This window comes from Cedecea colo (assembly GCF_011808225.1).
In the GTDB taxonomy this organism is placed as follows: domain Bacteria; phylum Pseudomonadota; class Gammaproteobacteria; order Enterobacterales; family Enterobacteriaceae; genus Dryocola; species Dryocola colo.
In genome coordinates this window covers 691,061-748,731 of sequence record NZ_SOYS01000001.1, presented here as the reverse complement: position 1 = coordinate 748,731, position 57,671 = coordinate 691,061, and the positions used below count along the sequence as shown (strand labels likewise).

Here is a 57,671-nt window from a genome sequence, read left to right as displayed (position 1 = left end):
GGAAAGATTTTGCTACCGCAGGCGGCACGCCTTCCGGCATACGGATAACCAGGTTGCGGTTATTGATAAAGCGATAAATTTCAGTGGAAAGCAGGGCGATAAGAATCGCGACGAACAGGCCCTGGCTACCAATCTGGCCCATTGGCAGCACGCCTTTAACCAGCTGTGCCGTGGACGCCGTCGCGGGAGTGAACATAATGTGCTGAGGAATAGTCATGATGAACGCCACCAGCGAGACGGCACCGGCGGTGAGCGGATCGATAGTGCGGTATTTTTCCGCCAGACGATAAGCGATGCCGAAGGCGGAGATAATCGCCATGATGTCGTAGGTAGCCTTCACCGGATACAGCACTTTTTCCTGCCACGCAGGGCCGAACAGACCGCTCATCATCTGCGCATAACCGGGCACCGGTAAATAAGCGAAGATGAGGAAAAATGAGCCGATCAGCATAAACGGCATATTAAGAATAATACCGTCACGTACGGATAAAACGTGCTTTTGCCCGGCGATTTTCAGCGCCGTAGGCAGCACGTATTTTTCAATGATGGATTTATTGACTGACACAGACACCCCCTACCCGCGGCAGAATCTGCCGACCGGGTATTATCATTTTTTGTGATTTACGCCCGTACCGACGGGCAGTGCGCCAGAATCACGATCGGCCGCTAAACTGCGGCAACCACGCTTGGTTAATGCTGAGTACTTCATCGACCAGCGTCGAGGCCAGATTCACATCCGCGACCAGCGGGTTGGCCACCAGCGCCAGCAGCGCCTTGCGTTTATCGCCATGAACGGCCGCTTCAATCGTCAGTCGTTCGAAATCTTTTACCTGTTGCGTCAGGCCGTTCATCAGCGGCGGCAGCTTGCCGAAGGCCAGAGGATGCGCGCCAAGCGCGTCGATCAGGCAGTTCGTTTCAATTACCGCATCGTCCGGCAGCCCCTGAATAGCGCCATTGTTGGCGGTATTGACGACCATTTCAACGCCGAGATTGTTATGCAGGGCATTAATAAGCTCAACCGCGACTTCCGAATAGAAGGAGCCGCCGCGCTGGCTGAGCTCATCCGGCTTTTTATCCAGATTTGGATCGGCATAAAGCTTAAATAACGCCTCTTCCACCTTCATGACCTGCTCTGCACGCGTTCCTTTACTGTCCGCATCGGCCAGCTCATCTTCAAGCATGGTGCGGGTTTGCCAGAAATAGCGGTGATAGGGGCAGGGAATAGCACGCAGCGCGCGCAGCAGATCTGCCGGCCAGGGGATGGCTTTAATGTTATTCATCGAAAGCTGTTCGCCGTCGCACAGCATCTCAAGCACCTCGTCGGTGGCGTCGCGACCATCGGCCAGCACCTTATGCACCCAAACCATATGGTTAAGACCCGCGAAGCGCAGGGTAACGGACGCGTGCGGTAATTTCAGCATGTCGGCAATGGTGTGATGCATGGTCACCGGCACGTTACACAGCCCGATAATTTTCGCCTTGCTGTAGCGCGAAACCGCTTCCGTCACGATACCGGCCGGATTGGTGAAATTGATAATCCATGCCTGTGGCGCCAGGCGTTCCACGCGACGTGCGATATCCAGCATCACCGGAATAGTGCGCAGCGCTTTGGCAAAGCCGCCAACGCCGGTTGTCTCCTGACCCAGCAGCTTGTGGCTTAAGCCAAGGCGTTCGTCAGCCGCGCGAGCGGGAAGCTGCCCGACGCGTAGCTGCGTAAGCACGAAGCTTGCGCCTTTGATTGCCTGGTCCGCATCAAAATGTACGGAGACATTAACCGCCTCCAGCCCGTTCCGATCCAGCATGCGTCGCGCAAGGCGGGCGATAATGTCGACTTTGTGGCGTCCTGCTTCCACATCGACCAGCGCCAGCTCCGCCATTGGCAGAGAAGCATGGCGCTGGATCAGGCCTTCTATCAGTTCCGGGGTATAGCTGCTTCCCCCGCCAATAACGGTAATTTTCATCGTGTTCTCCGTCCGCTTCAGGCCATCAGCGCGATGGCTTTATCCAGCACGCGATCGCCGCGCATGGTGCCGTAATCCATCATGTCGATAACCGCAACGGGCTTCCCAAGCGGTGCGGAAAGCTCGCTCAGGCGTTGCAGCTCAAACTGTACCTGCGGACCGAGCAGTACCACATCGGCGTGACCGAGCTGGCTTTCAATTTCCGCAACCGGGTAAGCATTGATTTCAACCTCCAGGGAGCGCTTTGCTGCTTCCGCTCGCATTTTTTGCACTAGCATACTGGTGGACATTCCCGCCGCGCAGCACAGCATAATCTTTTTCATCACAACTCCTCCCATTTTTGAAAACATATTTCATACATTAGCCGCTTTAAACAGCATGTATGAAAATTATTTTCATGAGTGTGATCGCGATTGGATTATCAGCAAAAGGTATGCCTTTGGCGGAATAATCAGTTCTCAACGAAGAAATAAAAAATTTTAGATTGTATGGCAGAGGAGACGAGGCAGGATAAGAGCATGGATTGAAAAATAATTTCAATGTTCTATGATGGTTTTAACGCGCTGTCGCTGCCATCGAAGGAACCAACCCGTTATGGATATCGTTTATCAACTGGTACAGGGCATGTCTGGCCTGCCTGCGCAAGAATCCCGCCTTGCACGCTTCTTCCTGGAAAATTTTGCGCAAATTCCTGAATCCTCGATGGAAGAAATCGCGCTTAAGGCAGGCGTGAGCCTGGCCACGCTGCAACGCTTCGCCCGCAGCATCGGCTGCGATGATATTAATGATTTTCTCGGTAAAGTACGTCATCAGCAACAGGACAGCAGCCCTCAGGCTCTGCCCGGCGCCACGACTATATTGGGCGATGCCACGTGGGTAGATCCGGGGACGCTGCAAAAGCTGGCCGCCCACGCCGGTATCGGCAGCGACGTTCTGCAAAGGTTCTCGCATTCCACCGGTAAAGAAAGCAGCGGCGATATTCTCAGCCAGATACGCGCGCGCCTGAATGATTTCAGCCAGCAGGAATCTCGCGTGGCACAAACCATTCTTGATGACGTGGGTTTTGCCGCGTCGGCAACTATCGATCGGCTGGCAACCGCTGCGGGAGTCAGCCCGGCGACCATTACCCGCTTTGCGCGAGCGGCAGGCTGTGACGATATTCGCGATCTGCGCATGAAGCTCGCCCAGTGCAGCTCTCCCGTATCGACCGGAACTCTGCCGGCGCCCTGGCAGGAAAAGCTTAACAGCGTACAGGGTTCGCTGAGCGCCCAACTGAGCGAGCTTTCTCCCGCGACGATTACCCGCGCCGTGGAGATGCTCAGTCAAGCCACGGCAACGCATATTTTCAGCGCCAGCGCGGCAGATACGCCTTTTGCCAGCCTGTTGCAGTACCGGCTGCTCACGCTTGGCTATCCGGCAAATCTTTGTCAGGACACCGCGCTGATGAGTATCACCGCGGCGATGCTTGGCGCAGGGCAGGTACTGGTAATTTTTGCGGGACATGCGCCAGAGAATGCCTTACTAGCGGCAATGCATCAGGCGCGGCGAAAAGGGGCCGCTATTATCGTTATCACCCATGATGAACGTACCTTTATGCAGCAGCACGATATTATATTACCGTTAATAAATAATGATTATGGATCGTTATTTATTATCGATTTGTTATGTGATGGATTAGCGTTGAAAGCTTAATGTTAGCATGCGATGTAATATTTCGGCACGCCGCTGAGATATTATCGGTGCCACGCGAGAATAATTTAAGCAGCTGATTAACTTGTAGTGCGGTAATGCCAGAGTTTAACGGTTAAGCGGTATTACCGCACGTTGCTATATGGTTTAGCCAAATCTTGTTTGCTATAACTAAATGGCTTACACGTAAATCACAGGGATTCAAAATGCGTAATTCCATTTTTTTTAAGGCAGCCTGTCTGTCCGGCCTGCTTGCACTTGCGGGCTGTTCCTCTTCCTTAACGGCCACGGACAAGTATTCTGGTTTTTTAAGAGATTACTCCGGGCTGCAGGAAACAACGTCTCCCACCGGTAAAGCTATTTTACGCTGGGTTGATCCCGATTTTAAAAGCAGCAACTACGATAAGCTTATCTATAACCCGCTTACTTATTACCCGGCGCCTAAGCCAACCACTCAACCTGGGGCGGAAACGCTGGATAAAATCCTGGCTTATGCTAACACCCGGTTAAAAGCAAGCGCCGGGCAGCGCATTCAATTGGTGAGCAAGCCCGGGCCGCGCACCCTGATTTTCCATGGCGCTATTACGGGCGTAGACAGCAGCAAACAGGGATTACAGTTCTACGAAGTGATCCCGGTAGCGATGATCGTTGCGGGCACAGAAGCTGCAACAGGGCACCGCACCATGGAAACGAATCTCTACTTTGAAGGCGAGCTTGTCGACGCTTCCAGCAATAAAGTGGTGATGAAAGTCGTGCGTAAAGGCGAAGGTAAAACGGTGAGCAATGAAAATACGCCGATTACCGTTGAGTCGCTGAAGCCCGTTATCGATGATATGGCTACCGATGCGGCCATGTTTGAAATTAAATAAACGGCAGGGAGCTTCTGTTTTCTTAATAATTTGTCAGAAGCCTTAATGCGTTAAAGATCCTTTCGCAATATTTTTAAAATTAAAAGATTATCTTTTCTGCTTTGCCTTAACTCCCCGAAAATCACGCTTTCCGGGGAGTTACTATCAAACTATTACGCGGTTCTTTTGCGCCAAATGTTAAACATTCCGGGTCTCGAGAACATCACCAGATTACCGGCCAGAATCATCGCCAGGCCTATTACCGCGTTGCTGTGCCAGACATAACCTTCGTATAGCGTTGAAAGGCTTAATGCCACCAGCGGGAAAAGTAACGTGCTGTAGGCCGCCTGGCTTGCGCCGATACGTCCCACCAGCGTGAAATAAGCGCCAAATGCGATGACCGATCCAAATATCGCCAGGTAGAAGAGCGAGCCGAGGTAGCGGACGGAAAGCTCCGGCATAAACGAATCCCCGCGAATCAGGGCAATAACGCCCATAATCGCCGTGCCATAGCACATGGCCCAGGTATTGGTCGATAGCGTTTCCAGCCCGCGGCGCTGATGGCGAGTGCTGATCATATTGCCAAGCGAGAAACCGAACGTCCCCAGCGCGCTAAGAGCAATCCCCAGCAGCAATGCCGGCGCTAACTGCGTTGCAATCAGATCATGCCAGAACAGGGCGACAACGCCCGCGATGCCGAGCGCCGCGGCTGGCAGCAGGTTAGCGTGCGGGCGCTGGCGGAAAAACAACATACTGTTAAAGGCGTTAAACAGCACGGCCATAGAGAAGATGACTGACTCAAGGCCTGAACTTATATAAGCCGCAGCATGATAAAAGCAGTAAAAATTAAAGCCAAACACGCAGGCGCCCTGCAGCAGGCAGAACAGATGATCGCGCAGGCTGAGACGGCGTAAACGCCCCAGCGCGAGCAGTACTACCAGCATCACAGCCGCCGCAACGGCAAAACGCCAGAAAATTGAAACGGGTACCGAAACCACGCCCTGCTGCATGTAAATAGCAATCCAGGTCGTTCCCCAGATAGCCACCACCAGAATATAAAGTACTGCGTTCATGTTGTTATCTCGCTGTCGGACAGAATCGACAGTGTGCAGATAACCTTCAACGCCCGCTTTCATCGCCTTGCTCGACTTGCATAATCTTGCGCATTTTTTTGTTGTCACGGGCTTAATGGCTGGTAACCCGCAGCGGCGCTACATACACTACTGTTCCGGTCCCTAAGCGATATTCAACTATGACTCAGTCGTACCATGCCTTTGAAAATCTCCGTAAGCACAACGCTCGTCTGAATGACAGCGTGCAGCTTGGCTCGGGTATTCAACTGGCGGCCTGGTCAAATCATAACGATCGCGTCACGCAGCTGAGCGATCACCATACGCTTAGCCTGTATATCAACAACGGGTATGAAACCTACCAGAAAACGTCGCGCGGCTGGAAAAACGGCGGCGGTCCGGACCGGTTTTGCCTGATGCCGCAGGACAGCGAAACAACCTGGGATATTCGTAACGATTTCTCGTTTGTACACCTGTACTGTACGGATGCGCACCTGCGCCATATCGCCGGGCAGGTCTGGGACCGCAGCCCGGCAAGCCTGCAAATAGATGAAAAGATCTTTGCCAGCGATCCGCGTATCACGCAGCTTTATCGTCATTTTTTGCTGAGCAGCAGCTGGCAGCAGAGCGCGAACCATATGACGTTAAGCACCGCCTCGACTCTGCTGCTTACCCATCTGGTGCAAAACTACAGCAGCGTGCAGTGGCGCTTGCCCGTAGTGCGCGGCGGGCTGGCTCCGGTAGTGTTGCGCAATATTCAGGCTTACATCGAACAGCATCTTGCTGACCCGTTAACGCTGGCCGAACTGGCGCTTGAGGCAGGGTTAAGCGAATTTCATTTCGCGAGGATGTTTAAACAATCTACGCAGTTGGCCCCGCACCAGTACGTAATGCAGCGGCGTATGGCGCGGGCGGAAACGCTTGTGCGTCATAGCGCACTGTCGTTAACGGATATTGCAATGGCCTGCGGCTTTAGCTCCGCCAGCCATTTCAGCAACCGCTTTAAAGCCACGCTTGGCGTCACGCCTTCGCAGCTACGCTCGGCGGGCTGAAAATACGCCGTAGCAAATTCCGCCCGCAATCAATCCCCAGAAAGCAGAACCTGTCCCCGCAAGCGTAAGCCCCGATGCCGTGACCAGAAAGGTAACGATCGCCGCATCGCGTTCCCGCTCATGGCTTAGCGCCTGATGCAAACTGCCTGCGAGGGTACTTAGTAAGGCAAGTCCGGCAAGGGTGTGAATAAAGGCCAGGGGCAGGGCGGTCAGCAATGCTGAAATCGAGCCGCCAAAAATCCCGGCCAGCAGATAAAACACGCCAGCCGCGGCGGCGGCCAACCATCTTTTAGCCGGGTCCGGGTGCGCTTGCGCTCCCTGACAAATTGCTGCCGTAATTGCCGCGATACAAATAGAAAACACGCCAAAAGGCGCGAGCAACAGGGCAATAACCGCGGTGACAACAATCAGCGGCGAAACCGGAACGTGGTAACCAGAGGCTTTAAGCGTCGCCACGCCGGGTGCATTTTGCGACGTCATGGTGACCAGAAAAAACGGCAGGCCCACGCTGAGTAAACTGCTAAGGGAAAAGTGCGGCGCGGTGAATACTGGCATCACGACATCCAGCGGTACACTTTCGGTTTTAAGCTCGCCGGTCGCCAGGCTAATGACTAAGCCTGCTACCAGCGCCGCAACAACCGCGTAGCGCGGGGCGCAGGCCTTTGCCAGCAGCCAGCTAATCAACATCGAGCCGCATAATAAAAAGTGACCCTGTAACGATACGAAGGCGTCCAGCCCAAAGCGCAGCAGGATCCCCGCCAGCATCGCCGCAGAAAGGGTATGGGGAATAAGACGCATCAGGCGAGCGAATAAGCCGGTGGCAGCGCAAATTAAAATGAGCGCTGAGGCAAAGATAAATACGCCAACGGCTTCGTTTAGCGTACTGCCATGTAAGCTGGTGGCCAGCAGTGCCGCACCGGGCGTGGACCAGGCGGTAAGGATGGGCGCGCGATACCACAGCGTCAGCGCCAGCGTGCTGATCCCCATGCCGATGCCGAGCATTGTCAGCCAGCCTGCGATTTGCTGTATATCCGCTCCGGCAGCCTCCGCCGCCTGCCAGATGATGGCCGCTGAGCTGGCGTAGCCCACCAGCACGGCAACAAATCCTGCAAGCACCGTAGGTAACGGAACCGGGAAGGCGCGCATAAAAACCTCGCTGTGCGTTATAACGTCCGACGGACTATAGCATCGTGCGTTATAGCGTACAAGGCGCTATAATCTGCCTGCTGATAAGGAGAGAAAGATGGATATTGCCGCCCACTTAAGCGCGAAACTGAAAGCACTGCGCCAGGCGCGAGGCTGGAGCCTGTCACTGGCCGCAGAAAAAACGGGCGTGTCAAAGGCCATGCTCGGCCAGATCGAACGTAACGAATCCAGCCCCACGGTGGCGACCTTATGGAAAATAGCCACCGGTCTGAACGTACCGTTTTCGGTATTTATCGCGTCGGGCGAGCTGCCGGAGCGTCCGGTATTCGATCCACAAAACAGCGATATGGTTGTGGTGCCGCTTTTTCCCTACGATGACCATCTGCGCTTTGACCTCTTTTCCATCACGCTCGCGCCGGGCGCGCTGAGCGAGTCATCCCCGCATGATACCGGCGTTATTGAGCATGTGACGGTGATTAGCGGCGCGCTGGATATGCAGGTTCAGGGAAAGTGGCAGACGCTACGGGCAGGTGAAGGTTTACGCTTCGCAGGGGATAAAGCGCACAGCTACCGCAACGGCGGACTTGCGCGGGTACATTTTCATTCGTTGATCCACTATCCGTAATTTCCCGCGTCCGCTAGGGCATCTTTTTATGAAAGTCCTCAACCTCGAAGCGGGCTCTGTTTTTACCCGTCCTTTCTGACTACAATAGCCGCCTTTCGCCTACAAACAGAAAAACGACGAACTATGCGCCTGCACGCTAATCATCTTGAACTACTCAGTCCCGCCCGTGATACCGACATCGCCCGTGAAGCTATTTTGCACGGCGCCGACGCCGTATATATCGGCGGCCCTGGTTTTGGCGCTCGCCACAATGCCGGTAACAGCCTGCGCGATCTTGCCGAACTGGTGCCTTTTGCCCATCGCTTCGGAGCTAAGATTTTTGTCACGCTGAATACCATTCTGCATGACAACGAGCTGGAACCCGCGCGGCTGATGATTCACGATCTTTACCAGGCAGGCGTTGATGCGCTGATTGTCCAGGATATGGGCGTGCTGGAAATGGATCTGCCGCCGATTGAGCTGCATGCCAGCACCCAGTGCGATATCCGCAGCGTGGAAAAGGCGAAGTTCCTCTCCGACGTTGGTTTCTCGCAGATAGTTCTGGCTCGCGAGCTGAATCTGGACCAGATCCGCGCCATTCATCAGAACGTTGACGCGACGATAGAATTCTTTATTCACGGCGCGCTGTGCGTGGCGTACTCCGGCCAGTGCAATATCTCGCATGCCCAGACGGGGCGCAGCGCCAACCGTGGCGATTGTTCTCAGGCCTGCCGTCTGCCGTATACCCTGAAAGACGAGCAGGGGCGCGTTGTCGCGTTTGAAAAACACCTGCTGTCGATGAAAGATAACGACCAGAGCGCGAACCTTGCGGCGCTGGTGGATGCGGGCGTGCGCTCCTTCAAAATCGAAGGACGTTATAAGGATATGAGCTATGTGAAGAATATCACCGCATATTATCGCCAGCTCCTTGATGAACTAATGGAAAATCGCACGGACCTGCGGCGCGCTTCCGCAGGCGTAACTTCGCATTTCTTTATCCCTTCGCCGGACAAAACCTTCCATCGCGGCAGCACGGACTACTTCGTTAACGAGCGCAAAATTGATATCGGCGCGTTCGATTCGCCTAAGTTTGTTGGCCTGCCGGTGGGCGAGGTGCTCAAAGTCGGCAAAGATCATCTGGACGTCGCCGTCACCGATGCCAACACGCTGACAAACGGCGATGGGCTGAACGTGCTGATCAAACGTGAAATCGTCGGCTTCCGCGCCAACACCGTGGAGAAAACCGGTAAAAATCAGTACCGCGTATGGCCAAACGAGATGCCGGACACGCTGAAAAATGTGCGGCCGCATCATCCGCTTAACCGCAACCTCGACCACAACTGGCAGCAGGCGTTGCTGAAAACCTCCAGCGAACGCCGTGTGGCGGTGGATATGGAACTGTCCGGTTGGGAAGAGCAGCTTGTCCTGACGCTGACGAGCGAAGAGGGTACAAGCGTAACGCACACGCTTGAGGGCCAGTTTGCAGCCGCTAACAACCCGCAGAAAGCCTATGACAGCCTGCGCGATGGCCTGACGAAACTGGGGCAGACTATGTATTCCGCCCGGGCGGTAAATATCACTTTGCCTGCGCCCTTATTCGTGCCGAACGGCCAGTTAAACCAGCTGCGACGTGACGCCGTGGATGCTTTGACGCAAGCGCGTTTGCAGCAGTATCAGCGTGGCTCGCGTAAAGCGGTCTCCGTTCCGGCTCCCGTTTATCCGGATGAGCATCTCACTTTCCTGGCCAACGTCTACAACCACAAAGCGCGCGAGTTCTACCAGCGTTACGGCGTGAAACTTATTGATGCCGCTTATGAAGCACATGAAGAGAAAGGCGATGTACCGGTGATGATCACCAAGCATTGCCTGCGCTTTGCCTTTAACCTCTGCCCAAAACAGGCGAAAGGCAATATCAAAAGCTGGCGCGCAACGCCGATGCAGCTGGTGCACGGGGATGAAGTGCTGACCCTGAAATTTGACTGCCGCCCCTGCGAGATGCACGTTATCGGCAAAATGAAAAATCACATCCTGAAGATGCCGTTGCCCGGCAGCATCGTGGCGACGATCAGTCCGGATGAACTGATGAAGACGCTGCCGAAAAAAGCAAAAAGCTAATTTCCCTGTTGGCACGCCCTGCGCCTGCGGGGCCGTTTCCTGTATAAAAAACCGATCTTACAGACGCTCATGGTGATGGGCGTTTTTTTCATCTCTTTTCAGCAAAATATATATAAATAATCTATCAATTTCGTCATCTGACCGATCAAGCTGTGGGAAATTGGCAGAGCAAAAAAATTACCGTGAATTGTTGCGAACAATATCTAAAGTTTGCGCATGCACGGCGGTAATCCACTGCTTTGCAACGCGATCTAAGGCGCCTTAGATCGTTTTCCCACCCTGAAACCCAGGATAAAAAGATGACTGTGATAAACCAACCAACCTGCAAATTGTTTACCGATACCGCACGCTTTACCCAGCTTTCGGGTTATTACGAAGAAGAACGCCGCACGGTATGGATGATGCTACGCGCACAGCCTCGTCCGTGCTTTAACCATGTGCTGATCGAAGAGATCATGAACATGAGTTATCTGGTACAACGCTCGGGATTTGCCGTCGATTTCTGGGTAACCGGTTCGCTGGTTCCGGGTATGTACAACACCGGCGGCGATCTGGGCTTTTTCGTTGAAACCATTAAGCAGGGACGGCGTGAAGCGTTGCGCGCGTATGCGCGAGCCTGCGTGGACTGTGTTCATGCGGCCTCCCGCGGTTTCGATAGCGGCGCTATTAGTCTTGCAATGGTGGAAGGCAGCGCCTTAGGCGGCGGCTTTGAGGCAGCTCTGGCACACCATTTTGTGCTGGCGCAACGCGATGCCCGTATGGGCTTTCCGGAAATAGCCTTTAACCTGTTTCCGGGAATGGGAGGATATTCACTGGTTGCCCGCCGTTCGGGAATGAAGCTCGCAGAGGAGTTGATTTATAAAGGAGAATCACACACCGCGGAATGGTACGAACAGCACGGCCTTGTCGATCTCTTGTTTGAACCAGATCAGGGCTATCTGGCAACCCGCACCTTTATCGACACGCTCCAGCCTAAGCTGAATGGCGTCCGTGCCATGCTGCGCGCCCGGCAGCGCGTGCTGCAACTGCCGCGTGCTGAGCTGATGGATATTACGGAAGACTGGGTGGATGCTGCGTTCAGCCTGCAACCTAAGGATATCGCCTATATGGAAAGGCTGGTACAACTGCAAAACCGCCATATCTCGACGGCTTTGCGTAAAGCCAGTTAACGTCCCGTTCTCACCAGATAACGCTTTAGCCAACGCTCGAATACGGCAGCGGGCATAGGCTTGGCAAACAGATATCCCTGCCGTTCGTTGACGCCGTTCTTGGTAAGGAAGGCGTCTTCTTTCTTGCTTTCAACCCCTTCCGCAATTACCTGTAAATTCAGCGCCTGCGCGACGGCGACGATCGCGCGTACCAGCGACTGCGAGACGGACTGCTTATGGATATCGCGCACAAACGCCTGGTCGAGCTTAATCGCATCGATAGGGAAGCGTGCCAGCTGTGACAGCGACGAGTAACCCGTGCCGAAGTCGTCCAGGTGAACCTGTGCCCCCAGCTTGCTGAACTGCTGGATAACGGACAGCGCCAGCTCTTCGTTTTCTATCAGACAGCTTTCGGTGAGTTCGACATCGACAGGGCAATATTCAAAATCTAAATCTTTTAGCGCCTGTTTGAGATCGCTAAAAATAGTCTGATCGGCCAGCTGACGGGCAGAAACGTTCACCGCCACGCGCAGATTGATGCCTTTATCGCGCCATTTCGCCACCTGCTGCACCACGCTTAACATTACCCAACGGCCAAGCGGCACGATAAGCCCGGACTCTTCCGCATAGGAGATAAAATTCAGCGGCGGGATCAGGCCCCGCTCCGGAGACTGCCAGCGCACCAGCGCTTCCAGACTGCGCACTTCACCGCGCCAGGTTATTTTCGGCTGATAATGGATAACCAGCTGATCGTTTTCCAGCGCCTTACGCAGGTTGGTATCAAGCCACAGATATTCAAAGACGCGCTGGTTCATTTCCGGTGAGAAGACGCAGAATTTACCACGGCCGCTCTCTTTAGCGGTATACATGGCGGTATCCGCGTTACGAATAACGCTTTCCCGGTCTTCGCCATGCTGCGGGGCGAGAGAAATACCCAGCGAGCAGCCGGAATAGACTTCAATTAAGCCAATGCGGAAGGGCAGTTTTAAGCGGGTGAGAATGCGGGAGGACATCGCCTCAAGCGTGGCCTGCGACGTGTCGGTTGCCAGCACGATAAACTCATCGCCGCCCAGCCTCGCCAGCACCTGGCCTTCCTCAAGACAGCTCAGGATAGCCAGCGAAACGGCCTGCAGAAGCTGGTCGCCAAACATGTGCCCGTAGGCGTCATTCACTTTCTTAAAGTTATCGAGATCGAGATAGACGATCCCTACCTGAGTCTCACCGCGATTTTCTATGGCGGCGCTGATGAGATCGTGGATGGCATTGCGATTTGGCAGGCCGGTGATGGTGTCGGTGTTCGCCAGCACGCGCAAGCGTTCCTGAGCGCGGCGTTCTTCGGTGATATCCGTGCCTGAACAAATCAGGTAGATTTCGTTTTTGCCGCTGCCGCTGTGAACGAACTTATTGCGGAACAAAAACAGCCTCTGGCCCTTGCGGGTTTTAATCCAGCGCTCAACTTCGTAGGAATTGCCGTTGCGGAAAAAACCGCTGATATTACGTCTGGAGGCGGCGGCCTCGCTGCGGCTCATAAAAAGCTTAAAAACGTTCTGCCCGATGACTTCGTGCTCTTTAAGGCCGGTGTACTCTTCGCTGAGCCGGTTAAAGCGCTGAATATTGCCCTGACGATCCAGGATGACGATAACCGAGTTCGCTTCAGAAACCACCTGTTCGGCAAAAGAAAGCCCCTGCACAAGATCGCGTGCAACGGAAGGGGTGTCATGCCACGCTGAAGCCGTTCCGGCCCATTCGCGCCGGGACACTTTACGCCCCACGAGATGGACAGGCACATCGTTGCCAAACAGGGATATCGTCATGGTGATGCTTGAGGTGATCACCGTCATCTGACGTATTTCGTCGGCCTGCTCCTGGTTCAGCGCAATCACCTGGCTGGCATCTGCGTTTTCATGGGCGGCAAGCTGCAGAGCGTTGCTGTCTGCAGGCAAACGCCAGTATGGGCTGGTTGTCCCTAAATAACGGTAAAGCAGGTTCTGCTCCAACTCGTCTTTCATGCTTTCTCCTGAACCGGTGCATGGCGCGTCAGTTTACTATTTATATTAGCAACATAAAGCCAGTGTTAAACAAGCGGCGACGGATAAAAACCCGCAGATATGTGTTAACCGTCAGAAAAATGAAGATGGATTGCATAATTTCCCGAAAAGGTTAAAGGCACAGCACGTTAAGATCGTTTAGCGTGCCTTATCTGTCAAGATGCGCAATTATAACAAAAGTAAGAAGTTACTGGCGTGTGGTCGATAATAAAGGGTAAAAATCTCAGCGAGAAAGCAAGGAAGTCTAAAAAGAAAAAGGCTGAAAATTTATTCAGCCTTTGCGAGTAGTTATTGTAGTTTTACGCAGCCGGGCGGGCGATAACGCTGCGTGTTTCCATACGCACTTCGGCGATGGTCACATCGATAACGTCAGTCACTTTGTAGACGGCTTCGCCTTTAATCTGCACGGTGCCGTTTTCCTGGCTGCAGACCAGCTCATCGCGTACCGCGTGGATAAACGGCGCGGGAATAAACGCCACTGCGCCATTCTCAACCAGACGCACACGCATTCCGCCGCGGCTGACGTCAATGATTTCAGCGGCAAAACGCGTATCGGTCCCGGCTTTATCGTGCAGGAATCGGGCGTATAACCAGTCACCTACATCACGTTCAGCCATGCGGTTCAGACGGCGGCGCTCTGCCATCTGGGCGGTGGTTTCATCCTGCGGGCGCGTTGCTGACTCGCCTTTAATGATGGCTTTAAGCAGGCGATGGTTAACCATATCGCCGTATTTACGGATAGGAGAAGTCCAGGTCGCATACGCTTCCAGGCCAAGACCGAAGTGCGGGCCGGGCTCGGTGCTGATTTCAGCGAAGGACTGATAGCGGCGAATACGGCTGTCCAGGAAACCCGTCGGCTGCGCGTCAAGCTCGCGGCGCAGTTTGCAGAAACCATCCAGCGTCAGCACTTCCTGCGCGTCTACGGTAAAACCGTGGCCGGCGAGCATGGTCGCCAGCTGTTCAGTATTAGCCGGATCGAAACCGGTATGCACATTGTAGATCCCAAAGCCGAGCTTTTCGCGCAGAACAATGGCGGCACAAACGTTGGCGGCGATCATCGCTTCTTCAACGATGCGGTTAGCAATACGGCGTGGCTCGGAAACAATATCCAGCACTTCGCCTTTTTCACCCAGCACGAAGCGGTAATCCGGGCGGTCTTTGAAGACCAGCGCGTGTTGATGACGCCATTCGCCACGGCTCAGGCAGATGCGCTGCAGCAGACGGATCTGCTGAGCAATCTCTTCGCTCTGCGGCTGCCATTCGCCTTTCTCTTCCAGCCAGTTGGATACGTCGTCATAAACCAGTTTGGCTCTGGATTCGATTGTGGCGGCGAAGAAGTGAATGTCGCTGCCGATCGCGCCATCCTGTTCGATGACCATACGGCAGGCCACGACAGGGCGGGAAACGTTGGCGCGCAGCGAGCACAGGTCGTCAGACAGCTCGCGCGGCAGCATCGGAATGTTAAAGCCCGGCAGATAGTTGGTGAAGGCACGTACTTTAGCGATGTTGTCCAGCTTGCTGCCTTCGGCAATCCATGCGGTAGGATCGGCAATGGCGACGGTCAGTTGCAGCTTGCCGTCCGCCAGCTCTTCAACGAACAGCGCATCGTCCATATCTTCGGTGCTGGCGCTGTCGATAGTGACAAAGTTCAGGGCGGTTAAATCTTCACGCACCAGACCGTCGTCAAGCATTTCGGTTGCGGCGCCGTCGGGCGCTTCGCGTTCAAGATTATGGCGAGACAGCGTAACCCACCACGGCGCGAGATGATCGTCGCCAAAGGTGATGAACTGGGTCAGCTCCGCGTAAAAACCGCGGTCGCCTTTGAGCGGGTGGCGCTTCATTTCGGCCACCGCCCAGTCGCCATTCTGGAAATCATGCTTAACGTTACGATCCGCACGACACTGAATGGCGTCTTTTAATAAAGGATGATCCGGCACGACAGAAAGGCGATCGTCTTTCTTCTGCACGCGGCCAACGAAGCGGGTCAGGAACGGTTCGATAAGCTCTTCTGGCTCAGCGGTTTCCCGGTCTTTATCCGTGTGGATCACAGCGCTAATACGGTCGCCGTGCATCACTTTTTTCATCTGCGGAGGCGGAATAAAGTAACTTTTGTTGGCGTCAACTTCGAGGAAGCCAAAGCCTTTTTCAGTACCTTTTACCACGCCTTCGGCGCGAGGAGTCTGGGAATGCAGTTGCTGTTTAAGCTGCGCGAGCAGCGGGTTATCCTGAAACATATCGTTTAGTTTTCGTGGCCAAAAGAGCGGCTGACAGTTTTACGCGAATCCGCACCCTGCGGCAAGCGCTGTTTGCCGTAAAAGCACGCCAAATTCAATGCTTATGGCCTGCCGCCCAGGCCTGTTTTCAGGCGATTTAGCCAGCCAAAGAGGCCTGAACTGACCAGCAGTCTTAACGCTTCCGATGCGGAAAAACCCTGCTCCAGCAAGGGTTGAACATGTGCGGCGCTGAAACGGTCAGGCGAGCGCGTGAGCAGCTGTACCGCCTGAATAATGGCGCGCGCTCGTGGATGGTTATGACTCCAGGCCTGCAGCGCTCTTTCACCATTACGCACCGCATCGGGCAGGCCGCTATCGCCACGCCACAGCTTTGTGGCTTCAGCGAAGCAGGAAGGACTGCCGTTGATTCTGGCGGAGAGCAGCATCACCAGCGTCTGTTCGTCGGTATGGGCTGAAGCGGGCTGCCATAGCAGACGGGTTAGCTGACCCAACGCACAAAGCGCAGGGGCGTCGTGCGCCAGCAGCCATTCCATGCCCTGTAACGGGCGAAGAGGCTGGCTTATATTGCAGGCTGCAAGCTGTTCGGACCGGGCGTAACGCAGTTCCACCGGCGGCAAATCCGCCGCCCAGCATGCGCCTTCAGCGGTAAAAATGTCGGCCGGAGCATCCTGCAACGTATCGAAGCCGGGCAGCCAGCGGACGGGCAGTCCTTGCAACGCCTGCCAGACGGCAACGGCACGGGCCTGGAAGCCAATAAAACCGATCAGCTGATTGAAGGTAATGATGTCATTTACCGATAGCCCAACTTCATCGAGCTGAGTGCGCGACGCGTTATCGATTAGCGTCGGCTGGCTGGCAAGCTGGCGAGCGTACTGGGTAATTTGCGTCAGGCGGCGGTTGCTCTCACGCGAAGAGTCGGGCCCCGGCTGCGGTGCAAGACGCGCCGCATAGTGGTTGCAAAGCCGTTGCACACCGTAAACCTGCGCGACGGTTAGGGCGGTGCTCAGGCGGTCGTAGCTGCTGAGAGTATGCATCCGCGTCACCGGGACGTTTTCCGGCAAGAGCGTCTCGCTGGCGCTCCGGGCTGCCGTTATCCACGCCTGTTCGTCGGCAAGCTGTTGCGGACTTAAATTAAGGTCGAGTAAAAAGCGGTCTGCGTGCGCCGCTTCGGGAACCAACGGCAGTACATCCGCCGGGCAGAGACTGGACTGGGTTTCGTGATACCAGTGGCTTTTGCCCAAAATTTGGCGTTGTTCCATGGTCGTTCCTTGGTCAAAGAGTTAACAGGTCGGTAAAGGGAGGGAGACCTGGTTCGCTGCTTTATCCTGGCGCAAGCGCGGAAAGGGACCAAAGAATGATCGGTGATAATAAATATCGGAATGGTATATGGGGAAGTAAAACAGGAGGTTAACGGGGCAGGCGGACGCCCGCCCCGAAACGGGCGGAATTAGTCTTTCAGTTCCAGCTCGTTCATTGCTGCAATGTTGAAGCCGCCGTCAACGTGAACGACTTCACCGGAGATGCCGGCAGACAGGTCAGAACACAGGAAGGCCGCGGAGTTACCCACATCTTCGATAGTAACGGTACGACGAATCGGCGTGACCGCTTCGCAGTGTGCCAGCATTTTACGGAAATCTTTGATACCGCTTGCTGCCAGAGTACGGATTGGGCCTGCGGAGATGGCGTTAACACGCACGCCTTCAGGTCCCATCGCGTTCGCCATGTAACGCACGTTAGCTTCCAGAGAAGCTTTAGCCAGGCCCATAACGTTGTAGTTAGGAATAGCGCGCTCTGCACCCAGGTAGGAGAGAGTCAGCAGCGCAGAGCCAGGGTTGAGCATTTCACGGCACACTTTAGCCATCGCAACGAAGCTGTAAGCGCTGATGTCGTGAGCAATTTTGAAGCCTTCACGGGTAACGACATTGACATAATCGCCATCCAGCTGATCGCCCGGTGCGAAACCGATGGAGTGAACGAAACCGTCAAATTTCGGCCAGCTTTTCGCCAGTTCGGTAAACAGCGCGTCGATGCTCTCATCTTCTGCAACGTCGCACGGCAGTACGATGCTGGAACCCAGATCGGCAGCAAAACCTTCTACGCGGCCTTTCAGTTTTTCGTTCTGATAGGTGAAGGCCAGTTCCGCGCCTTCACGGTGCATCGCCTGAGCGATACCGTAGGCGATGGACAGTTTGCTGGCGAGGCCAGTGATCAGAATGCGTTTACCGGAAAGAAAACCCATAGCTTTGAATCCTTATAGTTTCTGCTAATTTTATGACTGTATAATCATGTTGTTACCCACGATTAGTCACAATTATTCAACACTAAATTGAAATTATATCCCACTGACGCCGGGTTGTGTCACGTTATTTTTCCAGCCGGGGGCCGGGTGGTTATCGCGTCGCCAGAGGTCGTGCCTGTGTTAACGGTCTTTTCGCCACGCGTCTGCGGTTAAAGCTTCGCCAAAGTGGCTGGCGATCAGGCGTTTGGTGAGCTCGTGAAGCGGAGAGGCCAGCACGTCCGCCGTACTGCCGCGCTCCACCACTTCGCCCTGGTGCATCACCATCACCTGGTCGCTGATATGCTTCATCATGCCGATATGCTGCGTCACGTAGATATAGGCGATGCCCTGTTTCTCCTGAAGTTCGAGCATCAGGTTAATGAGCTGCGAACGCATGGACATATCCAGCGAGGCCAGCGCTTCGTCCGCGATAATTACCTTCGGGCGCAGGATCAGCGCGCGCGCAAGCCCTAAGCGCTGTTTCTGCCCTGGTGCGAGCATGTGGGGATAATAGCTGACGTGATCGGGCAGCAATCCTACCTGGCGTAGCGTCTCGACAATTCTTTTCCGACGCGCCTCCGGCTCCAGATCGGTATTCAGGCGTAGCGGGAAATCCAGAATCTGCGAAATACGCTGACGGGGATTGAGCGAGGTGCTCGGGTCCTGGAAAATCATGCGGATGCGCTGGCTGCGGTACGAGTAATCGCCAAAGCGCAACGGATGATCGTCAATCACCAGCTCGCCGCTCGTAGGTTCAATCATCCCGGCGAGCATCTTCGCAAGCGTTGATTTCCCGGAACCATTCTCGCCGATGATCGCCAGCGTCTGCTTCTCGCGCAGGGTAAAGCTCAGCGGCTTCACGGCCTCGACATGCTGGCGGCGAAACAGCCCCGTCCGGTAGCGAAACGTCTTACTTAAATTGCGCACTTCCAGCAGCGTTTCGGCCATTAATGACTCTCCATATTCAGCGGGAAATGGCAGGCGTATAAATGTGTTTTTGCCCCTTCAAGGCGAGGCGTTTCAATACATTTGCGCTGGGCATAAGGGCAGCGAGGCCCCAGGCGGCAGCCAATCGGCAGATGTTCCAGCAGGGGAATGGCGCCCGGCAACGTATTCAGCCGGCTTTTGTGCGGCATCGGGCTGCCAAAATCCGGTATGGCGCGAATCAAAGCCTGGGTGTACGGATGGTGCGGCGTGGCGATAAGATCCTCGCTGGTAGCGGTTTCCACCGTTTGCCCGCAGTACATCACGTTGATTTTATCCGCCCATTTACTGAGCATTTGCAGGTCGTGGCTGATAAGCAAAATCGTGGTGTTGTTGTACTGGTTAAGCCGGGTCAGCAGCTTGAAAATTTGCGACTGCGTGGTCGGCTCCATAGCATTTGTCGGCTCATCGGCAATCAGCAGGCGCGGCTGGTTCGCCAGCGCAATCGCAATCATCACTTTCTGGCATTCGCCATCGGTAAGCTCATACGAAAAGCTGCGCATCACGTCGTTATGATCTTTGATCCCCACGCGGTGAAGCAGCTCGATTGCCCGGCGTTTTCGCCAGCCGAAGCGTTTCCACCAGCGGCCTTTATAAGTCCAGCCGGGGATGTTTTGCATAAGCTGACGACCCACCCGTTCTGACGGGTCGAGACACGACTGCGGCTCCTGGAAAATCATCGACACGTTATGGCCAACCAGGCGACGGCGCTGGGCTGCGGTGAGGCGTAACAGGTCGATATCATCAAAGCGCATGCGGTCTGCGCTAACCCGCCAGTTGTCTTTGGTCACGCCGCAGATAGCTTTGGCAATCAGGCTCTTACCTGAACCAGACTCACCCACCAGGCCACGAATTTCGCCTTCGCTGAGCGTCATGCTGACGCGGTCAACGGCTTTCACCCAGCCTTCTGAGGTCATAAATTCGATGGTCAGATTGCGGATATCAAGTAATGGCATTATTGCACCCCCGCGTTAATCGCCCGGCGCAGACCGTCGCCCAGCAGATTGACCAGCAATACACTAAGCATAATCGCTGCCCCCGGAAGCATCACGGTCCAGGGCGCAACATAAATCAGCTCCAGCGCGTCGCCAAGCATCGCTCCCCATTCCGGAGAGGGGAGCTGCGCGCCGAGATCCAAAAAGCCAAGCGCGGCAATATCCAGGATCGCCATCGACAGCGCACGGGTGATTTCCGTGACCAGACTTGCGGCGGTGTTCGGCATCACCGCGAACCACAAAATATTGGGCGTTGAGGCGCCGTCAAGACGGGCGGCCACGACGTATTCTTTTTCCAGCTCGTCATGCACCGCGCTGTACACCGAGCGAACCATGCGCGGCAGCAGCGCCAGCCAGACGGCGAACATAGCGTGCGTAAGGTGCGGGCCTGCAAACGCCACCACAACGATCGCCAGCAGCAGCGAAGGAATAGAAAGCAACGTATCAAGAATATGGTTAAGTACGGCGGAGCGCAGGCCGTGCGTTGCCCCGGCCACCACGCCGAGCACTACGCCGCAGACGGTTGCTGCAAGCGTCACCACAAAAGCGCCGCCAACGGTGGGAGCTGCGCCGCTTAACAGACGGCTCAACACATCGCGGCCTAAATCGTCTGTACCGAGGAAGAAGGAGACTTCGCCATAGCGGGACCATGACGGCGGCAGCAGTTGATAGCCAAGGAACTGCTGATCGAGACCGTAAGGGGCAAACAGGCCGCCAAACACGCACAGCAGAACCAGCGCGCCGCAGCCGTAGAGCCCAACCATCGCCGTGGTATCGCCGTAGAATTTCCGCCAGGTCAGGCGCAGCGTGCTCGGCGGCCGCTTCTCGCGGTAGACGCTATCGTAAGGCATACCATTCCTTATGTTTCAGCGGGTTAGCCATAGCACCCAAAATATCGGAAAGCACGTTAACGATAATCACTAACGAACCGATGACCATCACGCCCGCGGAGATAGCCGCGTAATCCTGCTGGCGAATGGCGTTAATAAGCCAGCGCCCAAGTCCCGGCCAGCTAAAGACCACTTCGGTGATCATCGCCAGCGTCAACATGGTGGAAAACTGCAAGCCCAGGCGTGGAATAACCGGCGGGAGTGCGTTGTGCAACACGTGACGATGCAGGATGGTGAAGCGCGATAAGCCACGGGTGGCCGCCGCTTTTATATAGTTCTGATCGAACACTTCGCTGGTGCTCAGGCGCATCAGGCGAATGACTTCCGTCGTGGGAGCAACGGCAAGCGTAATCACCGGCAGTATGATATGCCGCACGGCGCTTACGATCATCTCATCCCGATAAGGCGAGTCGGAAAGCCAGGCGTCCACCAGTGCAAAACCGGTGACGGACTTCACTTCATAAAGCAAATCGAAACGCCCGGAGACAGGGAACCAGCCAAGCGTAAGCGAGAAAAACAGCGTCAGCAGCAGGGCGAACCAGAAAACCGGAATAGAAAAACCGAGCAGCGCTAAGGCGCCAATCAGTTTGTCCTGCCACTTGTTACGCGTAATACCCGCGAGCATGCCCACGGGGATGCCAATCAGCAGCGACAAACCAAAGGCCAGCAGGCACAGTTCCATGGTGGCCGGGAAAACATTGCGCAGCTGTTCATTAATGGACTGTCCATTAATGCTGGAAACGCCGAAATCCCAGTGCAGCAGGCTTTCAAACCAGAACACCCAGGCGTTCCACAAAGACGCGCCCTGCAAAGGCGCATGCGGCGTAAAGTAGTTCAGGCTAAAGCCGACTATCGCGAGAAACAACAACGTTATCAGCAGCAGCAACAAACGCCTCAGGGTAAAGATGATCATGGTTTTTTCACCTCGACGTCTTCACGAGAAACACCGGCAAAGGAGGCATTGCCAAACGGGCTGAGCACCAGGCCTTTGATGTCATAACGGTAGGCCTGCAGACGCAGCGAAGAGGCCAGCGGCAGCACGGGAAGTTCGTTAGCCAGAATATCCTGCGCCTGGTTATAGGCCTCGATGCGCGAGGCGAGCTGTTGAGAGGCGAGCGCTTTTTGCAGCACGCTGTCGAACTGCGAATTGCACCAGCGGGCATAGTTGGTTTGTGAACGAATCGCAGCACAGCTCAGCATCGGACGGAAGAAACTGTCCGGATCGTTACTGTCCGTCGCCCAGCCGGTCAGCGTCAGATCGTGGTTCATATCCATCAAGCGCGCCTCCTGGAAGCGGCCTTCGACGGGCACGATGATCACCTTCACGCCAATCTGTGCCATATCGGCCTGAATCAGTTCGGCGGTTTTCAGCGGGCTTGGGTTCCAGGCCTGGGAGCTGGTTGGCACCCACAGGCGCAGCTCCAGGTTATTAATCCCCAGCGCTTTAAGACGCTGGCGCGCTTTTTCAGGATTGTATTCGGTAATTTTAGAATCGCCGTCGTACGCCCAGGAGGCGCGCGGCAAAATCGACGCGGCGGTTTCCGCCGTGCCGTAATAAATAGACTGCATCAGGCGCTGGTTGTTAATCGCTAAAGCGAGCGCATGACGCACTTCAGGATTGTTCATCGGCGCCTTATTGGTATTAAAAGCCAGATAAGCGATGTTCATTCCCGGACGCAAAGTCAGGCGCAGGCGCGGATCGTCACGCAGGATCGTCAGCTGACTGGCGGCAGGGTAAGCCAGCACGTCGCATTCGCCGGTCAGCAGCTTAGATAAGCGCCCGGTGCCGCCGGATCCTAAATCCAGCACCACCTGCGGCATCAGCGGCACGCCACGCCAGTACCTGGGATTGCGGGCCAGGCGGATATACTGGCCGGCCCGGTACTCGCTTAACTGGAACGGGCCGGTGCCCACCGGCTGGCGATCTATCAATTCCTGACGACCGGTTTTAGTCAGCTGGGCGGCATATTCAGCCGACATCACCGAAGCGTAATGGGTCGCCATATGCCACAGGAAAGAGGCATCCGGTTTTTCCAGCCTGAATTCGACGGTATTGTTATCCAGCTTGCGGACGCTTTTTACCGAATCAGGGAACTGGAGGCTATCGAAGTAGGGATAGTTTCCGCCGTTGACGTTGTGCCACGGATGATTGCGATTAAAAACGCGTTGAAAACTGAACACCACGTCATCGGCATTCATCGCCCGGGTTGGTTTAAACCAGGGCGTTGACTGGAACTGTACCTTCGGGCGCAGGTGAAAACGGTAAGTGGCGCCGTTATCCAGCACTTCCCAGCTTTGCGCCAGCTCCGGCACCAGACGATAAGTATAAGGATCGACATCCAGCAGACGGTCATAAAGCTGTGCGGCAAGCGTATCCACGGTCAGGCCACCGCTCGCCATCTGCGGGTTAAAGGTATTAACCTGGCCATTAACACAATAAACAAACCCGCTCTTGCGAATGTCTTCAGGCTTGCGATCGGGCGTAGCTGCCTGCGCCACGCCGCTCAGGCAGCTCAGACTAAGTAAGAGGCAGGGGATAATTCCGCGCATAAGTTTTTGAGTTTTCAAAGGTGATAGCCAAAGTGTATCGCACTCTGGCCCGCACCCCAAAATAAGTGATGATGAGCGCCGGTTTTCTGGTCAGAGCGGTGATAAAAACGCCGGAAAGCAGATCTTTCAGGACATACTCCCCGGATGAATAAGGTGCTTTTTCATCATGGCGCGCAGTTGGTGATAGGTCAGGCCAAGCAACCCGGCTGCGCGGCGCTGGTTATAATTAGCCTGCCGCAGGCTGGTTTCCAGCAGCTGTTTCTCCTGGTCGTTTTGCCAGCGCCGCAGATCGACAGGTAAAGCAGGTAATCCCGCAGATTCAACAGGCGCGGAAACAATGGCGCGGCGAGCGAAGGGATCGAGGATCACTTCATTAACCGGCTCTTCGCTGCTGCCGTGGCGGTAAACCGAACGCTCCACAACATTTTTCAGCTCCCGGATATTCCCCGGCCAGGCGTAATTCAGGAGGATTTGCCGTGCTTCATCGGTAAACCCCGGAAAGAGGGGAAGCTGTAATTCACGGCACATCTGAATCGCAAAATGTTCGGCCATCAGCATGATGTCGGGCTGACGCTCGCGCAGCGGCGGCAGGGTGACAACGTCAAAAGCCAGCCTGTCGAGCAGGTCGGCGCGGAATTTTCCTTCCCCGGCGAGCTTTGGCAAATCGGCGTTGGTGGCGCATACCAGCCGCACGTTGACCTGCAAGGGCTGGCTGCCGCCGACGCGTTCAAGTTCGCCGTATTCCACCACGCGCAGCAGTTTTTCCTGCACCATCATCGGCGCGGTTGCCAGCTCATCAAGAAATAAAGTGCCGCCATCCGCGCGTTCAAAACGTCCCGGATGACGTTTCTGTGCACCGGTAAAAGCGCCAGCTTCGTGGCCGAAAAGCTCAGAATCCAGCAGATTATCGTTTAGCGCGGCGCAGTTCAGCGAGATAAACGGCCCCTGCCAGCGCTTTGAAAGAAAGTGCAGACGGTTGGCAATCAGCTCCTTGCCGGTTCCGCGTTCGCCAGTCACCAGCACGGGTTTTTCCAGCGGGGCGAGGCGTGAAACCTGTTCCAGCACTTCTAAAAAGCTGTTTGCCTCGCCGATCAGATTATCTTTATGTTCTGCCATGATGAAATTAACCAACTGTTAGCGAATAAAACCACTATAAACGCGACAGGCCAAGAGTCAAATTTAAACAGTTTATTGAAAATCAAACAGATAAAAAGTTGGCACGGCAATTGTATTATTCATTGCGTGCAGGGTGCCGGGCACCTGAAATAATGATTAAAGAGGATTGAATTATGGGTATTTTTTCTCGTTTTGCCGATATCGTGAATGCCAACATCAACTCGCTGCTGGAAAAAGCGGAAGACCCGCAGAAGCTGGTGCGCCTGATGATTCAGGAGATGGAAGACACGCTCGTTGAAGTGCGCTCCACCTCGGCCCGCGCGCTGGCTGAAAAGAAACAGCTTTCTCGTCGCGTAGAACAGGCCACCGCTCAGCAGGCTGAATGGCAGGAAAAAGCGGAACTGGCACTGCGTAAAGATAAAGAAGATCTGGCCCGTGCCGCGCTTATCGAAAAGCAAAAATTAACCGACCTGGTAGCCACCCTGGAAGAGGAAGTGGTGCATGTCGATGAAACCCTGGCGCGGATGAAAAAAGAAATTGGCGAGCTGGAAAATAAACTCAGCGAAACCCGCGCGCGCCAGCAGGCGTTAACGCTGCGCCACCAGGCCGCCTCGTCTTCCCGTGACGTGCGCCGTCAGCTGGACAGCGGTAAGCTGGATGAAGCGATGGCGCGTTTTGAATCCTTTGAACGTCGTATCGACCAGATGGAATCAGAAGCTGAAAGCCACAGCTTCGGCAAACAGAAAAACCTTGATACGCAGTTTGCCGAACTGAAAGCCGACGATGAAATCAGCGAGCAGCTGGCGGCGCTGAAAGCAAAAATGAACGCCCAGGATCGCGGTTAATTTTTCACGACTGCGGCTGTGCGCGGCACACCGCAGTTCGTCTGACTTGTAAGGAGTACACATGAGCGCGCTTTTTCTGGCCATACCGCTAACGATTTTTGTGTTATTCGTCGCCCCCATCTGGCTGTGGTTGCACTACAACAATCGTGCGGTAAATGGCGGTCAGCTTTTACAGAGCGAACAACAGCGGCTGGCGCAGCTCACTGACGAGGCAAAGCGCATGCGGGATCGAATTCAGGCGCTGGAGCAGATCCTTGATGCTGAGCATCCGAACTGGAGAGACAAATAATGGTGAATTCATTTTCCGGTCGCAAATTGTGGCGTATCCCTGAAAAAGGGATGCTGAAGGGCGTTTGCGCGGGTATTGCGCAATATCTGGATGTGCCGGTGAAACTGGTACGCCTGATCGTAATTTTATCGATGATTTTTGGCCTGTTCTTTTTTGTGATGGTGGCCTATATCGCGTTAACGTTTATTCTTGATCCAATGCCGCAAGGCGCCGATCGGGAGAAGGTTCAGCCAACAAGCCGCGAGCTGCTTGATGAAGTTGATGCGCAACTGGCCGCGGGAGAACAGCGTTTACGTTCCATGGAACGCTACATAACGTCTGATACCTTCACGCTGCGCAGCCGCTTCCGCCAGCTTTAAACCATCCTCGCCCTGGCCCTCTCCCTTAAGGGAGAGGGAAAAAATCAGGGAATTCTTTCTCCGAGGGAGAGGGAAAAAATCAGGGAATTCTTTCTCCGAGGGAGAGGGAAAAAATCAGGGATTCTTTCTCCGAGGGAGAGGAGAGAAAGCGGGAGTTAGGGCTTTGTGACTTCCCCGTAAACCACCAGACTCACATCAACTTTTAACCGCTTCCCGGAGACACTATGACCACCTTCCGCACCGCCAGCCAGAAAGCAAAACCGGGCCTGAAAATTGCCGGTAAGCTGGTACTCCTTGTCGCTTTACGTTACGGCCCTGCGGGCGTCGCGGGCTGGGCCGTGAAGTCTGTGGCGCGCCGTCCGCTGAAAATGCTGCTGGCGCTGACAATTGAGCCGCTGGTATCCCGTATGCTGCGGAAAGCTTCTGCTCGTTTCAACGCCAAATAGCGCGCCGTTTTTATCGTTTGCGCCTTTGATTCGCTATTCCCAATCTTTATTTATTACAATCAGTGAAGAAATTTTTCCCATGAATGAAAATGGGGGCAACCAGGACGCATATGAACAGACTCAAGAATGAACTGAATGCGCTTATGAACCGCGGCGTGGACAGGCACCTGCGGCTGGCGGTCACCGGTCTGAGCCGCAGCGGTAAAACGGCGTTTATTACCGCGATGGTTAACCAGCTGCTGAGCGTCAACAATGGCGCGCGGCTGCCGATGCTGAGCGCGGTGCGTGAAGAGCGGCTGCTCGGCGTTAAGCGCGTGCCACAGCGTGATTTAGGCATTCAGCGTTTCACCTATGATGAAGGATTGGCACAGCTCTATGGCAACCCGCCGGGCTGGCCAACGCCGACTCGCGGCGTCAGCGAAATGCGCCTTGCGCTGCGCTATCGCTCTAACGATTCCCTGCTGCGACACTTCAAAGATACCTCCACGCTGTACCTGGAAATTGTAGATTATCCGGGCGAATGGCTGCTGGACTTGCCGATGCTGGCGCAGGATTATTTAAGCTGGTCGCGCCAGATGACCGGCCTGTTGCAGGGCGACAGGGCCGAATGGTCTGCCGTCTGGCGTAAATTATGTGCCGATTTAGATCCCTTTGCTCCGGCCGATGAAAATCTTCTGGCGGCCATCTCCGAAGCCTGGACAGATTATCTGCTGCGCTGCAAACAAGAGGGGCTGCACTTTATCCAGCCGGGCCGTTTTGTCCTGCCGGGCGATATGGCCGGTGCGCCTGCGCTGCAATTTTTCCCGTGGCCGGACGTCGATAAATTTGGCGAATCTAAACTCGCCCAGGCGGATAAAACCACCAACCTCGGCATGCTGCGCTCACGCTTTGACTATTACTGCGAAAAAGTAGTGAAGGGCTTTTATAAGAACCACTTCCTGCGTTTCGACAGACAAATCGTGCTGGTGGACTGTCTGCAACCGCTTAACAGCGGGCCACAGGCGTTCAATGATATGCGTCTTGCGCTGACCCAGCTTATGCAGAGCTTCCAGTACGGGCAGCGCACGTTATTCCGCAGGCTTTTCTCTCCGGTCATCGACAGGCTGCTGTTTGCGGCCACCAAAGCCGATCACGTAACCGTCGATCAGCATGCCAACATGGTTTCGTTGTTGCAGCAGCTGGTGCAGGACGCCTGGCAGAACGCCGCGTTTGAAGGTATTGAACGCGAGTGCATGGGGATTGCCTCGGTACAGGCGACGCAAAGTGGCCTGATTGATGTACAGGGTGAGCAAATTCCTGCGCTGCGAGGGCATCGCTTAAGCGATGGCGCGCCGCTGACCGTTTATCCTGGTGAAGTTCCGGCGCGCCTTCCGGGCAGCGCTTTCTGGGAAAAACAGGGCTTTCAGTTTGAACAATTTCGTCCGCAGGCGATGGATGTCGACAGGCCATTGCCGCACATCCGTCTGGATGCGGCGCTGGAATTTTTAATTGGGGATAAACTGCGATGAACGAACCCCTGAAACCACGGATCGACTTCGCCCAGCCGCTGGAAGTCGAAAAAGAACAGGCTTACAAAACCGCGCACGCCTTCAGCGAGCCAGAAGCGCAGAAATTTACTCCCGCGCTGGCAACGCCTGATGACGCGGAGGAAGAAACCCAGGCCGAAGCCGTCGTGGACGCGGCGCTGCGTCCGAAGCGCAGCATCTGGCGGCGCATGGTTACCGCCGGGCTGGGATTATTTGGCATCAGCGTTGTTGCCCAGGGCGTGCAGTGGACGCATAACGCGTACGTCGCCCATGACTGGATTGCGCTGGGCGGCGGCATCGCAGGCGGCTTAATTATTGCGGCTGGCGTTGGCTCCATCGCAACGGAATGGCGGCGGTTGTGGCGCCTGCGCCAGCGTGCAGAAGAACGAGATGAAGCACGGGATTTACTCAACGGCCACAGCATCGGCAAAGGCCGTGCTTTCTGTGAAAAACTGGCGCGACAGGCTGGCCTGGATCAGGGGCATCCGGCATTGCAGCGCTGGTACGCATCCATTCACGAAACGCAAAACGATCGCGAAATCGTCGCGCTTTATGCTCGGCTGGTGCAGCCGGTGCTGGATGGCCAGGCTCGTCGGGAAATCAGCCGTTCCGCAGCCGAGTCAACTTTGATGATCGCCGTCAGCCCGCTGGCGCTGGTGGATATGGCGTTTATTGCCTGGCGCAACCTGCGCCTGATCAACCGCATCGCCACGCTGTACGGCATTGAACTGGGGTATTTCAGTCGCCTTCGCCTGTTCCGCCTGGTGTTACTGAACATCGCGTTCGCAGGCGCAAGCGAACTGGTGCGTGAGGTAGGGATGGATTGGGTTGGACAGGATATTGCCGCTCGTCTTTCTGCACGCGCCGCACAGGGGATCGGCGCCGGCTTGCTTACCGCGCGCCTTGGTATCAAAGCCATGGAGCTTTGCCGCCCGTTACCATGGATGGAGAACGATAAACCACGCCTTGGGGACTTTCGTCGTCAGCTGCTGGTGCAGCTCAAGGAAACGATGAGCAAGAGCAAAACCAAACCCCCGATGTGACAATTGGGTAACGCCGTGACCGTCTGGCTTTACGGCTTTACCCCATTCAGAGACTTATCTGTCAACTTTTCTTCACACATCTCTTCTGACCCGCAGGTATCTGGAGTATTATTACTTCACCCAATGGTTCCGTTTTAAAGCGAAGAAAGGTCACCTCCATGCGTCTGGAAGTCTTTTGTGAAGACCGCCTTGGTCTGACACGCGAATTACTCGATCTATTAGTGTTGCGTGGTATTGATTTACGAGGCATAGAAATTGACCCTATTGGGCTCATTTACCTGAATTTCTCAACCCTGGATTTCGACTCATTCAGCAGCCTTATGGCTGAAATCCGTCGCATACCGGGCGTGAAGGACGTTCGCACGGTGCCGTGGATGCCTTCCGAGCGTGAGCATCGCGCGCTGAGCGCGCTGCTTGAAGCGCTGCCAGAGCCCGTGCTGTCTCTGGATATGAAAAGCAAAGTCGAACTGGCCAACCCGGCAAGCTGCGCGCTGTTCGGGCAGGGCGAAGACAAGCTGCGTAACCATAACGCGGCAAGTCTTATCAACGGGTTCAACTTTATGCGCTGGCTGGAAGGCGCGCCTGCGGATTCCCATACCGAACACGTCGTCATCAACGGACAGAATTTCCTGATGGAAATCACGCCGGTGCATCTGGACGGTGAAGATAAACTGCCGATGCTGGTTGGCGCGGTCGTGATGCTGCGTTCCACGGTGCGTATGGGTCGTCAGCTACAGAATATTACTCAGACCGATACCAGCGCGTTTGGCCAGATTATTGCGGTCAGTCCGAAAATGCGTCACGTCGTTGAACAGGCGCATAAGCTGGCGCTGCTTAACGCTCCGCTGTTAATCGTTGGCGACACCGGCACCGGCAAAGATTTGCTCGCCCACGCCTGCCATCTCAGCAGCCCGCGCGCGCAAAAACCTTATCTGGCGCTGAACTGCGGTTCGATGCCGGATGATGTGGTTGAAAGCGAACTGTTCGGCCACGCGCCGGGAGCCTATGCCAACGCCGTCGAAGGGAAAAAAGGCTTCTTTGAGCAGGCAAACGGCGGTTCGGTATTGCTCGACGAGATCGGTGAAATGTCACCGCGTATGCAAACCAAACTGCTGCGTTTTCTCAACGATGGGACGTTCCGTCGCGTGGGGGAAGAGCATGAGGTGCATGTTGATGTGCGCGTGATTTGCGCCACGCAGAAAAATCTGGTGGAGCTGGTGCAGAAAGGCGAGTTCCGCGAGGATCTGTATTATCGCCTGAATGTGCTAACGCTCAACCTGCCGCCGCTGCGCGATCGCCCGCAGGATATTATGCCGCTCACCGAACTGTTTGTGGCGCGCTTTGCCGATGAGCAGGGCGTACCGCGTCCTAAGCTGGCAAACGATCTCAGTAGCGTATTAACGCGTTACGGTTGGCCGGGCAATGTCCGTCAGTTGAAAAATGCTATCTATCGCGCGTTAACCCAACTGGAGGGCTACGAGTTGCGCCCGCAGGATATCCTGCTGCCTGACTTTGATACCGCAAGTCTGGCCGTTGGGGAAGAAGCGATGGAAGGAACGTTAGATGATATTTCACGGCGCTTTGAACGTTCCGTCCTGACCCAGCTTTATCGTACTTACCCAAGCACCCGCAAACTGGCAAAACGCCTTGGCGTGTCGCATACCGCGATTGCCAATAAGCTGCGCGAATATGGCTTAAGCCAGCAGCGCAAAGAAGCAGAGTAAAAAGCACATCGCGTGCATTCGCGATGCGCCTGAAAATCCAGCGCGGGGAGCCGCGCTGGATAAGCGAAATAATTTATTCAGCTTTATTGAAGACCATTTTAGTGAAGATCACATTTCCGCCGATATCCTGAGCCCTTTTAGTGTAAGGGGCATTGATGCGCATGGTTCTGGCTTCAATAGTGCCTGATTTACAGAACCACATAACGCACTCGCCGGTATTTTCCAGTTTACCGGCGACGTTTAGCGCCATTCGATCTGAAGATTGCAGTAGCCCTGTATTCTTAAGGTCACCGCGAGCGTCAACGTTAAGTAACTGGCTGGCTGCAATTGTTGCTTTATTGGCGTTTACAAGGTTGGAGGTTGTTATCCAAACCTGCGCGCCTTTTATGAAGCCAGAATTATTGACATCATTCGCCATTATCATTGCGGTATCGGCCGCTTCCAGATTCCCGGCTTGTTCGAAGCTCTTAGCAAAAAACTGACCTTTTGTGGTATTGATTTGGCCTCCGTTAGTGATTGTACCGGCAGCGGTAGTTGTTTTTAAATTTTCATCCACAGCGGCAATAACCAGCGTTGGCGCGGTTATCTCTCCCTGGTTATTGATATTTCCATTGACGACCTGCAACGTAGCGGATTGACCTGCCGTGATAGTACCGGTGTTCTGGATTTTCCCTCTAATGGAAATGCCGTTCAGCGTCCCGGCAGAAGTTAGAGTTCCGGTGTTTTCCACATCCTTAAAGCCCTGGAGGGTCACACGCTGTTGGCCATCAATTTTCCCGTCGTTAACCAACTTATTATTGCTGAGGATAGAGATATTCTGCCCGACGAGGTTGCCGGCATTACGTACGCCAATGCCGGCGGCGTTACCGATAAGTTCAATGCTGTTAGCCTTGATTCCGCCGAGGGAACTCACATCAATAGAATATTCGGGAAAAAAGAGATCCGCTAAATCGAAGCCGCTATTATAGGAAATTACTTCACCGGTTTGGTGGTTGATATCGAATTTCCCGGCCCTTGCCTGGACGCCTTTAGCCTGAATATGGCCGTTAATTTTAATGCTTTTAGCCAGCAGGGTGGCATAATTTTCCTGCTGCAGGCCTTTACCTTCAATTGTCAGGGCGCCGCCACGGATATTGTATCCTGTCAGGAAACCATTTTCGTTAAGCTGCGGCGTACCTGTGGTCAACGTGGTATTACCCGCGTTAATAAAGCTACAGCCGGAGCAGGTAATACCGTTCGGGTTAGCGATAATCACATCCGCTTTCTGGCCTGCCACTTCGATAAAGCCCTTAAGGGAACTGGTTTTATTCGAGATAACCTCATTGAGGATAACCGAAGCCGCGCCGTTGGCCAGATTATCGTTTTTAGCTATGCGCCCGACGTTGGCATTGCGATCCGTACTGCTGTTGTTGAGCACCAGGCCTTTTTCCGTAACGTTGAACTCTTTGTATATATTATGGGAAAGGCCGCTGGCATTGGGAGAATTAATATCCACCACTTTTGCGCCACTGATGTGGGTATAGCTGGAAGGATCCGCCAGAACAGAAGATGAACTTAGCGCTATTAATAAAATAAGCCGGGATTTTTTCAACTTAAACATTATTTATTCCTTTAAATGAATTTAATTTGCGTGGTGTTAATGTAACGTTGTTTCGTTTGTTGTCGGTTAAACGTTTTTGTTCTTTACCTCCTGAAATTCCATTGCAACGAGAAGCCAAGGTTTAAATCGTCTGTGGTGAAACCATCGGGACGCGATAATGGCGTGCCGGCGAACAGATTATAATTAATCCGCCATTTCTCTCCTCGCAGGCCGATAACGCTACCGGTGAGGGTTCTTCCGCTGTCACCGCTATCGCTGGCACCGATAATACGGCCGATATCAAGCCCCAGATATAGCTGCTGCTCCGTACCCGGAAAGGTCCAGTTAAAATCATTGCTGAAATACCAGCCCTGGTTTTGTATCAGGCTCTTTTCACCATCAAATCCACGCACGGTCCAGCGGTTGCCAAGGGTGAATTTATTCTGTGTGGTTAATACATCAGGGCTAACCTGTAAATTAAAGTGCGGGGCATAGCTGAAATTCGGGCCTGCCGCCGCAACTTTCACGAGTGCCTGACTGTCCAGGGTAAATATACGCGCCTGTTTGCTGATAAGACCGCTTTTTTGCTCTGCGGTATTGCCATCGCCCAGCCAGCGCAGACGGTTCTGAAACCCTATTGTGGTCAGCGTTGCGGCAGCAGGAAAACCGTGCTGGTGGCGCAATGCCAGTTTCCAGCCCGGATTTTCTTTCTGCATAACCCGCAGTTCAGTATCCTCCAGATAAAAGCGGGAATTGCCTTTAAATAGCTGGAGGCCAACGCTGGTTTGTTGGTTCATCGTGCGCGACAGCATGCGATTAAGCTCGACGCTGGAGTATTCATAATGACTACGGTACTTCCACTGCGACCAGTTGCCTTCCAGCGTCTGTAAATAGCGGCTACGGCTGGTATACAGATCGAGCCACCAGTATCCCCAGGGAATGGAATAATAAATACTGGTATTCTGGTTGCCTTTATTATGGTTATTAAATGCCAGATCGCGGCCAAGTGAAATGTAAAATATATCGTTGAGGCTGGTCGGGTTGTACAGATAAAAAGTCACTCCGCTCTGGTTGCGTCCGGTATGACGACTACCGGCATCGTTCATCCAGCCGCTGAACTGCCAGTATTTGTCCTGCTTATGAGTCACATAGATATCGCTTTCGCCATCAAGTGAGCCGGGTAATAGCTGAATCTTCGCCAGGCTTTCAGGGATTCGCTGTAAATTAGCAGCGCCTTGCTCCAGATCGGACAGGCGCAAAATATCGCCGCTGCGCAGCGGCAAGTTGTTTGCGAGGCTGCTCCAGCCGTCGCTCATGGGAGAATGGGCGATTTTCCCAACCTTTCCCGGAACCAGTTGAAAGGTTAGCGTGCCGGAAGAGAGATGCTGGCGGGGAAGATAAATAAGAGTAGTAATATATCCACGACTAATGAGTTCATTCTGTATTGCATTTTCCAACAGCTGAATGCCTTTATCGCCAAGGCATTTATGTTGAGCCTGGTGAGTTAAGTCGGTAAGAAAGTCGGCAACAAATTTTTCATCCGTATTGATAATGACAACTTTGGCTATGTCTAAACAAAGAGCTTCTTCTGGAAAGCTAAGCGTGGTTTTAGTAGCGGCTTTTCTTTGGGAAAGAAAATTGCTCTGCTGTGGCTCTGCTGATTTCTGGCGCGCTTTATCCTGCTCAACCTGATTTATAACCTGGTTAACAGATTGGGCCTTAAGCTGTGGCAGGTGAAAAACTAAAAAGAATAAGAATAGTGTTTTTATCAGCGGAACTGCGCTTGTTTTTCTTGTAAATATAACCATAGGAGAAAGATCCGTTTCTCAGCTAAAACAATAAAATAATATGTTCGAGGCGATGCATAATAGCGAATGCCTTATTCGTCGTCATCTCATTAAAAGATGAATTTTTCTTAAAGTTATATGTGGATTTTTTGTTAAGTTTTTTGGACGGATAGAGCGCTACTGTCGTTGTACTTTCCCCTGAGATGCCCGGCCTGTTCAGCCTAAGGTTAAGTCAGAAAAAATGAAAAGAGAGGTTGGGCGCATTTTATCTGCAAAGCGGAGATTTTATTTTTCAGAATATATTACTTAAGGATAGTTCAGGCGGTTAACTGAAAGAATAAAAGCGTCCCTCTTGCGAGGGACCCAGACCGATGACAAACTCTCAACCAGCACGGATTGAACGTATATCACCAGGTAAAAACAAGCAAAATCAATGAATTGATTTTCGGCTGCTAACCACAAAGAAGGGAAAACCACGCTTTTTCCTTCTTTGCCAGCAGGCTAAGTCCCTCTTGCGAGGGACAGACGTACCTTAAGCCTTCAGAGCTTCCAGGGCCGCAGCGTAATCCGGCTCGTTAGTAATTTCATTTACTAACTGGCTGAATACCACTTCATCTTTTTCGTTGATCACAACAACCGCACGGGCTGTCAGACCTTTCAGCGCGCCTTCAGCGATGCCTACGCCGTAATCCTGCTGGAACTCAGGGTTACGCAGAGTAGAAAGGGTAACGACGTTGCTCAGACCTTCTGCACCGCAGAAGCGGGACTGCGCGAACGGCAGATCGGCGGAAACACACAGGACAACGGTGTTATCCATCTCGGTCGCCAGCTGGTTGAATTTACGTACGGATGCCGCGCAAACGCCGGTATCGATGCTTGGGAAAATGTTCAGTACTTTACGTTTGCCTGCGAACTGGCTCAGCGCAACATCAGAGAGGTCTTTTGCAACCAGTGAGAAAGCAGCGGCTTTGCTGCCAGCCTGTGGAATTTGACCGGCAACCGCAACCGGATTGCCCTGGAAATGAACGAGTTGTGACATGTCTAATTTTCCTTTTTACATATAATTAACGCCGCATGCAGTGTATTCCAGGATTTAGCGGATGAATATAAAAAACTGATACTGCACGTAAAAGTGTTCGCCCCTATACTGAGCAAAAAACCCGACGACAAGGTTAACGATGAGAACAGTTAAGGTTTATCAGGAAGCATGGCCGCTGCATACTCCGTTTGTTATCGCGCGCGGCACGCGCAGCGAGGCTGTTGTGGTGGTGGTTGAACTTGAAGAAGACGGGATCAAAGCCGTAGGGGAATGTACGCCGTATCCGCGTTATGGCGAAAGCGAGGCCTCGGTGCTGGCGCAGATTGCGACGATAATCCCCCAGCTGGAGCTGGGCATGACGCGTGAAGAATTACAGCAGGCTCTACCCGCAGGAGCTGCCCGCAATGCCGTAGACAGCGCATTGTGGGATCTGGAAGCGCGGCGCAAAGGCGTTTTTGTAGCGCATCTTGCAGGCGTTGAGCTGCCGGAGATGATAACTACCGCGCAGACGGTGAGTATCGCCGCCCCGGAGCAAATGGCCGCCGCCGCCGCGTTGCTGTGGGAGAAGGGCGCACGTTTGCTGAAAGTGAAGCTCGACGATCGCCTGATTACCGAACGCATGGTCGCCATTCGTGCGGCGGTGCCGGAAGCCGTGCTGATAGTTGACGCCAATGAAGCCTGGCACAGCGAAGGCCTGGCCGCACGCTGCCAGCTGCTGGCCGATTTGAACGTCGCGATGCTTGAACAGCCGCTTCCCGCCAGCGAAGATGGAGCGCTGGCAAACTTTATCCATCCGCTGCCGATTTGCGCCGATGAAAGCTGCCATACGCGTGAAAGCCTGGCGGCGCTGAAAGGGCGCTATGAGATGATAAACGTGAAGCTGGATAAAACCGGCGGCCTGACCGAAGCGCTGGCCTTAATGCGGGCTGCACGTGAGCAGGGTTTCGACGTGATGCTTGGCTGTATGCTTTGCACTTCGCGCGCCATCGCCGCAGCAATACCGCTGGCGGCAATGGTTCGCTTTGCCGATTTGGATGGCCCGACGTGGCTGGCTGTAGACGTTGAGCCAGCCCTGCATTTTGCAGCCGGGAAACTTTATCCTTAACGCCTGGCTATCTGTGCCAGTGCAGCAATCCCATCATCGCCTCAAGATAACGCTCACTGGCTTCATCGGCTGACACCGGCGGGAATTCTGCGGTAATGCACGGCAGATTGAGATCCGCACACCAGCTTCCAAACGATCCCGGCGTTTCATAGCCAACGCTCGTCACCAGCGGTAATTCAAAGGCGTCTGCCAGCCAGTTGCCCAGCGAAGAATTAGCGGGATCTTCAATGCAGCCCAGCGGATCGTGAAACGAAACGACCCATGCAGGCTGGATCGAATGAATTAACTGGCAGAGCGCCGTAGTTTCTGGCTCGGAGCCGGGCTTTGCGCCGGTTGATAACACCACGTCGCGTTGAGCCGCGCTGCTGTTCCAGCGATAGACCGTTTCGCCTGCTTTCCAGTTCGCTGCGGGAAAGTTCCGGTTCAGATCGACCCCGTTAGCATTGGCGCGCAGGCCAAGCTGACAGCCGTCAGGATTGACGGCAAGCACAACATGATGACGGCGATATGTCGACTCAAGCGTGCGCAGGGCGCAGGAAAGCGTCACCACCGCTGCGTTTTCATCGCCGTGTGTTCCGGCAATAATCAACCCGCTGCGGGTTTCGCCCGGGCTTGCCGGGAACCACAGTAAAGGTGCGCCAAAAACAGATTTACCGTAACGCTCGCTGCCGGGAGGCAAATGACCGCGTTGTGGGCGAGGGCGATGAGCGGGCATAGAAATCCTTATGGAAGTGAATGGTTTTTAACATTAATAGCAGTGTTTAGCGAAAATCTCATCTTAAACAACTGGCCAGCGGTTTATTCGCAGGCCTGCCTCTGCCGCAGTAGATGACAGCGCTCAAGTTATAAGAATTTAATTTTCCACGACGGTTGCATTGAGGCAGGTTGTTTGCTTTTCTTAATTGCAAAACAAGCAATTGCGCGGCATTGCCCGTCGATCCGTGGTGTTTTTAACGCCAAAAAATAAATCCTTAAAAGGTAACTGATGAAAAAAACTTTTCGTATTACCTGCTGTGCGCTGGCGGTGGCCTGCACGTTTTCGGCGGCCCGGGCAGCAGACGTGCCTGCCGGCACTAAACTGGCATCTACTCAGGAATTGGTTCGTCATATTAAAGATGAGCCTGCGTCACTAGATCCGGCAAAAGCCGTGGGCCTGCCGGAAATTCAGGTTATCCGCGATCTCTTCGAAGGCCTGGTTAATGAGAATGAAAAAGGTGAACTGATTCCGGGCGTTGCGACAAAATGGCGCAGCAACGATAACCGCACCTGGACGTTTAGCCTGCGTGACGATGCCCGCTGGTCTGACGGTTCCCCGGTAACAGCAGAAGATTTCGTTTATAGCTGGCAGCGCCTGGTTAACCCTGAAAACACATCCCCGTTTGCCTGGTTTGCCGCCCTGGCTGGCATAACGAACGCGCAGGCAATCATTGATGGCAAAATGCCTGCGGATAAGCTGGGCGTGACGGCGGTTGATGCCCACACGCTGCGTATCCAGCTCGACAGGCCAATTGCGTATTTTCCAAGCCTTACGGCGAACTTCTCGCTCTATCCGGTTCCTAAAGCCACGGTGGAAAAACTGGGCCAGGACTGGACCAAACCCGGCAATCTTATTGGTAACGGCGCGTTTACCCTGACCGAGCGTGTGGTAAATGAAAAGCTGGTCCTGGTACCGAATAAAAACTACTGGGATAACGGTAAGACCGTGCTGACCAAAGTGACCTTTATTCCCATTAACCAGGAGACCGCAGCGACAAAACGCTACCTGGCAGGCGATATTGATATCACCGAATCCTTCCCGAAAACCATGTACCGGAAGCTGCTGAAGGATATTCCGGGTCAGGTCTACACGCCGCCGCAGCTCGGCACCTATTATTACGCATTCAATACGCAAAAAGGCCCCACCGCAGATGCGAGAGTTCGCCTGGCGTTGAGCATGACTATCGATCGCCGGTTGTTGGCGGAAAAGGTGCTCGGAACTGGCGAAAAACCAGCGTGGCGTTTTACGCCGGACGTGACGGCAGGCTTCAAACCTGAGCCTTCGCCGTTTGAGCAGATGAGCCAGGAGGAGCTGAATGCTCAGGCGAAGACCCTGCTGCGCGCGGCAGGCTACGATGCTAATAAACCGCTTAAACTTTCGCTGCTGTACAACACCTCGGAAAACCACCAGAAGATAGCCATTGCGGTGGCTTCCATGTGGAAGAAAAATCTTGGCGTCGAGGTGAAATTACAAAACCAGGAGTGGAAAACCTATATCGACAGCCGCCATACCGGCAATTTCGATGTGATTCGCGCCAACTGGGTGGGAGATTACAACGAGCCTTCGACATTCCTGTCGCTAATGACCTCAACCCACAGCGGCAACATTGCGCGCTTCAATTCACCTGCCTATGACAAAGTCATGACGCAGGCGAGTCAGGAAGTGACGGAAGCCGCGCGTAATAAGTTCTACAACCAGGCGGAAAGAATCATTCAGGAGCAGGCGCCTATCGCCCCGGTTTATCAATACACTAACGGTCGCCTGATTAAGCCATGGCTGAAGGGATATCCGATCAACAACCCGGAAGATATGGCCTATAGCCGCACGATGTACATCGTGGCACATTAATGCGCACGCGTTTATTCCCTGTCCATAAGGGCGGGGAATGTCACGTTCTGTAATTAAGAGGCCGGAACGTTTATTGGTTAATGTCGGTGAGCGGAAAAGTTCTTCCCATGCCGCCAGTTCCGCTACACGAGATGCATATTCCTGCGTCAGCATGCCGGATTAAGCGCGTCGGCGCTTCATCCAGAGACTGCAGAGCGACTATCCTTTGCAGGTTATCCCGCACCGGCACCAGCCTTCGCGCAAATGCCCGGTTCCTCATCTGCTATTATTAATGACTTAAGCGCCAACTAGTCTGAGGTGGGATATGGCATCAGGTTGGGCAAATGATGACGCGGTGCAGGAGCAAATTGACAGCACGATAGACGATGCTATTGCTCGCGCGCGCAGTGAATTACCAACAGGCGAAAGCCTGACGCATTGCGAAGAGTGTGGCGTCCCTATCCCCGAACAGCGCCGTAAAGCGATTCCCGGCGTGCGGCTGTGCGTGAAGTGCCAGCAGGAAGAGGATGCCAGAAGATCCACCTTCTCAGGCTATAACCGCCGCGGTTCAAAAGACAGCCAGCTACGCTAGTCGTTCTCAGGCCTGATAGCGTTGCCAGCGATTCCTGCCCGCTGCTTTAGCCTGATAGAGCGCAGCATCAGCCTCGGCAATAAGCTGGACGGCTGAGGTGCCCGCACCGCAGCTGGCGATGCCCTGGCTCAGCGTTACGAAGGGAGCGACAGGGGAGCTTTTATGTTCCAGCGCCATCGCCTGCAGGCTCATTTTTATGCGTTCGGCAATCATTGCCGCTTGCTGCTGTGAGGTATCCGGCAGGAGCATAATAAACTCTTCGCCGCCAAAACGCGCTACCACATCCTGGCTGTTACGCGTGGCGTTCTCTATGCTATGCACCACTTTTATCAGGCATTCATCTCCCGCCTGATGCCCGTAACGGTCGTTGTATTTTTTGAAATGATCGACATCGAGCATGATAAGCGAGAGCTCAGCGTGAGTTTGATGCTGGCGCTGGATCTCTTTATCCAGCAGCAACTGGAATGCTCGCCGGTTGGCGACGCCGGTTAGCGGGTCCCGGTTAGCCAGCAGCTTCAACTGATTTATCAAATCGGCATTTTCCTGCTCGCGACGAACGGCGAGCACAAACCAGCTTCGCAGAATTCGCCTTCCCGACTCAAACAATGCCGCCATCAGGCAGTATAAAATCGCGTTCAATGCGGTGAGCGTGGTGGGATAGACGAAGTTACATATTAAAATGACTCCCCAGACCGGTAAGGTAAAGCTGAGCAGAACTCGCCCGTCAAAGTACAACGAAATCAGCGCGGTAAAGATTAACAGCGCCGAGAACGGGAAAACGATCCTCACATCACCGCTGGCGATAAAAACGTAGAAGCACAGGGCCCATAACCCGCTAAGGCAAACTATCGTTCCGCGCATAAGCTTACTAAGCCAGGGTGCCTGCTGTTCGGGGGCCATGCGCAGAATAAAGATGACCGAGGAGGAAAGGGCCAGCACCAGCACCAGTGAAACTTCCAGAAGATAGCGGGGATAATGTGGCCCGGCTGCGAGGTTGCCCGGTGAAAAATAATTACGCCCAAGGATAAATGCAGAGAAAAGTATATTTACCCAAAGAAACCATGTGCCGCTTACATTGATGGCGTGCTGGCGTACCATGCTGAGCCGTAAGTCAAAATTGGGGCAGGCTTTACGTCTGTCGGACAAACTTTTCTCTCCTGGATGGCATTAAAAAGAGATATCGCGTTGTGGTTAACTGTAGCCTGGGTGGCTATCTTGTCTAACTATTAACGAAGAGCAAACGGCTTTTCTCTAAGTAATTCAGGATGTTTGCTTAACTATGCAGGTTGAATAACAAAACAAGAGGGCTAGACTGACTACAGGGTCTTTGTCTGGCTGGGAGAAAGGAAGTGGAAGTAATTAAAGGGGCCGAACTCAATGTGCCTGACGCCGTGTTCGGCTGGCAACTGGATGGGAAGGGCGGCATCAAACCGATTGAAAGCGACGCCGTCATCGATCGTGAACATCCATGCTGGCTGCATCTCAATTATACCAATAGCGACAGCGCAGCATGGCTGGCGACAACGCCGCTGCTGCCAAATTACGTACGAGACGCCCTGGCGGGTGAAAGCCTGCGCCCACGCGTGTCACGCGTTGGAGATGGAACGTTAATTACTTTACGCTGCATTAACGGCAGCACCGATGAACGCCCGGACCAGCTTGTCGCTATGCGGCTGTATATGGACGAGCGCCTTATCGTCTCGACTCGTCAGCGACAGGTTCTGGCGCTTGACGACGTGGTTAACGATTTGAACGAAGGCACCGGGCCTGTGAACTGTGGCAGCTGGCTGGTGGACGTTTGTGACGCGTTGACCGATCACGCCAGCGAATTTATCGAACAGCTACACGACAGAATTATCGATCTCGAAGATAACCTGCTCGATCAGCAAATCCCGCCGCGTGGCTTTCTGGCGCTGCTGCGCAAGCAGCTAATTGTGATGCGTCGTTATATGGCTCCGCAGCGGGACGTCTACGCACGTTTATCAAGCGAGCGGCTGCCGTGGATGGATGACGATAATCGTCGTCGCATGCAGGATATTTCAGACCGCTTAGGGCGTGGGCTGGATGAGATAGATTCGTGTATCGCCCGCACGGCGGTGATGACTGACGAAATTGCGCAGGTAATGCAGGAAGCGATGGGGCGACGGACCTATACCATGTCGCTGATGGCGATGGTGTTTTTACCCAGCACCTTCCTTACCGGACTGTTCGGCGTAAACCTTGGCGGCATCCCTGGCGGCGGGTGGCATTTTGGCTTCAGCCTGTTCTGCGTTATGTTGGTGGTTCTGATTGGCGGTGTTGCCTGGTGGTTACATCGCAGTAAATGGCTGTAAAATTTCACATTTTTAACATAACCGGTGGTAAAAAAGGCTGATTAATTTGAGCGAAGTCAATAAACTCCCGCGAGGTTAGAGGCAATATCTCTCCTGCAGGTGAATGCAACGTCAAGCGATGGGCGTTGCGCTCCATATTGTCTTACTTCCTTTTTTTAGAATTACTGCATAGCAAAATTGATTCATACCATGCCGACTTTAACCGTCGGCTTTTTTTTGTCTGCGATTTGTTGTCTATGCTTAAAGGGAGAACTAACAGGAGGAGCGTATGACTTTTCACCGAGGCATGTTTATGAGCGACCCAACTCCCAGCGATCCGGTGCCGAATCCCGATCCTTTCCCAAAACCGCAGCCGATACCCGATCCGCCCGTTGACCCCGATCCGAAGCCTATCATCGATCCGCCACCGCATATGTAAAGGCTTCCCTCTCCGTTGCGGAGAGGGGAGTCAGCATCATTTAATTTCCAGCACGTCCAGACGCTGCAGCGGCGTTTCACTGTCGTCTTCTTCTGGTTGCCAGCCGGCAGGCTGCATCGGCAGTTCTTCACGATCGAATGCCAGATCGCCGCCATTCACCACTTCCGCACCGTGCCTGAGGCCTTTGAAGTCAAACAGTTCGGTATCACACAGGTGTGAAGGCACCACGTTTTGCATCGCGCTGAACATGGTTTCGATCCGGCCAGGGTAGCGTTTATCCCAGTCGCGCAGCATTTCACCAATAACCTGACGTTGCAGATTCGGCTGCGAACCGCAGAGGTTGCACGGGATGATAGGATATTCGCGCGCGATGGCGAAACGCTCGATATCTTTCTCGCGGCAGTAGGCCAGAGGACGAATAACGATATGCTTACCGTCATCGCTCATCAGTTTTGGCGGCATGCCTTTCATCTTTCCGCCGTAAAACATATTCAGGAACAGCGTTTGCAGGATGTCATCACGGTGGTGACCAAGCGCGATTTTAGTCGCCCCCAGTTCCGTAGCCGTGCGATACAGAATGCCGCGACGCAGGCGAGAACACAGAGAACAGGTTGTTTTACCTTCCGGGATCTTATCTTTTACGATGCCGTAGGTGTTCTCTTCGACAATCTTATACTCAACGCCGATGCTCTCCAGATATGCCGGCAGGATATGCTCCGGGAAGCCAGGCTGTTTCTGATCGAGGTTAACCGCCACCAGGCTGAAGCTGATGGGCGCGCTTTGTTGCAGATTGCGCAGAATTTCCAGCATGGTATAGCTGTCTTTACCGCCGGAGAGGCAAACCATAATGCGGTCGCCGTCTTCGATCATATTGTAATCAGCAATGGCTTCACCGACGTTACGGCGCAGACGCTTCTGGAGTTTGTTGAGATTGTACTGTTCTTTTTGACTGGTCATGGAATTCTCGGGCTGTAAACCAACACGCGTAACGCGTAATGCTGGCGTGTATGGTACGGATTGCGGCGACGAATGCCAGCACGTTTTATAGCGGCGTTCCGGCGCGCATCGATTAAGGGTGGCGCGGAATGTGGATCAGCGCATTTGGATAACGGTGTTCGCCAGATTTCGCTATTTTTCAGGAATATTGCGGACGGCCGCATCTCGCTGTATATCCGATCCGTACTGGTGGCGTGAAAGCCGTTGGGATAAAAATTCTTCCAGCGGCATGCAGTACATCTTGTTGTTTATTCACACTTACAAAGGTAAACCCTCATTTGGTTTACAAATAATCAATCACTTACATCCTGCGTAGAGGTGCCGCTTCCCTTATGCAAAACATGCCATTCATTTATATCGAGTTTATAAACCTGACTGGGCAGCGAATGAGGAACATCATCCGTCGTGCCCGTTAAGCGCAATCCTGCTTTTATCAACACACGCTGAGACGCGAGATGATCGGGCCTGACAACAGCCGTAATTTCCTGCAAACCAAGCGTTTCGAAACCATGCGTCAATGCAAACTGGCAAAATTCAGTCGCGATTCCTCTTCCCCAGACGTCGGTAGAAAATCTGTAGCCCAGGTTATTGGTAAGCGAACCATTGAGCGTGCGCACGGAGATGCCCGCAAACCCGACAATGCGCTCAGGCGCCTCCCGCAACGAAATGGCCCAGTTACCGTAGCCATGCTGTTTATACTCTTTTATCCAGTCGCTGAGTCTCGACCTTGCAAATTCGATGCCTGGCTAAGGGCCAGCAGGATTGAAGGTATTGGTCGCCGGATCGCCATAAATCCGGTAGAGATCGGCAGCATCGTCGGGAGTTAACTCTCTTAACATAAGGAACCTGGTAAAATAGTGCATTAATTACCCCGTCGGGCGAGCGCGGTTTCTGGCGCTTAGCTAAAAGAGCCTGAGGATAATGTAAGTTTTCCCGCTGGTATATGTGGCAATTAAAAGTTGTGCTAATTTTTTTAGGGGTAATAAAAAGAGAGCAGGGTAATGAGCCAGGATGAAGAACGTGCGCAGCTAATCGGCTGCGCTATTGGGGCGGCAGTGGTAAGTCTGATAGCTGAAGGAACCGCAATTAATCGTGACAATATCGTCATCGAACTGCACCGGCAGGGAAAAGTAATCGGCGACGGCGCAGGAAGCATGATAAGTCACGCGGCGGTTGAGATTGTGATGCGAGGACATTAAAAGAGAGTCCGGCCTGAAATCCCTGGTGGCATGATGCTATGCTGTTACGCGAATTTAAAAATGGAGCGAGCATGGGAAACCAGACCAAAGACGAAGAGCTGTACCAGGAAATGTGCCGCGTTGTAGGCAAGGTGGTTCTTGAGATGCGCGATCTGGGTCAGGAGCCCAAACATATCGTCATAGCTGGTCTGCTGCGGGCTTCGCTTGCCAATCAAAAAATCAAACGCTCTGAGCTAACGGCCAGGGCGATGAGTAAGGTAATAAGCGCGTTGTCCGGCGTTAAATACGTAGATAAATGACCCTGCCAGCCGAAGCTGCTAGAATGCGCGCCAGCCGCTGACCGACAGCCCCTTTATCGAGAATATAATTGTGACCTCTTTTTCTACCCTAAACATTCTGCCTGCGGAACAACTCGCCAATCTTAACGAACTGGGCTATCACGCCATGACTCCCGTTCAGGCTGCTGCCTTGCCCGCCATTCTTACAGGGAAAGATGTCCGTGCTCAGGCGAAAACCGGCAGCGGTAAAACCGCAGCATTTGGTCTGGGTCTGCTGCAACACATTGACGCCAGCCAGTTTATTACCCAGTCGCTGGTTCTGTGCCCAACGCGTGAGCTGGCGGATCAGGTTGCTAAAGAACTACGCCGTCTGGCGCGCTATATGCCAAACATCAAAGTGCTGGCCTTATGCGGCGGACAGCCGTTTGGCGTGCAGCGCTATTCCCTGACTCACGCACCGCACATTATCGTGGCCACGCCGGGTCGCCTGCTCGATCACCTGAAAAAAGAGACGGTGAAGCTGGACGCGCTGCAAACGCTGGTGCTGGACGAAGCCGACCGCATGCTGGATATGGGCTTTGCCGATGCGATTGACGAAGTTATCGCCCACGCGCCGGCCAAACGCCAGACGCTGCTGTTTTCCGCTACCTGGCCGACGGCAATTGCCGCTATCAGCAGGCGCGTGCAGAACGATCCGCTGGCTATCGAAATCGACTCTGTTGACGAACTGCCGTCTGTCGAACAGCAGTTCTATGAAGTTTCGCGCGGCGGCAAAATTGGCCTGCTGCAAAAGTTGCTCAGCAAACATCAGCCTGCTTCCTGCGTGGTATTCTGCAATACCAAAAAAGATTGCCAGGCCGTATGTGATGCGCTGAGCGAAAGCAATCAAAGCGTGCTGGCGCTGCATGGCGATATGGAACAGCGTGACCGTGACCAGACGCTGGTGCGTTTTGCCAACGGCAGCAGCCGCGTACTGGTGGCAACGGATGTCGCCGCTCGCGGTCTGGACATCAAAGCGCTGGAAATGGTGATTAACTACGAGCTGTCCTGGGACCCGGAAGTGCACGTTCACCGTATCGGGCGTACCGCTCGCGCCGGGGAAAGCGGCCTGGCAATCAGCTTCTGTGCCCCGGAAGAAGCGCAGCGCGCAAGCGTGCTGGCAGATATGTTAAGCCTTTCTTTAAACTGGCAGCAGGCGCCGACCGGTATCAGCATCAAGCCGCTGGAAGCAGAGATGGCGACGCTGTGCATCGACGGCGGCAAAAAAGCCAAAATGCGTCCGGGCGATATTCTCGGCGCCATGACCGGCGATATGGGGCTGGATGGAGCCGATATCGGCAAAATAGACGTGCATCCAGTCCATGTCTACGTTGCCGTTCGTCAGTCCGTTGCCCGCCACGCCTGGAAACAGTTGCAGCAGGGTAAAATCAAAGGCAAATCCGTTAAGGTTCGTTTGCTGAAGTAACCTGCGATAAAAGTCGGGTGGCGCTTACGCTTACCCGACCTGCTAAATAGTAAGGTGGATAAGCATAAGCGCCATCCACCGGTTTCAGGCAACAAATTCTAAGCCGCGTCCGCCAGCACAAACATGCCGTACGGATGAATCTCCAGATAATAATTATCACCTACGTCAGGCTGCAACCGCGTGGCGTTCACCTGCAACAGTAGCGCCTGGCCGTGCCATTCCACCGTTACTTCATACTGCGGCCCCATATAGGCGACGTGACGAACCACGCAGCGCTGGCATTCCGCGCCGTGTTCGCTAAGCGTAATGGCTTCCGGGCGCACGCCTACCGTACCTTCTGCCTGTGAAATCGCCAGTTGCGCAGGACGTGGCAGACAATAGCCGTGGATCTCCACATAATCGCTGCCGAAGCGCGCCGGGAAGACGTTGGCATCGCCCATAAAGCTCGCCATAAAGCGTGAGGCTGGCTGGCGATAGAGCGTTTGCGGGCTGCCAATCTGCATAATCTCGCCTTTGTTCATTACCAGCACCGTATCCGACACGGCAAACGCCTCGCTCTGATCGTGGGTGACGTACAGCGAGGTAATGTTGAACTGCTTTTGCAGCTCGCGGATTTTGTCGCGCATGCTGCGCCTGAGGTTGGCGTCAAGGTTACTGAGCGGCTCATCGAACAGCAGCACTTTCGGCTTGAGGATTAATGCCCGTGCCAGCGCCACACGCTGCTGCTGGCCGCCAGAAATTTGATCGACAAAGCGATCTTCAAATCCTTCCAGATCGACCATCGCCAGCGCTTCCTGCACGCGGGCTTTAATTTCTGCCCGTGGCGTGCCCAGCATCTTCAGGCCATAGCCGACGTTATCGCCAAGCGACATATGCGGGAACAGGGCGTAAGACTGGAATACCATGCAGATATCACGCTGCTGGATTGAACGGTGGGTTACGTCTTCGCCATCAATCAAAATCTGCCCTTCGGTGGGCTTTTCCAGCCCGGCCACCAGGCGCAGCACCGTGGTCTTGCCGCAGCCGGACGGGCCGAGCAGGGTGACCATTTCGCCTTTTGGAATAGCCAGATTGATGCCGCCAAGGACGGTATTATTGCCAAACCGTTTCGTGACGCCGCGCAGTTCTACAAAATGAGGTTGTGTCATGGGTTACTCCGTAATCACGCGTTGGTTTTGGCTTTCGAGCGCGAAATACGCGCCTCGCCAATCAGCCAGTCAAAAATGAAGATGATCGTCAGCATCACGACGATCAGAATCGAGCCATAGGCGATAGCCACGCCGTATTCGCCGTCTTCAACACGGTTAAGAATGTAGGCCGTCGCTACGCGGGTATCCGGCGTCACAAGGAAAACAATGGCGCTGACCGTGGTAATGGCGCGTACAAAGCTGTAAATAAGCGCGGAAAGGATCGCCGGGCGCAGTAACGGCAGCAGGATATTGATAATCGTACGCATGGAACCGGCGCGCAGGCTCAGCGAGGCTTCATCCAGCGACTTATCAATCTGTCCCAGTCCGGCAATCCCGGCACGAATTCCCACCGGCACGTTGCGCATTACCATCGACATAATCACGATGGCGGCGGTGCCCGTCAGGTAAACCGGCGCGCTGTTAAAGGCGAGAATATAAGAGACGCCTGCCACAGTGCCCGGCACCGCAAAGCACAGCATGGTGGTGAATTCGATGGTTTTTTTGCCGCGGAACTGCTGACGCACCACAATCCAGGCGATTAACAGCCCGAAGAAAGCGGTAATCGGTGCGGCAATCCCGGCGTAAAGCAGGGTATCAAGCAGCGAAGGCCAAGCGCCGTCGCTCATGCCCTGGCCGAACAGCTTAATGAAATTATCCAGCGTCAGGGTGTAATCCACGCCCCAGTTCACCGTAAAACTGCCGTAGAAAATGCTGCCGTACAGCAGGGCGTTAAACGCCACCCACACGGCCAGCAGAGCGATAACCGCCCATACCAGCGTGACCGGCAGCGGCTGCACGTCGCCACGGTTGGATTTGCCGGAAACCGTTACGTACGAACGCTTGCCGATCCACATGTACTGAATGCAGAACACCAGCAGCGAGAACAGCAGCAGGAATGCGCCGAGCGTGCTGGCCGCCTGGTAATCAAGCTGCGAGCCGGTGATGTAGAAATAGATTTGCGTGGCGAGCACGTCGAAATTACCGCCCAGTACCAGCGGGTTACTGAAATCCGCCAGCGACTGCACAATCACAATCAGGAAGGCGTTCGCCAGCGCCGGTTTTAACAGCGGCAGGAATACGCCTTTGAAGGTTTTCCAGCGCGTGGCGCGCAGCGTGTAGGAAGCTTCTTCAAGCGATGGATGAATCGTTTTTATCGCGCCATCAAGGATCATAAACGCCATTGGCGTAAAGGCCAGAACCTGCGCCAGCCAGATGCCGGTAAAGCCGTACAGCCAGTTGGTATTGGTCAGCCCGAACCAGTTCACCATCAGCTCGGTGATATAGCCGGAGCGGCCCATCATCAGCGTCACGCCAAGCCCGACGACAAAAGGCGGCGTAACGATCGGCAAAATGGAGAAAATGCGGCCGATAATTGCGCTGCGCTTAGCGATGCGCGTGGTGTAAATCGCCAGCACAAGACCGAAGAACGTACAGCCAATTCCCACGGCAATCGACAGGCCGATGGAGTTAATAATCACCTGCACAATGTGCGCCTGGCCGAGCACCGCCATAAACGCCAGCGGCGCAAAATCCCCGGCGTCGTTGGTGAACATCGGGATGAAGATAGCGATGCTCGGCCAGACGATAAATACGCTAATCAGCGCCACAATGGTCACCAGCGAACCAATAACAAAGCGGTCGCCGCCCAGCCATTCAAGGCGGGCCAGGGCGAGGGTAATAATCATGCCCAGCGCGATAAACAGCACGATGGTGGCGTAGCCCATTCCGCGCCCGCTTACCGTGGCGCTTACTACCACAAAAGCCATGCAGACTAAGGCCCAGCCAGCATCGAAATAGTGGCGCTGTTTTTTCTCAGGTCCCGGCTCGTTGAACGGGCGCAGCAGCAGTAAAGAAGGCAGGATGTACCACAGCAGGCTGATGTTTAACCCGGACCAGCCGTAGGCGTCGAGGATCTCATCAGAGGTGGATTCAAACAGGCCGTAATCCAGGCTCCAGCTCGGCAGCAGGGCAAAAGCCAGCCAGCACAGCGCTACCCACCAGATAATAGCGTCCCGCTTTTGCGGCGTGCGCAAAAGTAAAGTTTCAGACATAGATGCCTCATCGGCCAAAAGAAAAGAGAAGGCAGGTGACAACGTCACGTCACCTGCTGGCAGGTTAGTTACCCATCTTCACATCGTTAACCCATTTGCCGATCAGCGCCTTACGCATGTCGGTGGCGCCGTATTTATCCATGTCGTAATTGATAAGCTTCAGATCGTTGAGCTTCAGGGAAAGCGGCGAGGATTCAGCGGTGGTATTGGTCAGTATCTGATAGGACTTACCTTTCTGCCAGGAAAGCTCCTGCGCTTCTTTTGACAACGCCCAGTCAACGAACAGCTTAGCATTGTCGATATTGCGCGCGCCTTTCAGAATGCTGACGCCGCCAATTTCATAGCCGGTGCCTTCGCAGGGCGAAATCAGCTCCAGCGGCGCGCCGTTCTCTTTTTCCAGCGAGTAATCATGCAGGAAGCCGATGCCAATAGCCGTTTCGCCACGCGCGGCGTTACGCGCCGGGGCGATACCGGATTTGGTGTACTGTGAAATATTGCCGTTGAGTTTTTTCAGGTAATCAAACGCCTGATCTTCTCCCCAAAGCTGGGCAAAGGTCGCAAGAGCGGTGTAAGCCGTGCCCGAGCTTTGCGGATCGGCAATCTGGATTTCGTCTTTGTAGATTGGGTTAGTCAGGTCCTTCCAGCATTTGGGTACCGGCAGGTTTTTCTCTTTCAGGCGTTGGGTATTGACGCCAAAACCAAGAATACCGACGTAGACGGCAGAGGAGTAGTTCCCTTTGCGTTTAGCCGGATCGCGGAACTGCGGCATGATCTGCTCAAGGTTGGCCGATTTATAGGGCATCAGCAGATCCATCTCGCCCGCCTGCGACTGCGGATCAAGCGTGCCGCCGTACCATACGTCGGCCTGCGGGTTTTTCTTCTCGGCATCCACTTTCGCAAGCGTGCTGCCGGAGCCGTTACGGATAAACGACGTTTTCACATCGTACTTTTCGCTAAACGCTTTGGCTTCCGTTTCGCACATTTCGTTAGTGGCGCTGCAATAGACCACCAGACGGCCTTTCGCCTGGGCTGCGCCCGAAAGCGTTGCCAGCGCGACGCCTGCGGCAACCAGAGAAGAGAGCACGGTCATTTTCATATTATTATCCTAAGTGTCCTGAGGTAAGGTGATGGCCGGATCCATGGCCCCAATACTCCTGTCCTGCGCGCTGATACCCGCCATTAATAGCGGCATCAGCAAAAATCCAATCAGTGCGGCGGCGATGGTCAGCAGCCCAAACATTCCCGACCAGCCGTAACGCTCAATCACCAGCGACAGCGGCCAGCCCGCCAGCGCTGCGCCTAAGTATGCAAATAAGCCCAGAAAACCGGTTACGGCGCCCGCGGCCTGTTTGTGGCTGCATTCCACCGCTGCGAGGCCAATCAGCATCTGCGGGCCGAACACGAAGAAGCCGATAGCAAAAAAGCACATCGCCAGCAGCGCGTAATGGTGCACCGGCGAGAGCCAGAGGGCGGCAACGGAGATAAACAGCCCAAGGGAAAACAGCAAAATAATCGGCGCACGCTGGCCGCGAAACAGCAAATCCGAACCCCAGCCTGCAAACAGCGCCCCGAACAGTCCGCCCATTTCAAACAGCATCACCGTGGCGTTGGCGCTGAGTAAATTTACGCCGTGGCTTTCTGCCAGCCAGATGTTGCCCCAGTCGTTTAGCGCGATACGAATCAGATAAACCAACACATAACTCACGCCGAGCAGCCAGATCATCGGATTTTGCAGCACCGTGCTGCGAAACATCTGCCACAGCGGCATGGCGGGGCTAAGCTGTACCTGGCTCATCTCCAGCGGATCGTGCCGCCAGACGCCTACCGGCGGGAGGCCTGCTTCTTCCGGCGTGCCGGTTAAGCGACGACATAGCCAGACTCCTGTCACGATGCCGATAATCCCCGGCGTCAGCAGCGCCGCCTGCCAGCCAAACCACAGCGCCATCAGCGCGGAAATCATCGGCACCGCAGCACCGCCCAGGTTGATGGAGGTATTCCAGCATCCCCACCAGAAACCGCGTTCATTGCGCGAGTACCAGTGCGTCAGCAACCTTGCGCAGGGCGGCCAACCCCAGCCCTGGAAAAACCCGTTCAGCGTCCAGATAAGCAGCAGCATCGTCAGGCTGCTGCCAAAGGCAAACAGAATATTCAGCACGCCGGTTGCCAGCAGGCCAACGCCCATAAACCAGCGATCGCCGCGTCTGTCATGCCAGAGCCCTGCGGCAAACTTCGACAGGCCGTACGAGAGATAAAACAGCGTGCCCATCAGGCCGATATCGCTCTTGCTCAGCCCGAGGTCAATCTGCATCGCCGGAAGAACAAAGCTCACGCTTTTACGTGTCAGGTAAAAAGCGGCGTAGCCCACCACCATCGAAAACAGCAAACGCGGGCGCCAGTAACGATAATTACGACCAATAGTTTGCTCAGAAATCATGAGATTCCTCCGGGTTGAAAAGACTATAGAAAACGACGGCAGAAAGGGGATGAGACAAGGTTTTAGGCAGCTAAGACTTTTTCCTGGTTATCCCTGATTTTGTTGAATAAGTGTGGGCAGGTTAACAATTATGCGCGTTCCGTATCGTCCTTCGAGCGTCAAATCGCCACCTAAAGCGCGGATGCGCTCCCCGATGCCCCGTAAACCAAAGCCTGCATGCATATCGCCGCCAAAACCAACGCCGTCGTCCTTCACCTCAAGCCGCACGCCGTGTGGCTGTAAAGTAAGGGAGACGTCGACGTGGCTTGCATCAGCGTGCTTGCAGATATTGTTCAGCAACTCCTGCACCAGACGATAAAGCGTGAACACCACGGTATCGCTGGCGGGTTGCCCTGGAAGATCGTAAGTAAAACGGCAGACGATGCCGCGTTCGGCAAAAGCAAATTCCTGCATCAGGTGATGCAGGGCTTTCTCAAGGGACATCTCATCAAGCACGGGCGGGCGAAGCTGACGCAGCAGTTGGCGGGTGGAGTGATGAATACGCTGGGCAAGCTGGTTTATCTGTTCGGCGGCAAGCGTTGCCGCATCGCCGTTGGCGGTACGCTTCACCAGCATCGACTGGATCTGTATCGCGGTAATGTTCTGGCCAATCTCGTCATGCAGCTCGCGGGCGAGATCCTTGCGCGTGTCTTCTTCGGCATGCACCAGCTTTTCCATTAGCTCACGCCGGGCCTGTAGCTCGCTTTCCAGCCGCTGGCGGTAACGATGAAGATTGTTTGCCAGATGCTGCTGACGGCTGATGGCAATCCCCAGGCCGATACCGAGCAGCGCCTGGGTCGACAAAAACAGCTCCATCTCCATCAATCCGTTAAAGCCGGTGCCAATTTGTCGGGCGATAGTGATCATTATGCTGCCAGGCAGCGCCGCCAGCACGCCGCCTTGCCAGCCAAACTTATAGGCCATCACCACGTTTGGCAGAAATACCACGATCAGCAGCAGGCGCTCAATTTCCGGCGACAAAACCATCTGCGCGCCAACGCCAATAATAAAAAACAGGCTACACCAGATAAGCAGCGAAGTACGCAGCGGCGGATTTGGCGTTTCCTGCGCCAGCAGGCTTTCCTGATGCTGCTGGCTCAGGTATTCGTAAATCAGGTACACGAAGGGCGTCAGCAAGATTCCGCCGGTAAACGCGGCCAGCAAGATTTGCGACGACGAGCTTGCCAGGAAGGGGCTAAGCGCCAGCGTATGCAGCAGAGCATCGGCGGTAATCGCCGCCATCAACAAAGAAAGCCGCTGCCAGTAGAGCATGAAGCGATGCCAGTAACGCTGCACGTATAGCGCCGGGATCGCGCTGATAAGTGGGGAAAGCAGCATTACCGGTTCGGTCATTAACTGTTGCTGCCACAGCCAGCCCAGCAGCCCGATAACCGAGACAAACAGGGCAGGCCAGTAACGACGATGCAGCAGGATCAGCAGCGCGAGGTACACGCCCTGCGGCAAAAGTAAGGTGGCCTGCTGGCCGTTGCTGGTGAGATAGAAGCTAATGGTCCACAGCGCCAGCCAGCCAAGCCCCCAGGCAAAGACGATAAACAGCGACAACAGCAGGTAACGCCAGGAACGTCTCATTTAGTGCCCGGTCAGCAACTGATGGTCGAGGGCAAAATGCACCAGCTCGATAGTGCTTTCACATTGCAGCTTGCCGAGGATATTGGCCCGGTGCACGTGCACCGTTTTATGACTTAGCCTGAGCATGTCTGCGATATGTTTCACGCTTTCACCCTGCACGAGAAGATCAAAAATTTCGTGCTCGCGAGGGGTTAAGCCTGCAAGCGCTTTTGCGGGTTGCCCTGCATGGCGCAACGCCCGCAGCGCGTCGGCACATAAATAATGCCCGCCCATGCCAACGGTACGCACGGCCTGTACCAGCTCTTCGGGGCCGCATCGCTTGGTGAGATAGCCGCTGGCACCGGCATCCAGCGCGCTTTGAACAAAGGCGGTAGTATCGTAAATGCTCAGAATAATGGCGCGAAAGCCAGGATGCTGCTGGCGCAGGCGTTTAAGCAGGCTCAGCCCGTTTTCGTCAGGCATGGCTACGTCGAGCACGGCGACATCCGGGGGAGATTTGATAAGCGCAGGCCATGCCTCGGCGGCGGTGCTGAACTGTCCGGCAATGTGAATATCGGTTTCGAGGCTCAAAAGCTGGGCAAAACCGGAACGCACCACAACGTGGTCATCAACTAAAGCAACGGCAATCATCGTTCTGCTCTATTAAGGAAGGCAAGGCGACATGATGCGCACGAATATATTCTTCGCAACGGCTACGTTGGGAATATGTTATGGGAGTAGCAAAAAGGACGGCCTTCTCTGGAAGGAGGAAGGGCAAGTCGTGTAGAACGGGCTGGGGATAATCTCGATCGGTTCTCTCCTCCAGGGAAAGACTTTCTCGAACGTTTCCCTCTCCCCAAAGGGGAGAGGGTCAGGGTGAGGGGAAATTATTCGCTGGCTGCTTTCTCCGCTTTACCCGCCATCTGCGCCAGGAAATCGTAGCGTTTTTGCAGATCTTCGGCGGCGTCTTTCCACAGCTGCTCAGCCACCTCCGGCTGCTGCGAGTTCAGGCGACGGAAGCGCTGCTCTTTTATCAGCGTATCGGCCAGCGCATCCGACGGCGGACGGGAATCCAGCGCCAGCGGCAGTTTGCCTTCATCCGCACGGCGCGGGTCAAAGCGGTACAGCGGCCAAAAACCGGTTGCGGTGAGCTGGCGCATCTGATCGTGGCTCAGCGCCAGATCGTAACCGTGCTCTTCGCAAGGGCTGTAGGCGATGATTAGCGACGGCCCCGGATAAGCCTCCGCTTCCTGAATCGCTTTCACCGTCTGGTTCAGCTGCGCGCCAAGGGAAATCTGCGCCACATAAACATGCCCGTACAGCATCATGCTCACCCCAAGATCTTTACGTGCCTTGCGCTTGCCGTGCTCGCCAAACTTGGTCACCGCGCCGAGTGGGGTAGCTTTGGAAGCCTGGCCGCCGGTGTTGGAATAACACTGCGTATCCAGCACCAGGATATTAACGTTTTCTGTCAGGCTCAGCACGTGATCGAGGCCGCCAAAGCCGATATCGTAGGCCCAGCCGTCGCCGCCGATGAGCCAGATAGATTTTTCTACCAGCGCATCTGCATCGGTCAATAGCTGACGGGCATCGGCGTCGTCCACGTTCGCCAGATGCTGACGCAGCGCGGCAATCTGCTCGCGGCGAACTTCCGGCGTGGCTTCGGCGTGCAGCTGCGCGTTAAGCTCCGCCGGCAACCGGTCGGCAAATTTTTCCAGCAGGCGCATCACGCGTACGCGGTGCTGGTCAACCGTCAAACGGAAGCCCAGGCCAAACTCGGCGTTATCTTCAAACAGCGAGTTCGCCCATGCCGGGCCGCGCCCGTTGGCGTCGGTAGTGTACGGTGTGGAAGGCAGGTTGCCGCCGTAAATCGATGAACAACCCGTAGCGTTGGCGATTAACAGGCGATCGCCATACAACTGGGTTAACAGCTTAATGTAAGGCGTTTCACCGCAGCCAGAGCAGGCGCCGGAATATTCAAACAGCGGCGTCAGCAGTTGGGAAGTACGAATATCGATGCGTTCCAGGCTGGCGCGATCCATTTCCGGCATCTTAAGAAAGTAATCATAGTTCTCTTTCTCAACTTCAACGTGCTCAAGGCGCGACATCATATTGATGGCCTTGATTTCCGGGTTCTGGCGATCTTTCGCCGGGCAGACTTCAACGCACAGGTTACAGCCGGTGCAGTCTTCCGGCGCCACCTGCAGCACATATTTCTGGCCGCGCATGTCGCGGGATTTCACATCCAGCGATTGCAGAGCGGCAGGCGCGGCGTCCATAACCTCCGGCTGCACCACTTTGGCGCGAATCGCCGAGTGCGGGCAGGCTGCCACGCAGTGGTTACATTGGGTACAAATCTCCGGCTTCCAGATGGGGATCTCTTCGGCGATATTACGTTTTTCCCACCGCGTGGTGCCCAGCGGCCAGGTGCCGTCCGGCGGCAGCGCGGAAACCGGCAGCGCATCGCCAAGACCTGCAAGCATGGCGGCGGTAACGGTTTTTACAAAATCTGGCGCGGCATCGGACACCACCGGCGGCCGCAGCGGGCTGCTTTCGTTTACCGGTTGCAGCGCAACTTCCGCCAGCATTTCGCGGGACATTGCCAGCGCCTGCCAGTTCCGTTCAACCAGCTCCTGGCCTTTGCTGCTGTAGCTTTTGGCAATCGCACCCTGCAATTCAGCCAGCGCGCTGTCGCCTGGCAGAATGTTGGTGAGATGGAAGAAGGCCATTTGCATAACGGTGTTGATACGCGCGCCAAGCTGACATTCACGGGCAATTTTCGCCGCGTTAACCACAAAGAAACGCGCTTTCTTCTGATGAAGTACCGCCTGAACCTCCTGCGGCAGGCGGTGCCAGACTTCATCCGCACCGTACGGCGTGTTAAGCAGGAAAATGCCGCCCGGCTTCAGGCGTTCAGCCATCTGATATTTGTCGATAAACTGTAGCTGGTGACAGCCAACGAAATCAGCGCGGTCGATAAGATAAGTGGAGTTAATTGGATGCTCGCTGACGCGCAGGTGAGAAACCGTCAGGCCGCCCGCCTTTTTCGAGTCATAGACGAAATAGCCCTGGATAAAGAATGGCGTAGAGTTGCCGATGATTTTGATGTTGTTTTTGGTCGCCGAAACGCTGCCGTCGCTGCCCAGACCATAAAACAGCGCTTCGAGCTTAGCGCGGGATGGCAGGGTGTTTTCCGGCAACGGCAATGACAGGTTGGTTACGTCGTCGTAAATACCGACGGTAAAGCGCGGGCGCGGCTTCGTCTCTTTTAATTCGTTAAATACCGCCAGCACGCAATCCGGCCCAAACTCTTTGGACGAAAGTCCATAACGCCCGCCGATGACGCGCGGCAGCGTTTCACGATCGCCGCGGTTAAAGGCTTCGGCAAGCGTGGTCATCACGTCCAGATACAGCGGTTCCGCCAGCGCGCCCGGCTCTTTGGTTCTGTCCAGCACGGCAATGTGACGCGCGCTTACCGGCAAGGATTCCAGCAGACGATCGGCAGAGAAAGGGCGGAACAGGCGGACTTTCAATACGCCAACTTTTTCGCCGCGGGTCAGCAGCTCATCGACAACTTCTTCGCAGGTGCCGATGGCGGAACCCATCAGGATAATCACGCGCTCGGCCTGTGGATGACCATAATATTCAAATGGACGATACCGGCGGCCGGTGACTTTCGCAAAACTGTCCATCGCCTGTTCGACATGTTCGTAAACCGCGTTGTACCACGGGTTTGTTGCTTCGCGGGACTGGAAATAAGTATCCGGGTTGGCAGACGTGCCGCGAATAACGGGATGTTCAGGGTTCAGCGCGCGGGCACGATGTTCATCGATTTCTTTTTGCGGGAGCAATTCAAGAATAGTGCTGTCCGCCAGCGGGACAATTTTATTGATTTCGTGTGAAGTGCGGAAACCGTCGAAGAAGTGAATAAACGGCACGCGGCTCTTTAAGGTTGCGATATGCGAAATCAGCGCGAAGTCTTGTGCTTCCTGAACGCTGCTGGCGCAAAGCATGGCGCAGCCGGTCTGGCGAATGGCCATCACGTCCGAGTGG

50 protein-coding genes (2 of these 50 running past the window's edge) are annotated in these 57,671 nt (G+C 54.5%); 21 read left to right on the top strand and 29 right to left on the bottom strand.

The features are described 5' to 3' along the window. The 3 genes from celB to E2L00_RS03355 all read right to left on the bottom strand — a co-directional run. Positions 1 to 565, bottom strand: the 5' portion of a protein-coding gene (celB, locus tag E2L00_RS03365; protein ID WP_420808826.1) for a PTS cellobiose transporter subunit IIC. It extends 800 nt beyond the left edge of the window; only the first 565 of its 1,365 coding nucleotides appear in the window; the start codon lies at positions 563 to 565; its stop codon lies beyond the left edge, outside the window. An 88-nt stretch (positions 566 to 653) separates the two neighbouring features. Further along, the gene (locus tag E2L00_RS03360) at positions 654 to 1,961 is read right to left on the bottom strand and encodes a 6-phospho-beta-glucosidase (RefSeq protein WP_167606970.1); all 1,308 of its coding nucleotides are present in this window, start codon (positions 1,959 to 1,961) and stop codon (positions 654 to 656) included. 17 nt (positions 1,962 to 1,978) lie between these two features. Then, the gene (locus E2L00_RS03355) at positions 1,979 to 2,284 is read right to left on the bottom strand and encodes a PTS sugar transporter subunit IIB (protein WP_167606967.1); all 306 of its coding nucleotides are present in this window, start codon (positions 2,282 to 2,284) and stop codon (positions 1,979 to 1,981) included. Between the two features lie 271 nt (positions 2,285 to 2,555). Here E2L00_RS03355 and E2L00_RS03350 point away from each other — a divergent pair, with 271 nt between their 5' ends. Both E2L00_RS03350 and E2L00_RS03345 read left to right on the top strand, forming a co-directional pair. After that, on the top strand, positions 2,556 to 3,653 hold the full coding sequence (locus tag E2L00_RS03350) for a MurR/RpiR family transcriptional regulator (protein WP_167606964.1): 1,098 nt from the start codon (positions 2,556 to 2,558) through the stop codon (positions 3,651 to 3,653). Positions 3,654 to 3,856: 203 nt separating this feature from the next. Continuing rightward, entirely contained in the window at positions 3,857 to 4,519 is a 663-nt protein-coding gene (locus tag E2L00_RS03345; RefSeq protein WP_167606961.1) for a DUF3313 domain-containing protein, read from the top strand. A 152-nt stretch (positions 4,520 to 4,671) separates the two neighbouring features. Here the strand turns inward: E2L00_RS03345 and E2L00_RS03340 are convergent, their stop codons facing one another. Further along, the gene (locus tag E2L00_RS03340) at positions 4,672 to 5,571 is read right to left on the bottom strand and encodes a DMT family transporter (protein ID WP_167606959.1); all 900 of its coding nucleotides are present in this window, start codon (positions 5,569 to 5,571) and stop codon (positions 4,672 to 4,674) included. A gap of 179 nt (positions 5,572 to 5,750) precedes the next feature. Between E2L00_RS03340 and E2L00_RS03335 the strand changes: the two genes are divergently transcribed. Then, positions 5,751 to 6,620, top strand: coding sequence for an AraC family transcriptional regulator (locus E2L00_RS03335; protein WP_167606956.1), 870 nt, complete (start codon positions 5,751 to 5,753; stop codon positions 6,618 to 6,620). Here E2L00_RS03335 and E2L00_RS03330 read toward each other — a convergent pair. Next, a complete protein-coding gene (locus E2L00_RS03330; protein ID WP_167606953.1) occupies positions 6,603 to 7,766 on the bottom strand; it encodes a benzoate/H(+) symporter BenE family transporter in 1,164 nt (387 codons plus the stop codon). The genes E2L00_RS03335 and E2L00_RS03330 overlap by 18 nt on opposite strands. Positions 7,767 to 7,863: 97 nt before the next feature. Here E2L00_RS03330 and E2L00_RS03325 point away from each other — a divergent pair, with 97 nt between their 5' ends. The 3 genes from E2L00_RS03325 (at position 7,864) to E2L00_RS03315 (ending at position 11,654) form a co-directional block, all read left to right on the top strand. Next, positions 7,864 to 8,391 carry a helix-turn-helix domain-containing protein gene (locus E2L00_RS03325; RefSeq protein WP_167606950.1) on the top strand — a complete coding sequence of 176 codons (528 nt, stop codon included), beginning with the start codon at positions 7,864 to 7,866 and terminating at the stop codon, positions 8,389 to 8,391. Between the two features lie 123 nt (positions 8,392 to 8,514). Continuing rightward, complete coding sequence (locus tag E2L00_RS03320) at positions 8,515 to 10,485, top strand: peptidase U32 family protein (RefSeq protein WP_167606947.1); 1,971 nt, start codon at positions 8,515 to 8,517, stop codon at positions 10,483 to 10,485. A 299-nt stretch (positions 10,486 to 10,784) separates the two neighbouring features. Continuing rightward, entirely contained in the window at positions 10,785 to 11,654 is an 870-nt protein-coding gene (locus tag E2L00_RS03315; RefSeq protein WP_167606944.1) for a crotonase/enoyl-CoA hydratase family protein, read from the top strand. On the opposite strand, the gene pdeR is transcribed toward E2L00_RS03315, so the two are convergent. From pdeR to pspF, 10 genes are all read right to left on the bottom strand, one after another. Continuing rightward, the gene (pdeR, locus tag E2L00_RS03310; protein WP_167606941.1) at positions 11,651 to 13,642 is read right to left on the bottom strand and encodes a cyclic di-GMP phosphodiesterase; all 1,992 of its coding nucleotides are present in this window, start codon (positions 13,640 to 13,642) and stop codon (positions 11,651 to 11,653) included. The two genes, E2L00_RS03315 and pdeR, sit on opposite strands and share 4 nt — an antisense overlap. A 338-nt stretch (positions 13,643 to 13,980) precedes the next feature. Next, positions 13,981 to 15,915: an exoribonuclease II gene (locus tag E2L00_RS03305; protein WP_167606938.1), complete on the bottom strand. Its 1,935-nt coding sequence runs from the start codon at positions 15,913 to 15,915 to the stop codon at positions 13,981 to 13,983. A gap of 101 nt (positions 15,916 to 16,016) precedes the next feature. Continuing rightward, a complete protein-coding gene (locus E2L00_RS03300) occupies positions 16,017 to 17,174 on the bottom strand; it encodes a CMD domain-containing protein (protein WP_167606935.1) in 1,158 nt (385 codons plus the stop codon). 188 nt (positions 17,175 to 17,362) lie between these two features. Further along, positions 17,363 to 18,154 (bottom strand): enoyl-ACP reductase FabI, encoded by a 792-nt coding sequence (gene fabI, locus E2L00_RS03295; RefSeq protein WP_167606932.1) that lies wholly within the window; start codon positions 18,152 to 18,154, stop codon positions 17,363 to 17,365. Between the two features lie 180 nt (positions 18,155 to 18,334). Continuing rightward, positions 18,335 to 19,141 carry a putrescine export ABC transporter ATP-binding protein SapF gene (gene sapF / locus E2L00_RS03290; RefSeq protein WP_167606929.1) on the bottom strand — a complete coding sequence of 269 codons (807 nt, stop codon included), beginning with the start codon at positions 19,139 to 19,141 and terminating at the stop codon, positions 18,335 to 18,337. Continuing rightward, positions 19,141 to 20,133 carry a putrescine export ABC transporter ATP-binding protein SapD gene (gene sapD / locus E2L00_RS03285; RefSeq protein ID WP_167606926.1) on the bottom strand — a complete coding sequence of 331 codons (993 nt, stop codon included), beginning with the start codon at positions 20,131 to 20,133 and terminating at the stop codon, positions 19,141 to 19,143. Before sapD ends, sapF begins: the two co-directional genes overlap by 1 nt. Beyond that, positions 20,133 to 21,023: a putrescine export ABC transporter permease SapC gene (gene sapC / locus E2L00_RS03280; protein WP_167606923.1), complete on the bottom strand. Its 891-nt coding sequence runs from the start codon at positions 21,021 to 21,023 to the stop codon at positions 20,133 to 20,135. Before sapC ends, sapD begins: the two co-directional genes overlap by 1 nt. Then, positions 21,010 to 21,975, bottom strand: a complete 966-nt coding sequence (gene sapB, locus E2L00_RS03275) for a putrescine export ABC transporter permease SapB (protein ID WP_167606920.1) — start codon at positions 21,973 to 21,975, stop codon at positions 21,010 to 21,012. The genes sapC and sapB overlap by 14 nt, the downstream gene beginning before the upstream one ends. After that, the gene (gene sapA / locus E2L00_RS03270; protein WP_167606917.1) at positions 21,972 to 23,612 is read right to left on the bottom strand and encodes an ABC transporter substrate-binding protein SapA; all 1,641 of its coding nucleotides are present in this window, start codon (positions 23,610 to 23,612) and stop codon (positions 21,972 to 21,974) included. The genes sapB and sapA overlap by 4 nt, the downstream gene beginning before the upstream one ends. 126 nt (positions 23,613 to 23,738) lie before the next feature. Then, positions 23,739 to 24,743 (bottom strand): phage shock protein operon transcriptional activator, encoded by a 1,005-nt coding sequence (gene pspF / locus E2L00_RS03265; protein ID WP_167606914.1) that lies wholly within the window; start codon positions 24,741 to 24,743, stop codon positions 23,739 to 23,741. Between the two features lie 158 nt (positions 24,744 to 24,901). On the opposite strand from pspF, the gene pspA reads away from it, so the two are divergent. The 7 genes from pspA to tyrR all read left to right on the top strand — a co-directional run bounded on the left by pspA (position 24,902) and on the right by tyrR (position 30,960). Next, positions 24,902 to 25,573, top strand: a complete 672-nt coding sequence (pspA, locus tag E2L00_RS03260; RefSeq protein WP_167606911.1) for a phage shock protein PspA — start codon at positions 24,902 to 24,904, stop codon at positions 25,571 to 25,573. A gap of 61 nt (positions 25,574 to 25,634) precedes the next feature. Beyond that, on the top strand, positions 25,635 to 25,862 hold the full coding sequence (gene pspB / locus E2L00_RS03255; protein ID WP_167606907.1) for an envelope stress response membrane protein PspB: 228 nt from the start codon (positions 25,635 to 25,637) through the stop codon (positions 25,860 to 25,862). Further along, complete coding sequence (gene pspC, locus E2L00_RS03250; protein ID WP_167606904.1) at positions 25,862 to 26,221, top strand: envelope stress response membrane protein PspC; 360 nt, start codon at positions 25,862 to 25,864, stop codon at positions 26,219 to 26,221. The genes pspB and pspC overlap by 1 nt, the downstream gene beginning before the upstream one ends. Before the next feature lie 224 nt (positions 26,222 to 26,445). Beyond that, positions 26,446 to 26,667 (top strand): phage shock protein PspD, encoded by a 222-nt coding sequence (pspD, locus tag E2L00_RS03245; protein ID WP_167606901.1) that lies wholly within the window; start codon positions 26,446 to 26,448, stop codon positions 26,665 to 26,667. 110 nt (positions 26,668 to 26,777) lie between these two features. Continuing rightward, positions 26,778 to 28,175 carry a YcjX family GTP-binding protein gene (locus E2L00_RS03240; protein ID WP_167606898.1) on the top strand — a complete coding sequence of 466 codons (1,398 nt, stop codon included), beginning with the start codon at positions 26,778 to 26,780 and terminating at the stop codon, positions 28,173 to 28,175. Continuing rightward, positions 28,172 to 29,236, top strand: coding sequence for a TIGR01620 family protein (locus E2L00_RS03235; protein WP_167606895.1), 1,065 nt, complete (start codon positions 28,172 to 28,174; stop codon positions 29,234 to 29,236). The genes E2L00_RS03240 and E2L00_RS03235 overlap by 4 nt, the downstream gene beginning before the upstream one ends. Before the next feature lie 158 nt (positions 29,237 to 29,394). Next, a complete protein-coding gene (tyrR, locus tag E2L00_RS03230) occupies positions 29,395 to 30,960 on the top strand; it encodes a transcriptional regulator TyrR (RefSeq protein ID WP_167606892.1) in 1,566 nt (521 codons plus the stop codon). A 73-nt stretch (positions 30,961 to 31,033) separates the two neighbouring features. On the opposite strand, the gene E2L00_RS03225 is transcribed toward tyrR, so the two are convergent. From E2L00_RS03225 to tpx, 3 genes are all read right to left on the bottom strand, one after another. Continuing rightward, positions 31,034 to 32,560 (bottom strand): filamentous hemagglutinin N-terminal domain-containing protein, encoded by a 1,527-nt coding sequence (locus E2L00_RS03225; RefSeq protein WP_167606889.1) that lies wholly within the window; start codon positions 32,558 to 32,560, stop codon positions 31,034 to 31,036. A gap of 83 nt (positions 32,561 to 32,643) precedes the next feature. Beyond that, positions 32,644 to 34,347, bottom strand: a complete 1,704-nt coding sequence (locus tag E2L00_RS03220) for a ShlB/FhaC/HecB family hemolysin secretion/activation protein (RefSeq protein ID WP_167606886.1) — start codon at positions 34,345 to 34,347, stop codon at positions 32,644 to 32,646. A gap of 511 nt (positions 34,348 to 34,858) precedes the next feature. Continuing rightward, positions 34,859 to 35,365: a thiol peroxidase gene (gene tpx, locus E2L00_RS03215; protein WP_167606883.1), complete on the bottom strand. Its 507-nt coding sequence runs from the start codon at positions 35,363 to 35,365 to the stop codon at positions 34,859 to 34,861. 139 nt (positions 35,366 to 35,504) lie between these two features. Here tpx and ycjG point away from each other — a divergent pair, with 139 nt between their 5' ends. Beyond that, entirely contained in the window at positions 35,505 to 36,470 is a 966-nt protein-coding gene (ycjG, locus tag E2L00_RS03210; protein ID WP_167606880.1) for an L-Ala-D/L-Glu epimerase, read from the top strand. 7 nt (positions 36,471 to 36,477) lie between these two features. Here the strand turns inward: ycjG and mpaA are convergent, their stop codons facing one another. Next, positions 36,478 to 37,185: a murein tripeptide amidase MpaA gene (mpaA, locus tag E2L00_RS03205; RefSeq protein WP_167606877.1), complete on the bottom strand. Its 708-nt coding sequence runs from the start codon at positions 37,183 to 37,185 to the stop codon at positions 36,478 to 36,480. Positions 37,186 to 37,455: 270 nt separating this feature from the next. Here mpaA and E2L00_RS03200 point away from each other — a divergent pair, with 270 nt between their 5' ends. Together E2L00_RS03200 and E2L00_RS03195 are read left to right on the top strand one after the other, a co-directional pair. After that, positions 37,456 to 39,075 carry a peptide ABC transporter substrate-binding protein gene (locus tag E2L00_RS03200; RefSeq protein WP_167606874.1) on the top strand — a complete coding sequence of 540 codons (1,620 nt, stop codon included), beginning with the start codon at positions 37,456 to 37,458 and terminating at the stop codon, positions 39,073 to 39,075. A 304-nt stretch (positions 39,076 to 39,379) separates the two neighbouring features. Beyond that, entirely contained in the window at positions 39,380 to 39,646 is a 267-nt protein-coding gene (locus tag E2L00_RS03195) for a DksA/TraR family C4-type zinc finger protein (protein ID WP_167606871.1), read from the top strand. Between the two features lie 6 nt (positions 39,647 to 39,652). Here the strand turns inward: E2L00_RS03195 and E2L00_RS03190 are convergent, their stop codons facing one another. Beyond that, on the bottom strand, positions 39,653 to 40,792 hold the full coding sequence (locus E2L00_RS03190; protein WP_236127654.1) for a GGDEF domain-containing protein: 1,140 nt from the start codon (positions 40,790 to 40,792) through the stop codon (positions 39,653 to 39,655). Positions 40,793 to 40,995: 203 nt separating this feature from the next. Here E2L00_RS03190 and zntB point away from each other — a divergent pair, with 203 nt between their 5' ends. Together zntB and ynaL are read left to right on the top strand one after the other, a co-directional pair. Beyond that, positions 40,996 to 41,979, top strand: a complete 984-nt coding sequence (gene zntB / locus E2L00_RS03185; protein WP_167606868.1) for a zinc transporter ZntB — start codon at positions 40,996 to 40,998, stop codon at positions 41,977 to 41,979. A 268-nt stretch (positions 41,980 to 42,247) separates the two neighbouring features. Continuing rightward, complete coding sequence (gene ynaL / locus E2L00_RS03180; protein WP_167605369.1) at positions 42,248 to 42,397, top strand: proline-rich small protein YnaL; 150 nt, start codon at positions 42,248 to 42,250, stop codon at positions 42,395 to 42,397. Between the two features lie 36 nt (positions 42,398 to 42,433). On the opposite strand, the gene ttcA is transcribed toward ynaL, so the two are convergent. Then, positions 42,434 to 43,354, bottom strand: a complete 921-nt coding sequence (gene ttcA, locus E2L00_RS03175; RefSeq protein ID WP_167606865.1) for a tRNA 2-thiocytidine(32) synthetase TtcA — start codon at positions 43,352 to 43,354, stop codon at positions 42,434 to 42,436. Between the two features lie 332 nt (positions 43,355 to 43,686). Continuing rightward, the gene (locus tag E2L00_RS03170; RefSeq protein WP_338031890.1) at positions 43,687 to 44,133 is read right to left on the bottom strand and encodes a GNAT family N-acetyltransferase; all 447 of its coding nucleotides are present in this window, start codon (positions 44,131 to 44,133) and stop codon (positions 43,687 to 43,689) included. Between the two features lie 261 nt (positions 44,134 to 44,394). On the opposite strand from E2L00_RS03170, the gene E2L00_RS03165 reads away from it, so the two are divergent. The 3 genes from E2L00_RS03165 to dbpA all read left to right on the top strand — a co-directional run bounded on the left by E2L00_RS03165 (position 44,395) and on the right by dbpA (position 46,335). Further along, the gene (locus E2L00_RS03165) at positions 44,395 to 44,592 is read left to right on the top strand and encodes a hypothetical protein (RefSeq protein ID WP_167606862.1); all 198 of its coding nucleotides are present in this window, start codon (positions 44,395 to 44,397) and stop codon (positions 44,590 to 44,592) included. Between the two features lie 71 nt (positions 44,593 to 44,663). Continuing rightward, a complete protein-coding gene (gene fumD, locus E2L00_RS03160) occupies positions 44,664 to 44,891 on the top strand; it encodes a fumarate hydratase FumD (protein WP_167606859.1) in 228 nt (75 codons plus the stop codon). 70 nt (positions 44,892 to 44,961) lie between these two features. Next, the gene (dbpA, locus tag E2L00_RS03155; RefSeq protein ID WP_167606856.1) at positions 44,962 to 46,335 is read left to right on the top strand and encodes an ATP-dependent RNA helicase DbpA; all 1,374 of its coding nucleotides are present in this window, start codon (positions 44,962 to 44,964) and stop codon (positions 46,333 to 46,335) included. A gap of 98 nt (positions 46,336 to 46,433) precedes the next feature. Here the strand turns inward: dbpA and fbpC are convergent, their stop codons facing one another. The 7 genes from fbpC to nifJ all read right to left on the bottom strand — a co-directional run. Then, positions 46,434 to 47,483, bottom strand: coding sequence for a ferric ABC transporter ATP-binding protein (gene fbpC / locus E2L00_RS03150; protein WP_167606853.1), 1,050 nt, complete (start codon positions 47,481 to 47,483; stop codon positions 46,434 to 46,436). Between the two features lie 14 nt (positions 47,484 to 47,497). Continuing rightward, on the bottom strand, positions 47,498 to 49,576 hold the full coding sequence (locus tag E2L00_RS03145) for an ABC transporter permease (protein ID WP_167606851.1): 2,079 nt from the start codon (positions 49,574 to 49,576) through the stop codon (positions 47,498 to 47,500). Positions 49,577 to 49,640: 64 nt separating this feature from the next. Continuing rightward, positions 49,641 to 50,672: an ABC transporter substrate-binding protein gene (locus E2L00_RS03140; RefSeq protein ID WP_167606848.1), complete on the bottom strand. Its 1,032-nt coding sequence runs from the start codon at positions 50,670 to 50,672 to the stop codon at positions 49,641 to 49,643. A 9-nt stretch (positions 50,673 to 50,681) separates the two neighbouring features. Continuing rightward, positions 50,682 to 52,010 (bottom strand): MFS transporter family glucose-6-phosphate receptor UhpC, encoded by a 1,329-nt coding sequence (gene uhpC / locus E2L00_RS03135; RefSeq protein WP_167606845.1) that lies wholly within the window; start codon positions 52,008 to 52,010, stop codon positions 50,682 to 50,684. Between the two features lie 87 nt (positions 52,011 to 52,097). After that, positions 52,098 to 53,639, bottom strand: coding sequence for an MASE1 domain-containing sensor histidine kinase (locus tag E2L00_RS03130; RefSeq protein ID WP_167606842.1), 1,542 nt, complete (start codon positions 53,637 to 53,639; stop codon positions 52,098 to 52,100). Next, positions 53,640 to 54,269, bottom strand: a complete 630-nt coding sequence (locus E2L00_RS03125) for a response regulator transcription factor (protein WP_167606839.1) — start codon at positions 54,267 to 54,269, stop codon at positions 53,640 to 53,642. A 236-nt stretch (positions 54,270 to 54,505) separates the two neighbouring features. Then, positions 54,506 to 57,671, bottom strand: partial view of a pyruvate:ferredoxin (flavodoxin) oxidoreductase gene (gene nifJ, locus E2L00_RS03120; RefSeq protein ID WP_167606836.1) — the 3' portion only. 365 nt of this gene lie beyond the right edge of the window; the window shows 3,166 of its 3,531 coding nt (coding positions 366-3,531); its start codon lies off the right edge, out of view; the stop codon is at positions 54,506 to 54,508.

Excerpts from the sequence above, each read along its gene's own strand:
- E2L00_RS03360 (WP_167606970.1), bottom strand. The coding sequence starts at position 1,961 with ATGAAAATTACCGTTATTGGCGGGGGAAGCAGCTATACCCCGGAACTG.
- E2L00_RS03355 (WP_167606967.1), bottom strand. The coding sequence starts at position 2,284 with ATGAAAAAGATTATGCTGTGCTGCGCGGCGGGAATGTCCACCAGTATG.
- E2L00_RS03350 (WP_167606964.1), top strand. The coding sequence starts at position 2,556 with ATGGATATCGTTTATCAACTGGTACAGGGCATGTCTGGCCTGCCTGCG.
- E2L00_RS03345 (WP_167606961.1), top strand. The coding sequence starts at position 3,857 with ATGCGTAATTCCATTTTTTTTAAGGCAGCCTGTCTGTCCGGCCTGCTT.
- E2L00_RS03340 (WP_167606959.1), bottom strand. The coding sequence starts at position 5,571 with ATGAACGCAGTACTTTATATTCTGGTGGTGGCTATCTGGGGAACGACC.
- E2L00_RS03335 (WP_167606956.1), top strand. The coding sequence starts at position 5,751 with ATGACTCAGTCGTACCATGCCTTTGAAAATCTCCGTAAGCACAACGCT.
- E2L00_RS03330 (WP_167606953.1), bottom strand. The coding sequence starts at position 7,766 with ATGCGCGCCTTCCCGGTTCCGTTACCTACGGTGCTTGCAGGATTTGTT.
- E2L00_RS03325 (WP_167606950.1), top strand. The coding sequence starts at position 7,864 with ATGGATATTGCCGCCCACTTAAGCGCGAAACTGAAAGCACTGCGCCAG.
- E2L00_RS03320 (WP_167606947.1), top strand. The coding sequence starts at position 8,515 with ATGCGCCTGCACGCTAATCATCTTGAACTACTCAGTCCCGCCCGTGAT.
- E2L00_RS03315 (WP_167606944.1), top strand. The coding sequence starts at position 10,785 with ATGACTGTGATAAACCAACCAACCTGCAAATTGTTTACCGATACCGCA.
- pdeR (WP_167606941.1), bottom strand. The coding sequence starts at position 13,642 with ATGAAAGACGAGTTGGAGCAGAACCTGCTTTACCGTTATTTAGGGACA.
- E2L00_RS03305 (WP_167606938.1), bottom strand. The coding sequence starts at position 15,915 with ATGTTTCAGGATAACCCGCTGCTCGCGCAGCTTAAACAGCAACTGCAT.
- E2L00_RS03300 (WP_167606935.1), bottom strand. The coding sequence starts at position 17,174 with ATGGAACAACGCCAAATTTTGGGCAAAAGCCACTGGTATCACGAAACC.
- fabI (WP_167606932.1), bottom strand. The coding sequence starts at position 18,154 with ATGGGTTTTCTTTCCGGTAAACGCATTCTGATCACTGGCCTCGCCAGC.
- sapF (WP_167606929.1), bottom strand. The coding sequence starts at position 19,141 with ATGGCCGAAACGCTGCTGGAAGTGCGCAATTTAAGTAAGACGTTTCGC.
- sapD (WP_167606926.1), bottom strand. The coding sequence starts at position 20,133 with ATGCCATTACTTGATATCCGCAATCTGACCATCGAATTTATGACCTCA.
- sapC (WP_167606923.1), bottom strand. The coding sequence starts at position 21,023 with ATGCCTTACGATAGCGTCTACCGCGAGAAGCGGCCGCCGAGCACGCTG.
- sapB (WP_167606920.1), bottom strand. The coding sequence starts at position 21,975 with ATGATCATCTTTACCCTGAGGCGTTTGTTGCTGCTGCTGATAACGTTG.
- sapA (WP_167606917.1), bottom strand. The coding sequence starts at position 23,612 with ATGCGCGGAATTATCCCCTGCCTCTTACTTAGTCTGAGCTGCCTGAGC.
- pspA (WP_167606911.1), top strand. The coding sequence starts at position 24,902 with ATGGGTATTTTTTCTCGTTTTGCCGATATCGTGAATGCCAACATCAAC.
- pspB (WP_167606907.1), top strand. The coding sequence starts at position 25,635 with ATGAGCGCGCTTTTTCTGGCCATACCGCTAACGATTTTTGTGTTATTC.
- pspC (WP_167606904.1), top strand. The coding sequence starts at position 25,862 with ATGGTGAATTCATTTTCCGGTCGCAAATTGTGGCGTATCCCTGAAAAA.
- pspD (WP_167606901.1), top strand. The coding sequence starts at position 26,446 with ATGACCACCTTCCGCACCGCCAGCCAGAAAGCAAAACCGGGCCTGAAA.
- E2L00_RS03240 (WP_167606898.1), top strand. The coding sequence starts at position 26,778 with ATGAACAGACTCAAGAATGAACTGAATGCGCTTATGAACCGCGGCGTG.
- E2L00_RS03235 (WP_167606895.1), top strand. The coding sequence starts at position 28,172 with ATGAACGAACCCCTGAAACCACGGATCGACTTCGCCCAGCCGCTGGAA.
- tyrR (WP_167606892.1), top strand. The coding sequence starts at position 29,395 with ATGCGTCTGGAAGTCTTTTGTGAAGACCGCCTTGGTCTGACACGCGAA.
- E2L00_RS03225 (WP_167606889.1), bottom strand. The coding sequence starts at position 32,560 with ATGTTTAAGTTGAAAAAATCCCGGCTTATTTTATTAATAGCGCTAAGT.
- E2L00_RS03220 (WP_167606886.1), bottom strand. The coding sequence starts at position 34,347 with ATGGTTATATTTACAAGAAAAACAAGCGCAGTTCCGCTGATAAAAACA.
- tpx (WP_167606883.1), bottom strand. The coding sequence starts at position 35,365 with ATGTCACAACTCGTTCATTTCCAGGGCAATCCGGTTGCGGTTGCCGGT.
- ycjG (WP_167606880.1), top strand. The coding sequence starts at position 35,505 with ATGAGAACAGTTAAGGTTTATCAGGAAGCATGGCCGCTGCATACTCCG.
- mpaA (WP_167606877.1), bottom strand. The coding sequence starts at position 37,185 with ATGCCCGCTCATCGCCCTCGCCCACAACGCGGTCATTTGCCTCCCGGC.
- E2L00_RS03200 (WP_167606874.1), top strand. The coding sequence starts at position 37,456 with ATGAAAAAAACTTTTCGTATTACCTGCTGTGCGCTGGCGGTGGCCTGC.
- E2L00_RS03195 (WP_167606871.1), top strand. The coding sequence starts at position 39,380 with ATGGCATCAGGTTGGGCAAATGATGACGCGGTGCAGGAGCAAATTGAC.
- ynaL (WP_167605369.1), top strand. The coding sequence starts at position 42,248 with ATGACTTTTCACCGAGGCATGTTTATGAGCGACCCAACTCCCAGCGAT.
- ttcA (WP_167606865.1), bottom strand. The coding sequence starts at position 43,354 with ATGACCAGTCAAAAAGAACAGTACAATCTCAACAAACTCCAGAAGCGT.
- E2L00_RS03165 (WP_167606862.1), top strand. The coding sequence starts at position 44,395 with ATGAGCCAGGATGAAGAACGTGCGCAGCTAATCGGCTGCGCTATTGGG.
- fumD (WP_167606859.1), top strand. The coding sequence starts at position 44,664 with ATGGGAAACCAGACCAAAGACGAAGAGCTGTACCAGGAAATGTGCCGC.
- fbpC (WP_167606853.1), bottom strand. The coding sequence starts at position 47,483 with ATGACACAACCTCATTTTGTAGAACTGCGCGGCGTCACGAAACGGTTT.
- E2L00_RS03145 (WP_167606851.1), bottom strand. The coding sequence starts at position 49,576 with ATGTCTGAAACTTTACTTTTGCGCACGCCGCAAAAGCGGGACGCTATT.
- E2L00_RS03140 (WP_167606848.1), bottom strand. The coding sequence starts at position 50,672 with ATGAAAATGACCGTGCTCTCTTCTCTGGTTGCCGCAGGCGTCGCGCTG.
- uhpC (WP_167606845.1), bottom strand. The coding sequence starts at position 52,010 with ATGATTTCTGAGCAAACTATTGGTCGTAATTATCGTTACTGGCGCCCG.
- E2L00_RS03130 (WP_167606842.1), bottom strand. The coding sequence starts at position 53,639 with ATGAGACGTTCCTGGCGTTACCTGCTGTTGTCGCTGTTTATCGTCTTT.
- E2L00_RS03125 (WP_167606839.1), bottom strand. The coding sequence starts at position 54,269 with ATGATTGCCGTTGCTTTAGTTGATGACCACGTTGTGGTGCGTTCCGGT.